The sequence below is a fragment of the Roseibium marinum genome (assembly GCF_002906165.1).
Taxonomy (GTDB): Bacteria; Pseudomonadota; Alphaproteobacteria; order Rhizobiales; family Stappiaceae; genus Roseibium; species Roseibium marinum.
This window is the reverse complement of record NZ_PPCN01000002.1, coordinates 225,822-282,626: the sequence shown is the minus strand read 5'-3', so window position 1 is coordinate 282,626 and position 56,805 is coordinate 225,822. Positions and strand designations below refer to the sequence as shown.

General features: G+C 60.8%; 55 protein-coding genes (1 of these 55 cut by a window edge). 38 read left to right on the top strand and 17 right to left on the bottom strand.

What is annotated here, in order from left to right; genetic code table 11:
• Positions 1–58: 58 nt before the first annotated feature.
• Entirely contained in the window at positions 59–925 is an 867-nt protein-coding gene (gene tesB / locus CLV41_RS08255; protein ID WP_103221837.1) for an acyl-CoA thioesterase II, read from the bottom strand.
• Positions 926–1,057: 132 nt separating this feature from the next.
• Between tesB and CLV41_RS08250 the strand changes: the two genes are divergently transcribed.
• The 12 genes from CLV41_RS08250 to CLV41_RS08195 all read left to right on the top strand — a co-directional run bounded on the left by CLV41_RS08250 (position 1,058) and on the right by CLV41_RS08195 (position 10,487).
• The gene (locus CLV41_RS08250) at positions 1,058–2,305 is read left to right on the top strand and encodes a ubiquinone biosynthesis hydroxylase (RefSeq protein ID WP_103221836.1); all 1,248 of its coding nucleotides are present in this window, start codon (positions 1,058–1,060) and stop codon (positions 2,303–2,305) included.
• 44 nt (positions 2,306–2,349) lie between these two features.
• Positions 2,350–3,222 carry an SDR family oxidoreductase gene (locus CLV41_RS08245; RefSeq protein WP_103221835.1) on the top strand — a complete coding sequence of 291 codons (873 nt, stop codon included), beginning with the start codon at positions 2,350–2,352 and terminating at the stop codon, positions 3,220–3,222.
• A gap of 65 nt (positions 3,223–3,287) precedes the next feature.
• Complete coding sequence (locus CLV41_RS08240) at positions 3,288–3,482, top strand: twin transmembrane helix small protein (RefSeq protein WP_103221834.1); 195 nt, start codon at positions 3,288–3,290, stop codon at positions 3,480–3,482.
• 37 nt (positions 3,483–3,519) lie between these two features.
• Positions 3,520–4,095 carry a cob(I)yrinic acid a,c-diamide adenosyltransferase gene (locus CLV41_RS08235; protein ID WP_103221833.1) on the top strand — a complete coding sequence of 192 codons (576 nt, stop codon included), beginning with the start codon at positions 3,520–3,522 and terminating at the stop codon, positions 4,093–4,095.
• 39 nt (positions 4,096–4,134) lie between these two features.
• Positions 4,135–4,827, top strand: coding sequence for a rhomboid family intramembrane serine protease (locus CLV41_RS08230; protein ID WP_103221832.1), 693 nt, complete (start codon positions 4,135–4,137; stop codon positions 4,825–4,827).
• Between the two features lie 287 nt (positions 4,828–5,114).
• On the top strand, positions 5,115–5,864 hold the full coding sequence (locus tag CLV41_RS08225; protein WP_103221831.1) for an electron transfer flavoprotein subunit beta/FixA family protein: 750 nt from the start codon (positions 5,115–5,117) through the stop codon (positions 5,862–5,864).
• A gap of 21 nt (positions 5,865–5,885) precedes the next feature.
• Positions 5,886–6,818 (top strand): electron transfer flavoprotein subunit alpha/FixB family protein, encoded by a 933-nt coding sequence (locus CLV41_RS08220; RefSeq protein WP_103221830.1) that lies wholly within the window; start codon positions 5,886–5,888, stop codon positions 6,816–6,818.
• Positions 6,819–6,968: 150 nt separating this feature from the next.
• Complete coding sequence (locus CLV41_RS08215; protein ID WP_103221829.1) at positions 6,969–7,850, top strand: 3-hydroxybutyryl-CoA dehydrogenase; 882 nt, start codon at positions 6,969–6,971, stop codon at positions 7,848–7,850.
• Positions 7,851–7,856: 6 nt separating this feature from the next.
• Positions 7,857–9,353, top strand: a complete 1,497-nt coding sequence (locus CLV41_RS08210) for a class I adenylate-forming enzyme family protein (protein ID WP_103221828.1) — start codon at positions 7,857–7,859, stop codon at positions 9,351–9,353.
• A 76-nt stretch (positions 9,354–9,429) separates the two neighbouring features.
• Positions 9,430–9,633: a hypothetical protein gene (locus CLV41_RS08205; RefSeq protein ID WP_103221827.1), complete on the top strand. Its 204-nt coding sequence runs from the start codon at positions 9,430–9,432 to the stop codon at positions 9,631–9,633.
• A gap of 300 nt (positions 9,634–9,933) precedes the next feature.
• Positions 9,934–10,194 carry a hypothetical protein gene (locus CLV41_RS08200; protein WP_146048537.1) on the top strand — a complete coding sequence of 87 codons (261 nt, stop codon included), beginning with the start codon at positions 9,934–9,936 and terminating at the stop codon, positions 10,192–10,194.
• A gap of 86 nt (positions 10,195–10,280) precedes the next feature.
• Positions 10,281–10,487: a hypothetical protein gene (locus tag CLV41_RS08195; RefSeq protein WP_103221825.1), complete on the top strand. Its 207-nt coding sequence runs from the start codon at positions 10,281–10,283 to the stop codon at positions 10,485–10,487.
• Positions 10,488–10,539: 52 nt separating this feature from the next.
• Here CLV41_RS08195 and tlpA read toward each other — a convergent pair whose 3' ends face one another.
• Positions 10,540–11,202 carry a thiol:disulfide interchange protein TlpA gene (gene tlpA, locus CLV41_RS08190; protein WP_103221824.1) on the bottom strand — a complete coding sequence of 221 codons (663 nt, stop codon included), beginning with the start codon at positions 11,200–11,202 and terminating at the stop codon, positions 10,540–10,542.
• Between the two features lie 41 nt (positions 11,203–11,243).
• Between tlpA and argH the strand changes: the two genes are divergently transcribed.
• The 4 genes from argH to CLV41_RS08170 all read left to right on the top strand — a co-directional run bounded on the left by argH (position 11,244) and on the right by CLV41_RS08170 (position 16,976).
• Entirely contained in the window at positions 11,244–12,629 is a 1,386-nt protein-coding gene (argH, locus tag CLV41_RS08185; protein ID WP_103221823.1) for an argininosuccinate lyase, read from the top strand.
• Between the two features lie 105 nt (positions 12,630–12,734).
• A complete protein-coding gene (lptM, locus tag CLV41_RS08180; protein WP_103222016.1) occupies positions 12,735–12,938 on the top strand; it encodes an LPS translocon maturation chaperone LptM in 204 nt (67 codons plus the stop codon).
• A 44-nt stretch (positions 12,939–12,982) separates the two neighbouring features.
• Positions 12,983–14,257 (top strand): diaminopimelate decarboxylase, encoded by a 1,275-nt coding sequence (gene lysA, locus CLV41_RS08175; protein WP_103221822.1) that lies wholly within the window; start codon positions 12,983–12,985, stop codon positions 14,255–14,257.
• A 136-nt stretch (positions 14,258–14,393) separates the two neighbouring features.
• Complete coding sequence (locus tag CLV41_RS08170) at positions 14,394–16,976, top strand: TIGR02302 family protein (RefSeq protein WP_208987374.1); 2,583 nt, start codon at positions 14,394–14,396, stop codon at positions 16,974–16,976.
• A 172-nt stretch (positions 16,977–17,148) separates the two neighbouring features.
• Here the strand turns inward: CLV41_RS08170 and CLV41_RS08165 are convergent, their stop codons facing one another.
• Genes CLV41_RS08165 through CLV41_RS08155 form a run of 3 tightly spaced genes read right to left on the bottom strand, consistent with a single transcriptional unit; the run spans position 17,149 to position 19,049 of the window.
• Positions 17,149–17,544, bottom strand: coding sequence for a response regulator (locus CLV41_RS08165; RefSeq protein WP_103221821.1), 396 nt, complete (start codon positions 17,542–17,544; stop codon positions 17,149–17,151).
• A gap of 18 nt (positions 17,545–17,562) precedes the next feature.
• Positions 17,563–18,102, bottom strand: a complete 540-nt coding sequence (gene hpt / locus CLV41_RS08160; protein ID WP_103221820.1) for a hypoxanthine phosphoribosyltransferase — start codon at positions 18,100–18,102, stop codon at positions 17,563–17,565.
• A gap of 2 nt (positions 18,103–18,104) precedes the next feature.
• Positions 18,105–19,049 (bottom strand): zinc-ribbon domain-containing protein, encoded by a 945-nt coding sequence (locus tag CLV41_RS08155; protein ID WP_103221819.1) that lies wholly within the window; start codon positions 19,047–19,049, stop codon positions 18,105–18,107.
• A gap of 589 nt (positions 19,050–19,638) precedes the next feature.
• On the opposite strand from CLV41_RS08155, the gene ftsE reads away from it, so the two are divergent.
• From ftsE to CLV41_RS08135, 4 genes are all read left to right on the top strand, one after another.
• On the top strand, positions 19,639–20,298 hold the full coding sequence (gene ftsE, locus CLV41_RS08150) for a cell division ATP-binding protein FtsE (RefSeq protein ID WP_103221818.1): 660 nt from the start codon (positions 19,639–19,641) through the stop codon (positions 20,296–20,298).
• A 7-nt stretch (positions 20,299–20,305) separates the two neighbouring features.
• A complete protein-coding gene (locus tag CLV41_RS08145) occupies positions 20,306–21,346 on the top strand; it encodes a cell division protein FtsX (protein ID WP_103221817.1) in 1,041 nt (346 codons plus the stop codon).
• Positions 21,347–21,565: 219 nt separating this feature from the next.
• Positions 21,566–22,294, top strand: coding sequence for a YdcF family protein (locus tag CLV41_RS08140; protein ID WP_103221816.1), 729 nt, complete (start codon positions 21,566–21,568; stop codon positions 22,292–22,294).
• Between the two features lie 77 nt (positions 22,295–22,371).
• A complete protein-coding gene (locus tag CLV41_RS08135; protein ID WP_103221815.1) occupies positions 22,372–23,148 on the top strand; it encodes a lysophospholipid acyltransferase family protein in 777 nt (258 codons plus the stop codon).
• A 24-nt stretch (positions 23,149–23,172) separates the two neighbouring features.
• Here the strand turns inward: CLV41_RS08135 and CLV41_RS08130 are convergent, their stop codons facing one another.
• A complete protein-coding gene (locus CLV41_RS08130; protein WP_103221814.1) occupies positions 23,173–23,703 on the bottom strand; it encodes a gamma-glutamylcyclotransferase in 531 nt (176 codons plus the stop codon).
• Positions 23,704–23,823: 120 nt separating this feature from the next.
• Here CLV41_RS08130 and CLV41_RS08125 point away from each other — a divergent pair, with 120 nt between their 5' ends.
• Positions 23,824–24,846, top strand: coding sequence for a DUF2125 domain-containing protein (locus CLV41_RS08125; RefSeq protein WP_170107145.1), 1,023 nt, complete (start codon positions 23,824–23,826; stop codon positions 24,844–24,846).
• 69 nt (positions 24,847–24,915) lie between these two features.
• On the opposite strand, the gene CLV41_RS08120 is transcribed toward CLV41_RS08125, so the two are convergent.
• Positions 24,916–25,377: a GNAT family N-acetyltransferase gene (locus tag CLV41_RS08120; RefSeq protein ID WP_103221812.1), complete on the bottom strand. Its 462-nt coding sequence runs from the start codon at positions 25,375–25,377 to the stop codon at positions 24,916–24,918.
• Between the two features lie 152 nt (positions 25,378–25,529).
• Here CLV41_RS08120 and yddG point away from each other — a divergent pair, with 152 nt between their 5' ends.
• The 3 genes from yddG to CLV41_RS08105 are packed head-to-tail and all read left to right on the top strand — an operon-like array spanning position 25,530 to position 27,638.
• Positions 25,530–26,492, top strand: a complete 963-nt coding sequence (gene yddG, locus CLV41_RS08115; protein WP_103221811.1) for an aromatic amino acid exporter YddG — start codon at positions 25,530–25,532, stop codon at positions 26,490–26,492.
• Positions 26,493–26,527: 35 nt separating this feature from the next.
• On the top strand, positions 26,528–27,412 hold the full coding sequence (locus tag CLV41_RS08110; protein ID WP_103222014.1) for an HpcH/HpaI aldolase/citrate lyase family protein: 885 nt from the start codon (positions 26,528–26,530) through the stop codon (positions 27,410–27,412).
• A gap of 22 nt (positions 27,413–27,434) precedes the next feature.
• Positions 27,435–27,638, top strand: coding sequence for a DUF1737 domain-containing protein (locus tag CLV41_RS08105; protein WP_103221810.1), 204 nt, complete (start codon positions 27,435–27,437; stop codon positions 27,636–27,638).
• Positions 27,639–27,716: 78 nt separating this feature from the next.
• On the opposite strand, the gene CLV41_RS08100 is transcribed toward CLV41_RS08105, so the two are convergent.
• Together CLV41_RS08100 and CLV41_RS08095 are read right to left on the bottom strand one after the other, a co-directional pair.
• Complete coding sequence (locus CLV41_RS08100) at positions 27,717–28,163, bottom strand: DoxX family protein (RefSeq protein ID WP_103221809.1); 447 nt, start codon at positions 28,161–28,163, stop codon at positions 27,717–27,719.
• Between the two features lie 260 nt (positions 28,164–28,423).
• Entirely contained in the window at positions 28,424–28,660 is a 237-nt protein-coding gene (locus CLV41_RS08095; protein WP_103221808.1) for a hypothetical protein, read from the bottom strand.
• A 153-nt stretch (positions 28,661–28,813) separates the two neighbouring features.
• Here CLV41_RS08095 and CLV41_RS08090 point away from each other — a divergent pair, with 153 nt between their 5' ends.
• The 7 genes from CLV41_RS08090 (at position 28,814) to hflC (ending at position 34,745) form a co-directional block, all read left to right on the top strand.
• The gene (locus CLV41_RS08090) at positions 28,814–29,548 is read left to right on the top strand and encodes a Crp/Fnr family transcriptional regulator (protein ID WP_103221807.1); all 735 of its coding nucleotides are present in this window, start codon (positions 28,814–28,816) and stop codon (positions 29,546–29,548) included.
• Positions 29,549–29,855: 307 nt separating this feature from the next.
• Positions 29,856–30,662, top strand: coding sequence for a transglutaminase-like domain-containing protein (locus CLV41_RS08080; protein WP_103221805.1), 807 nt, complete (start codon positions 29,856–29,858; stop codon positions 30,660–30,662).
• A gap of 424 nt (positions 30,663–31,086) precedes the next feature.
• Entirely contained in the window at positions 31,087–31,560 is a 474-nt protein-coding gene (locus tag CLV41_RS08075) for a DUF992 domain-containing protein (protein ID WP_103221804.1), read from the top strand.
• A 251-nt stretch (positions 31,561–31,811) separates the two neighbouring features.
• Complete coding sequence (locus tag CLV41_RS08070; RefSeq protein ID WP_208987373.1) at positions 31,812–32,084, top strand: hypothetical protein; 273 nt, start codon at positions 31,812–31,814, stop codon at positions 32,082–32,084.
• Positions 32,085–32,123: 39 nt separating this feature from the next.
• A complete protein-coding gene (locus tag CLV41_RS08065) occupies positions 32,124–32,477 on the top strand; it encodes a hypothetical protein (RefSeq protein ID WP_103221803.1) in 354 nt (117 codons plus the stop codon).
• A 172-nt stretch (positions 32,478–32,649) separates the two neighbouring features.
• Positions 32,650–33,747 (top strand): FtsH protease activity modulator HflK, encoded by a 1,098-nt coding sequence (gene hflK, locus CLV41_RS08060; RefSeq protein WP_103221802.1) that lies wholly within the window; start codon positions 32,650–32,652, stop codon positions 33,745–33,747.
• Complete coding sequence (hflC, locus tag CLV41_RS08055) at positions 33,744–34,745, top strand: protease modulator HflC (RefSeq protein ID WP_103221801.1); 1,002 nt, start codon at positions 33,744–33,746, stop codon at positions 34,743–34,745. Before hflK ends, hflC begins: the two co-directional genes overlap by 4 nt.
• Positions 34,746–34,887: 142 nt before the next feature.
• Here hflC and CLV41_RS08050 read toward each other — a convergent pair whose 3' ends face one another.
• The 5 genes from CLV41_RS08050 to CLV41_RS08030 form a co-directional block, all read right to left on the bottom strand.
• Entirely contained in the window at positions 34,888–35,862 is a 975-nt protein-coding gene (locus tag CLV41_RS08050) for an ATP-dependent carboxylate-amine ligase (RefSeq protein WP_103221800.1), read from the bottom strand.
• 337 nt (positions 35,863–36,199) lie between these two features.
• A complete protein-coding gene (locus tag CLV41_RS08045) occupies positions 36,200–36,847 on the bottom strand; it encodes an outer-membrane lipoprotein carrier protein LolA (protein WP_103221799.1) in 648 nt (215 codons plus the stop codon).
• Positions 36,848–36,942: 95 nt separating this feature from the next.
• Entirely contained in the window at positions 36,943–39,702 is a 2,760-nt protein-coding gene (locus tag CLV41_RS08040) for an FtsK/SpoIIIE family DNA translocase (RefSeq protein WP_103221798.1), read from the bottom strand.
• A complete protein-coding gene (locus CLV41_RS08035) occupies positions 39,699–40,922 on the bottom strand; it encodes an aminotransferase class I/II-fold pyridoxal phosphate-dependent enzyme (RefSeq protein ID WP_103221797.1) in 1,224 nt (407 codons plus the stop codon). Before CLV41_RS08035 ends, CLV41_RS08040 begins: the two co-directional genes overlap by 4 nt.
• A gap of 97 nt (positions 40,923–41,019) precedes the next feature.
• Positions 41,020–42,093, bottom strand: a complete 1,074-nt coding sequence (locus tag CLV41_RS08030) for a peptidoglycan-binding domain-containing protein (protein WP_146048536.1) — start codon at positions 42,091–42,093, stop codon at positions 41,020–41,022.
• Positions 42,094–42,184: 91 nt separating this feature from the next.
• On the opposite strand from CLV41_RS08030, the gene CLV41_RS08025 reads away from it, so the two are divergent.
• Entirely contained in the window at positions 42,185–42,850 is a 666-nt protein-coding gene (locus CLV41_RS08025; protein ID WP_328590034.1) for an SGNH/GDSL hydrolase family protein, read from the top strand.
• Between the two features lie 29 nt (positions 42,851–42,879).
• Here the strand turns inward: CLV41_RS08025 and CLV41_RS08020 are convergent, their stop codons facing one another.
• Positions 42,880–43,134, bottom strand: a complete 255-nt coding sequence (locus CLV41_RS08020) for a DUF1674 domain-containing protein (RefSeq protein WP_103221795.1) — start codon at positions 43,132–43,134, stop codon at positions 42,880–42,882.
• Positions 43,135–43,290: 156 nt separating this feature from the next.
• On the opposite strand from CLV41_RS08020, the gene htpX reads away from it, so the two are divergent.
• The 4 genes from htpX to purH all read left to right on the top strand — a co-directional run bounded on the left by htpX (position 43,291) and on the right by purH (position 49,396).
• Positions 43,291–44,253, top strand: a complete 963-nt coding sequence (gene htpX / locus CLV41_RS08015; RefSeq protein ID WP_103222011.1) for a zinc metalloprotease HtpX — start codon at positions 43,291–43,293, stop codon at positions 44,251–44,253.
• Between the two features lie 171 nt (positions 44,254–44,424).
• Entirely contained in the window at positions 44,425–45,801 is a 1,377-nt protein-coding gene (locus CLV41_RS08010) for an RsmB/NOP family class I SAM-dependent RNA methyltransferase (protein WP_103221794.1), read from the top strand.
• A gap of 128 nt (positions 45,802–45,929) precedes the next feature.
• Positions 45,930–47,699, top strand: coding sequence for a heparinase II/III family protein (locus CLV41_RS08005; protein ID WP_208987372.1), 1,770 nt, complete (start codon positions 45,930–45,932; stop codon positions 47,697–47,699).
• Positions 47,700–47,779: 80 nt separating this feature from the next.
• Positions 47,780–49,396, top strand: coding sequence for a bifunctional phosphoribosylaminoimidazolecarboxamide formyltransferase/IMP cyclohydrolase (gene purH, locus CLV41_RS08000; protein WP_103221792.1), 1,617 nt, complete (start codon positions 47,780–47,782; stop codon positions 49,394–49,396).
• Between the two features lie 153 nt (positions 49,397–49,549).
• Here the strand turns inward: purH and CLV41_RS07995 are convergent, their stop codons facing one another.
• Both CLV41_RS07995 and CLV41_RS07990 read right to left on the bottom strand, forming a co-directional pair.
• Entirely contained in the window at positions 49,550–50,929 is a 1,380-nt protein-coding gene (locus CLV41_RS07995; RefSeq protein WP_103221791.1) for an MFS transporter, read from the bottom strand.
• A gap of 143 nt (positions 50,930–51,072) precedes the next feature.
• Positions 51,073–55,884, bottom strand: coding sequence for an NAD-glutamate dehydrogenase (locus tag CLV41_RS07990; RefSeq protein ID WP_103222010.1), 4,812 nt, complete (start codon positions 55,882–55,884; stop codon positions 51,073–51,075).
• A gap of 95 nt (positions 55,885–55,979) precedes the next feature.
• On the opposite strand from CLV41_RS07990, the gene CLV41_RS07985 reads away from it, so the two are divergent.
• Together CLV41_RS07985 and argC are read left to right on the top strand one after the other, a co-directional pair.
• Positions 55,980–56,546, top strand: coding sequence for a peroxidase-related enzyme (locus CLV41_RS07985; RefSeq protein ID WP_103221790.1), 567 nt, complete (start codon positions 55,980–55,982; stop codon positions 56,544–56,546).
• Between the two features lie 84 nt (positions 56,547–56,630).
• Positions 56,631–56,805: the 5' end (the start) of an N-acetyl-gamma-glutamyl-phosphate reductase gene (gene argC / locus CLV41_RS07980; protein ID WP_103221789.1), read on the top strand. Its footprint extends 776 nt past the window's final position; only the first 175 of its 951 coding nucleotides appear in the window; it begins with the start codon at positions 56,631–56,633; its stop codon lies beyond the right edge, outside the window.

Below are 56,805 nucleotides of genomic sequence, written 5' to 3'. Positions count from 1 at the left end.
ACCAATAACCTTATCGGTCGCAAATCCCACCGGAGAACCGCTCTTCTCGTCCTGCCCCTCACTCTTTCCGGCGCAGCCGGATCAGGCCTTCCTGGGCGGTGGAGGCGATGAGGGTGCCGTCTCTGGTGTAGAGCGCGCCGCGGTTCATGCCGCGCGATCCGGAGGAAGACATGCTGTCCGTTGCGTAGAGCAGCCAGTCGTCCGCGCGGAACGGGCGGTGGAACCACATGGCATGGTCGAGGCTGGCGGCCTGGATCTTCGGGCTGAAAACCGATGTGCCGTGGGGAAACAGCGAGGTGTCCAGCAGCGTCATGTCGGAGGCATAGGCGAGGACGCATTGGTGGATGCGTTCGTCATCCGGCAGCGGCCCGCTGGCCCGGACCCAGACATATTGCTGCGGCGGCAGGGGCTTCTTGCTGAAATAATGGGTCATGTCGACCGGCCGCATCTCGATCAGCCGTTCCCGCTCCCAATAGCGGCGGATGTTTTCCGGCGCTATGGTCAGGAATTTGTCCTTCAGCTCCTGCTCGCTCGGCAGGTCTTCGGGCGCGGGAACCTGCGGCATATCGCTCTGGTGTTCGAGGCCTTCCTCGATCACCTGGAACGACGCCGACATGGAAAAGATCGCCTCGCCGTGCTGGATTGCGACCACCCGCCTTGTGGTGAAGCTGCCTCCGTCGCGAATCCGGTCGACCTCGTAGATGATCGGCACCTCCGGATCGCCGGGGCGCATGAAATAACCGTGGAGGGAATGAACATGCCTGTCCTCGACCACGGTCCGGGAAGCGGCGACAAGCGCCTGGCCGATGACCTGGCCGCCGAAGACACGCTGCCAGCCGACCTGGGGGCTGCGACCACGGAACAGGTTGCGCTCCAGCGGTTCCAGGTCGAGTATCTGCAGAAGGTTGTCGATGGCCCTGTTCATCGGCGCGATCCCTGTTAGATAGAGTGCCGGGTATTGAAGCCGGGTCGACCGGCCTTACCTGCACTCTTGAACGTCACATGACGTTAAAGTCAAGATGTCGTTCGCGAAGGCGGGGGCAAGGAGATAAAGACGATGGCCAAAAAGGCAAAGACAGACGGATCGGCGGACATGTTCGATGTCGTGATCGTTGGCGGCGGTTATGTGGGTCTTTCCCTGGCAGTCGCGCTGAAGCAGGGCGATGCCGGCCTGACATGCGCCGTCGTCGATCCCAAGCCGATGGATCAGCTCCACAAGGACCCGCGAGCATCGGCCATCGCCGCGGCGGCCTCAAGAATGCTGACGCAGCTTGGCATCTGGCAGCAGATCGAGGCCGAATCCCAGCCGATCAACGAGATGATCGTGACCGACAGCCGGCTGAGGGATGCAGTCCGTCCGGTTTTCCTGACCTTCGACGGCCAGGCCACCGAAGGGGAAGCCTTCGCCCATATGATGCCCAACGGTGTCATGCTGCCGGCGCTCTACAAGGCGGCCAAGAAGCTCGGTGTTTCCTTCTTCGCGCCCGCGACGGCCGACGGGTTCCGCACGCTTCCGGACCATGCGGAAATTACGCTTGAAGATGGCTCCCTGCTGAAGAGCCGATTGCTGGTAGCCGCCGACGGCGTGCGCTCCAGGCTCCGCGATCTGGCGGGTATCCGCACCGTTAACTGGGACTACGGCCAGTCAGGCATCGTGACGACGGTCGCGCATGAGCGCCCGCATGAAGGCCGGGCGGAAGAGCATTTCCTGCCCGCCGGCCCGTTCGCCATCCTGCCCCTGCCCGGCAACCGGTCTTCTCTGGTCTGGACGGAAAAGACGGCGGATGCGGACCGTCTGGTGCGCTCCGACGATTTTACCTTCGAGCTGGAACTGGAGCGCCGGTTCGGCCATCACCTCGGCGCGCTCAAGGTGGAGGGCCCGCGCCGGGCGTACCCGCTGGGTCTGAAATTGGCCCGGGATTTCGTGAAACCGCGTTTCGCCCTGATCGGCGATGCCGCGCATGGCATTCACCCGATTGCCGGACAGGGTCTCAATCTCGGCTTCAAGGATGTCGCCGCGCTTGCCGAGGTTCTGGTCGACGCCCGCCGACTCGGGCAGGACCTGGGCGGTCTCGATGTTCTGGAGCGGTATCAGCGCTGGCGGCGTTTCGACACGTTCCAGATGGGTGTCGTCACGGATGTGCTCAACCGGCTTTTTTCCAACGACAACGATTTCCTGCGGGCCATGCGGGACTTCGGTCTCGGTCTCGTGGACCGTATGCCGGGCCTCAAGACACAGTTTATCCGGGAAGCTGCGGGCTTTGCGGGGCCGGTTCCGAAATTGCTTTCAGGGGAACCAATCTGATAGGACTTCGGGACAGAGATACTTCACCGCCGGATTCTTTCTGAATGAGTGGTTACCCCGACAGTTTTCCCGAACCGAAATCCATACTGATTACGGGGTGTTCCTCCGGAATCGGAGCCGCCGCATGCCATATATTGCGCGGGCGCGACTGGCGGGTGTTCGCCTCGGCCCGGTCCCAGGAGGATGTGGACCGGCTGCTGGACGCGGGGTTCGAGGCCTACCGTCTGGATTATGAGGACACCGACAGTATCAGGGCGACAGCCGATGCCGTGCTCGAGAGGACGGACGGTAAGCTCAATGCGGTTTTCAACAATGGCGCCTATGCGGTGCCCGGGGCCCTGGAAGACCTTCCGACCGCAGCGCTGCGGGCCCTTTTCGAAGCGAATTTCTTTGGCTGGCACGACCTGACGAGGCAACTCGTTCCCGCCATGCGGACCAACGGCTCCGGCCGCATCGTGCAGTGTTCGTCGGTGCTCGGGCTGGTGGCGCTGAAATACCGCGGTGCCTATACCGCCTCCAAATTCGCCCTGGAAGCCTATTCGGACACATTGCGCCAGGAACTGGCCGGGACGGGGCTGCATGTGTCGCTGATCGAGCCGGGCCCGATCGCGACGAAGTTCACCGAAAATGCCCTGGTTAATTTCGACCGCTGGATCGGCGAGGACGGATTGAATTCCTCGGTCCATCGGAAAACCTACGAAAAACGCCGCCGACGCATGGAAGCGGGTGAACCGGGACCGTTCAAGTTGCACCCGAAGGCGGTCGTCAAGCGGCTCGTTCATGCGGTGGAGGCAAGGCGTCCCAGGGCGCGCTATCATGTCACTGTTCCGACAACCGTCATGGCTGTGGCAAAACGGCTGTTGCCGACGGGTCTTCTTGACCGTTTCTGTATATGGGCCGCCGACGGCGAAGAGTAGCTCCGCGGGATGCCGCGTTCATGGAACGCAGGTTGGGTCCGGCGCCGGGCTGAAAAGGATAACAAATGGCTGACATTGTAAATTTTCTCATACCGGCCGGGTTGGCGGCCGTGGTTGTTGTGCTGCTGCTCGGTATCTGGAACATGTTCCGCAACGGACCGGCGAACCGTTCTCAGATGCTCATGCGCTGGCGGGTCGGGTTGCAGTTTCTGGTTATCGTCCTGGTGATGGGCGGACTCTATTTCTTCGGAAGCCGCTGACGGTATTCGTTGACGGAAACTTGGGCGAAGGCGTGCAATGGTTATTCTGAACAAGATCTATACAAAGACCGGCGATGACGGCACCACCGCCCTCGGGTCCGGGGAACGCCGGCCGAAAAACGATCTGAGGATCGATGCCTATGGCACGGTGGACGAAACCAACGCGGTTGTCGGACTTGTCAGGCTGCACACCGGCGAAACCGCACCGGAAGTCAATGCCTTTCTTGGCTGTATCCAGAATGACCTGTTCGATCTCGGCGCCGATCTCGCGACGCCGGAGACGGACAAGGATCTCGGCTACGAGCCACTGCGCGTCACGGATGCCCAGGTGGAGGCCATCGAGCAGGCGATCGACGCGCTGAATGCGGATCTGTCGACGCTGCGGTCTTTTGTCCTGCCCGGCGGGAGCGCCGCATCGGCGCAACTGCATCTCGCCCGGACGGTCTCCCGGCGCGCGGAACGGCTGATCGTGGAGCTCGCCGCCAGAGAGAAGGTCAATCCGGCCGCGGTGCGCTACATGAACCGCCTGTCGGATTATTTTTTCGTCGCGTCCCGTTATCTGAACGACAAGGGCGGGCAGGACGTGCTGTGGGTGCCCGGCCAGAACCGGTAGGCGGCAACCGGGGCGGAACGCAGAAAGCCCGGGGGGCAGATGTTCATTCCACTTTACGATCACAACCGGCGGGTTCATATCCCGCATCCTTATGTAAACCTGACGATCATCGGTGCGAATGTCCTGATTTTCCTGTTCTATCAGGGAGCGGGCGACCAGCAGGCCGTGGGCGCCTCGTCTTATTCCTTCGGGCTGATCCCGGCGGTGTTCTTCGATATTCGCGATCTCGCGCCGCAGCTTCAGATGCTGCCGGAATGGATGTCGATCGTGACCTATGCCTTCCTGCATGGCGGGTACATGCACCTTATTGGCAACATGCTGTTTCTGTGGGTATTCGGCGACAATGTCGAAGACGCCATGGGACATGTCCGCTACCTGGCTTTCTACCTGATCTGCGCGGCCGCGGGCGGCTATGCCTATGCCATCCTCGACATGAACTCCGAAGTGCCGCTGGTCGGGGCGTCAGGCGCCGTATCGGGAGTGGTCGCCGCCTATCTGATGCTGCACCCGCGCGTGAAGATCTGGGTGCTGGCCCTCGGCCGGATACCGCTCAGGCTGACGGCCAACTGGCTGCTGGGCGCCTGGATTCTTTACCAGGTCGTCAACGCCTTCGTGGTGGAGGGAGGACAGGTGGCTTTCGTCGCGCATGTCGGCGGATTGATCGCCGGAGCGGTCCTGGTCGTTGTCTTCCGGCGCAAGGGCGTTCGGCTGTTCGACAGGAACATTGCCTGAAGATTTTCCGGATTACGGGAGACGCCGGGTCTTCCAGGGTTCCGGGGGCCGACAGTCCCGACGCGGGGGGCGAACTGTCATCTATGCGACGCGTGATTTTCCTGGCGCGGCAATTTGCAGCGTTAAACCGATTAGCGCGATTGACAGCCGCCGTGCTGGTCAGTACCGTCGCCCGCCATGCGCCACGATTGGCTCATTTCCGCCGTTTGTGCCTTTAAGTTACCCCGAGGCGGAGAGCCTGATAATGCGGTGCGGTGAAAGCCGGCCCAGCAAGAGGTTGAGACCAGATGAAAATCCTCGTACCCGTCAAACGGGTCATCGACTACAACGTGAAAGTCCGAGTCAAGGCGGACGGTTCGGGCGTCGATCTTGCGAACGTCAAGATGTCCATGAACCCGTTTGACGAAATCTCCGTCGAAGAAGCCCTGCGGCTGAAGGAAGCCGGTAAGGCGACCGAGGTCATCGTCGTATCCGTTGGACCGCAGCAGGCCACCGAAACGCTCAGGACCGGCCTCGCAATGGGCGCCGACCGGGGCATTCTGGTCAAGACCGATGCCACCACCGAGCCGCTGGCCGTGGCCAAAATCCTCAAGGCGATCGTGGAAGCCGAGGAACCGGGTCTCGTGATCCTCGGCAAGCAGGCGATTGACGACGACTGCAACCAGACCGGCCAGATGCTTGCGGCCCTGCTCGGCTGGAGCCAGGGTACCTTCGCGTCGAAGGTCGATCTCGGCGAAGGCACCGTCGACGTGACCCGCGAAGTGGACGGCGGCCTGCAGACCATCAAGCTGAAACTGCCGGCAATCGTCACGACGGATCTGCGTCTCAATGAACCGCGTTACGCTTCGCTGCCGAACATCATGAAGGCGAAGAAGAAGCCCATAGACGAGAAATCCCCTGACGATTTCGGTGTCGACGTCTCGCCGCGGCTGACCGTTGTCTCCACAACCGAACCGCCTGCGCGCCAGGCGGGAATCAAGGTTGCTTCCGTCAGCGAACTTGTCGACAAACTCAAGAACGAGGCCGGTGTCCTTTAAGGGCGTTGCAGGAGAACCAAAATGACAACACTTCTTGTGGCTGAACACGCCGGCGGCGTTCTCAACGATATGACGGCCAAAGCCCTGACGGCAGCCGTTGCGCTGGGCTCCGATGTCCATATTCTTGTGGCTGGTAAAGGCGTTCAGGGCGTCGCGGAAGCCGCGGCGAAACTTGCCGGCGCGTCCAAGGTGCTGGTCGCCGAAAGCGACGATCTGGAGCACCAGCTTGCCGAACCGACGGCTGACCTGATCGTCGGACTGGCGGGTGATTACGATGCCATCGTCGCTGCGGCGACCGCCAACGGCAAGAACACCCTGCCACGCGTCGCCGCTCTTCTGGACGTGATGCAGATCTCAGACATCACCGCCGTTGTCGATGCGGACACTTTCGAGCGTCCGATCTATGCCGGCAATGCTCTTCAGACCGTCAAGTCCGGCGATCCGAAAAAAGTCATAACGGTGCGGACCTCCACTTTCGCGGCTGCGGAAGAAGGCGGTTCGGCGACCATTGAAACCGTTGCCGCTTCCGCCGGGTCCGGATTGTCGGAATTCGTCGGCGAGGAACTTTCCAAATCCGACCGTCCTGAGCTGACCTCCGCGAAGATCATCATTTCCGGCGGCCGCGCGCTTGGATCGGAAGAAAAGTTCCAGGAAGTCATCATGCCTGTGGCGGACGCGCTCGGCGCTGCCGTCGGCGCCTCCCGCGCGGCGGTCGACGCCGGATATGCTCCGAACGACTGGCAGGTGGGGCAGACCGGCAAGGTCGTCGCGCCGGATCTCTACATTGCCTGTGGCATTTCCGGAGCGATCCAGCACCTCGCCGGCATGAAGGATTCCAAGGTGATCGTGGCGATCAACAAGGATGAGGAAGCGCCGATCTTCCAGGTGGCCGACTACGGTCTCGTCGCCGATCTGTTCGACGTGTTGCCGGAATTGAAAGCTGCCGTGGAGTAAAGCCTGCGGCAAATTCATCACGGACCCCGTAGCGAATCACAGTTTTCGCTTCGGGGTCCTTGCTGTTCGGCGCAAGACTTGCCAAAAATAGCCTCAACCTGGCGGTCGGGCCGGCGATCGGGGTATTTTTCAAAAGATCGGATTCTCAGGATGGCTGTCGAAATCAAAAAAGTCGGCATTATTGGCTCGGGTCAAATGGGCAGCGGCATCGCGCATGTGTGCGCGCTTGCCGGGTATGAGGTCGCCTTGAGCGATATTTCCATGGAGCGGATAGAGTCGGGACTGGCTTCGATCAACGGCAACCTGGCGCGCCAGGTTTCCAAATCGTTGATCACCGAGGAAGTAAGGAAGGCGGCACTCGACCGGATCAAGCCCGCCGAAGATCTCGATCTCGTCAGCGATGCCGATCTGGTGATCGAATCCGCGGTTGAGAACGAGCAGGTCAAGCGGAAGATCTTTTCGCAGCTCTGCCCGATCCTGAAACCGGAAGCCATTCTGGCAACCAACACCTCGTCGATTTCCATCACCCGCCTCGCGGCGACAACCGATCGTCCGGAACGCTTCATCGGCATCCATTTCATGAACCCGGTTCCGCTGATGGAACTTGTGGAACTGGTGCGCGGCATCGCCACCGAGGACGAGACGTTCGAAGCCTCCAGGGGTTTCTGCGATCGGCTCGGCAAGCAGGTCGCGGTTGCCGAGGACTTCCCGGGCTTCATGGTCAACCGGATCCTTCTGCCGATGATCAATGAAGCGATCTACACGCTCTATGAAGGCGTCGGTTCGGTCGAGTCGATCGACAAGGCGATGCGTCTGGGTGCGAACCACCCGATGGGCCCCCTGCAGCTGGCGGATTTTATCGGCCTGGACACCTGCCTGTCGATCATGCAGGTGCTTTATGAAGGCCTGGCGGATACCAAATACCGCCCGTGTCCGCTGCTGGTGAAATATGTCGAGGCCGGTTGGCTCGGCCGCAAGACGCAGCGTGGATTTTACGACTATCGCGGCGAGACACCGGTGCCGACGCGATAAGACCTGATGAACCTTGCGAAGTACTGTCTGACCAGCGCCGCCGCCGATCCTGGCAAGACGGCGCTGGAAGTGGTTGGTCCGGGCGGTAAAATTCTTGAAGTCCATACCTTCGGCGCGCTTACGCGGTCGGTTCTGTCGGTCGCGGGAGGGCTTGCGGCCGCCGGGCTTCAGGCCGGGGACCGGGTTCTGCTGCGCATCGGGCATTCGAGCGACTTTCCGCTGCTGTTTTTCGGCGCGATCGCCGGTGGCTTCGTTCCGGTGCCGACGTCCGCTCTGCTGACATCCCCCGAGACAGAGGCGATCCTGAAGGATTGCGGCGCGTCGATGGTGCTGCATGACGGCAAGACCGCGTTGCCGCTGAGCACGGATGTTCCTTTTCTGGGTCCCGAGGGCATCGATGCCCTGAAACGGTCCGCTCCGGCGGGTTTCGCGGATACCGGCCGGAACGATCCGGCCTTTCTGATCTACACATCCGGAACAAGCGGTGCGCCGAAGGGTGTCCTGCACGCGCATCGGACAGCGGCGGCCCGTGCGCCGATGTACCGGGGCTGGTACGGCATCTCATCCGCCGACCGGCTGCTGCATGCGGGGGCGTTCAACTGGACTTACACGCTCGGCGTTGGACTGATGGACCCCTGGGCAAATGGCGCGACCAGCATCGTCTATGACGGTCCCCGCGACCCGGAGATCTGGCCGCGGATCCTGGAGGCCAGCCGGGCAAGTCTTTTTGCCGCCGTTCCGAGCCTTTACCGCCGGATCCTGAAATACGGGGAAGTCTCGACAGGCGCCTTTCCCGCGCTGCGCCACGGGCTGACCGCCGGGGAAGCACTCGCTGCCGCGCTCTATCGCGACTGGAAAGAGCGGTCCGGCCGGGAGCTTTATGAAGCGCTCGGCATGAGCGAGATTTCGACCTATCTCTCCAGCGGTCCGGATGTTCCGGTGAAACCGGGATCGCCGGGAAAGCCCCAGGCCGGGCGCAAGGTGGCTATCTTGAAAGAAGGCGTTGATACAGGCACGAACCTCGCGGCGCCGGAGGAAACCGGTCTTCTGGCCATTCACCGCGACGAGCCCGGCCTGATGCTGGAATACTGGAACCGGCCGCAGGAAACGGCGGCGGCCTTCAGAGGGGACTGGTTCCTGACCGGGGACCGGGCCCGCCGGGATGAGGATGGCTACTACTGGTATGAAGGGCGTTCCGACGATCTGATGAACGCCTTCGGCTACCGGGTCGCACCGGAAGAAGTGGAACGGGTTCTGGCGGCGGATCCGCAAGTCCTGGAGGTAGCCGTCACCGCGGTAGCGGCGCGCGCGGGCGTAAGCCTGATCACGGCTTTTGTCGTGCCGCGCGATCGCGACAGCTTCGATGCGGATCGTCTTGCTGCCCATGCGGGGAACGCCCTGGCCGACTACAAGCGTCCGAAGGCCTACCGGGTCGTCGATCAACTGCCGCGCACGCCTTCCGGCAAGGTGCGCCGGAAAGCGCTTGGCAAAGATCGGAATTGAAAAGCTAAGCCTTTGTTAACGCTTGTTTAAGAGCTGAAAGCTAGGGTCAGGCTCCAATCAGGGGAACCCGTTCGGTATGGACAGCGCCGGAATTGCCAACACCTATGTCGCCATGACTCAGGCCCAGACGGGTCAGCAGTTGCAGTCCGCGATGATGAAAATGGCGGCCGAGCAGGACGCCAGCCTGGTTGCCCTTCTGCAGGAAGGCGCTGAGAATCTTCAGGCGGTCCAGGCAACTCCGTCCGCGGGCGTCGGGACCCGGGTCGACGTAACCGCCTGACATCTTTCTTTCTTCGAATTCTTAACGGCCAGCCCTGTTCCGGGTCCTTTGGCCGGCATCCGCTTGCGTTCAGGCACCTCAATCCGGATATGAACGAATGATTAAAACACGCTGGATGTGTTCTGGGATATTGAATAGCTTCAATATATTGTTTGAAAATACTTAAAAGTTTACACAAATTTTCTGTCTTCCATCAACATACCTGCAATCAAGTGAAGAGTTTCATTTCCAAATTTACCTTTGAATTCAGTTGTCTGAGGCAAAATAGCCTTTGAACGAATTTCAGGGATTGGAATGACCATGCCCGCTTCAATAGGGAATGGAACATCTCAGGCTTATCAGCCCGCGCTGAGTTCGGCGCGGACGGAAAAGGCCGCCGCGCAGGCGGAAGCGATCAAGGTCCGGCAGTCTGAAGCCGTGGCGGAAACGGTCAAACGTCAGGCCGATTTCAGTTCCAGCCGCGCGGAGGTCCTGTCACGGCAGGCCGAGCAGATGGAAAATCGCGTGCAATCGCAGGATCCCGGAAAGGGAATCGGCGGTCAGGTCGATATCACGGTCTAGAGCATTCAGGTTTCAGTTGAGAGCAGGATGCTCTCGGCAAGCAAAATCCGGTGAGACCTCTTCACCGCGCCAAAGGAGTACGGTTTATGTCGAGTATTTCCGAAACGTCTTCTTCCGCCGCCTACAGCGCTGCCGACACGCGCAGCCAGCTTGCGGCCAATGCCGTTCGCGATCAGAACGAACAGGAACGCCAGGTGGCCAGTCGCCTTGACGAGGCGCAGGAAAGCGAACAGACGCGCCGCGAAACCCGCAAGATCCCGGGCCTCGGCGAAGCGGTCGATATTTCCGTCTGAATTTTACGCATCAGGGTACGGACCCTGGACCTGCAGATATGCCGGCGCGCGTTCAGCCCGCCGGTTTTTTCACGATGTTCTGGATAAGCGACTTCGCCTCGCCCGAGGCCCACTCGGCGGGGCCGTACATCGTTCCGATCTCGCAGCCTTCCGGACTGACCAGGATGGTCGTCGGCAGGCCCGTCGCGCGGGCGACCTTTTTCAGGTCTTTCAAGAGCCCGTTCGAGCTGTCCTGGTAATAGGTCAGGTGGCTGACGCCGATTTCCTGAAGGAAGGCCTTGGGTTTGTCCGGTCCGCCGCGATCCAGATTGACCGCAACCACTTCGAAGCTTTCACCGCCCATATCCGCCTGAAGCTGGTCCAGGGCAGGCATCTCCTTGCGGCAGGGCGCGCACCATGTCGCCCACAGATTGAGAAGAACGGTCCTGCCGGTGAAGTCGGCGAGGCTGACCTGGCCGCCATCGGGTCCCATGAAGGTCAGGTTCTTGAGATCGAGCGGCTGACTCGCGGGCAGGAAAGCGGCCACCTCACCGGTAGCGTAGGGTTTCGCCGACCCGGCGGTCTCCAGAGTGGCCGAGCAGGTTTCGACGCCTGCAATATTGCCATCGGGACCGGCGATCACGTATAGAGCCGCTACAGCAGCCACGGCGCCTGCAAGCCCGGCGGCCAGAAGGCCGCGTCCGGAGCGTTTCGCGGGTTCGGTTGGCTTCGTCATTGGTTCACACCTCGCAAGAGGCGCCTCTTAAGGGACAGGACATGAGCAATCGCATGTGGGGAGGCCGGTTCGCAGAAGGACCGGACGCCATCATGGAGGAGATCAACGCCTCCATCGACTACGACCGGAAACTATATAAGCAAGACATTGACGGCTCGAAAGCCCATGTGCGCATGCTCGCCGAAAAAGATATCGTCACGCGGGACGATGCAGACAAGATCGTTCAAGGTCTAGACACAATCCTGTCAGAGATCGAGAGCGGCGAATTTGTCTTTTCCCGGGCGCTGGAAGACATCCACATGAATGTGGAGGCTCGGCTTGCCGAACTGGTCGGTCCGGCAGCCGGACGCCTGCACACCGGGCGCTCCAGAAACGATCAGGTCGCAACGGACTTCCGCCTCTGGGTGCGCGACACGCTGGACACACTGGACGACCAGTTCGGCGAGCTGATGCGGGTGCTTGCCGAAAAGGCGGAAACCCACGCTGGCGACGTCATGCCAGGATTCACGCATCTGCAGTCCGCCCAGCCGGTCACCTTCGGACACCATTTGCTGGCCTATGTGGAGATGTTCTCCCGTGACCGGGGCCGCGTGCGCGATGCGCGCAAGCGTATGAACGAGTGCCCGCTCGGTGCGGCGGCGCTGGCCGGGACGTCCTTCCCGATCGACCGGAAGATGACGGCCGAGGCCCTGGGTTTCGACCGGCCGGCGGCAAATTCGCTCGATGCTGTTTCCGACCGGGATTTTGTGATCGAGGCGCTCGCGGCGGCATCTCTGGCCGCGATGCATCTTTCCCGCCTTGCCGAAGAGATCGTCATCTGGTGCTCGGCGCAGTTCGGGTTCGTCAAGCTGTCGGACAAGTTCTCGACCGGCTCTTCCATCATGCCGCAGAAGAAGAACCCGGATGCGGCGGAGCTCGTGCGCGCCAAGACCGGCCGGATCTACGGATCGCTGCAGGCGCTGCTGGTGATGATGAAGGGCTTGCCGCTCGCCTATTCCAAGGACATGCAGGAAGACAAGGAACAGGCCTTCGACGGTCTTGCCAGCATTTCCCTGGCGCTTGCGGCCATGACCGGCATGATGCGAGACTTGGAACCGGTGACGAAGGTCATGAAAAAGGCGGCCGGGTCCGGCTATTCCACAGCGACGGATCTGGCGGACTGGCTTGTCCGGGTGCTCGGCCTGCCCTTCAGGGATGCGCATCATGTCACCGGCCGGATCGTCGCCATGGCGGTGGAACGGAATGTCGAGCTGCACAGGATCCCGCTGGAAGACATGCAATCGGTGGAGCCGAAGATCAGCGCCGAAATCTTCTCGGTGCTCTCCGTCGACAAGTCGGTCCGCAGCCGCACCAGCTACGGCGGTACGTCGCCCGTGAACGTACGTAAACAGGCGCGCCGCTGGCTGAAAGAGTTGTCAAGGAACTGAGCAACGTCCAATCTTTGCATGTGACGGCTGAGCGAGCTTGCCGAATTCGGCCTGTCATGCGAGGAGAGGACCGGTAAAGGTTTTGCGAAAAGGGCACGGATGGTCATGAAATCCCGGTTAAAAATTCTGGCGCTGCTCGGCCTTTGCCTGGGCCTGACCCTGGCCGGGTGTGGACGAAAGGGTTCCCTGGACGACCCGGGCGCTCCCGCCCCGTCCCAAGGTGCTGCCGTCGATCCGGCGGCCGCCGCCGTCCAGCCGCAGAAACCAGAAAGCAACGAGCCGTTCTTTCTGGACTTTCTGATCAACTAAGGCCGCCTGCACTGGCAGCGCCTCCACCCGCATGAGGGCACCCCTTGCATCACTTCGCCTATAAAAACGGAGAGCTGTTTGCCGAAGACGTGGCGATCGAAGAGATCGCCCGCGAGGTCGGCACGCCGTTCTATTGTTATTCCACGGCGACATTGACCCGGCATTATCAGGTCTTCGCATCCGCCTTTGACGATATCCCCTCGCTGGTCTGCTATGCCATGAAGGCCAATTCGAACCAGGCCGTGCTGAAAACGCTGGCGGGTCTCGGCGCCGGCATGGACGTCGTGTCGGAAGGAGAGTTGCGCCGGGCGCGGGCGGCGGGCGTGCCGGCCGGCAAGATCGTTTTTTCCGGTGTCGGCAAGACCGAGGCGGAGCAGGCCCTTGCGCTTGATGAGGACATCCTGTGCTTCAATGTCGAATCCGAACCCGAATTGCGGCAATTGTCGCGGGTCGCCAGCGAAATGGGCAAAACCGCACGCGTATCCATGCGCATCAATCCGGATGTGGATGCCAGGACCCATGCCAAGATCGCGACCGGCAAGGCGGAGAACAAGTTCGGCATTCCCTGGCAGCGGGCGCGGGAGGTTTATGCGGAAGCAGCCGGTCTGCCGGGTCTGAAGGTCACCGGCATCGATATGCATATCGGCTCGCAGATCACGGAACTGGAACCGTTCGACCAGGCCTTCGCCCGGCTGGGTGAGCTGATTTCCGGCCTGCGGGCGCAAGGCCACGAGATCGATCACGTCGATCTCGGCGGCGGGCTCGGCATTCCCTATGTCACGGACAACGATCCACCGCCGGATCCGAACGCCTACGCGCAGGTGGTCAAGAAGCACGTGCGGGAACTGGACTGCATGGTGATGTTCGAACCGGGCCGCATGATCGCCGGCAACGCGGGCATCCTGGTCACCAGCGTCATCTACGTCAAGGAAGGCGCGGACAAGACGTTCGTGATCGTTGACGGCGCGATGAACGATCTCATCCGTCCGACCCTCTATGAAGCCTATCACGAGGTCCGCCCGGTCCGTGAAAATGCCGGTGAAAGCGGCCGAATCAAGGCCGATATCGTCGGTCCCGTGTGCGAAACGGGCGATTTTCTTGCCCAGAACCGGGACATGGCGGAAGTGAATGCTGGGGATATGTTGGCGATCTATTCCGCCGGCGCCTACGGTGCGGTTCAGTCCAGCACCTATAATTCCCGCTTGCTGGTGCCGGAAGTCCTCGTAAACGCTGACCAATTCGCCGTTGTCAGACCAAGGACCAGTTATGAGGACCTGCTCGGCCTCGATCGTATTCCGGACTGGCTCAAGGGTTCGTGACCGAAAGTTCTGACAATTAGTTGATTGAACAGGTTGCCGCACAGGCTCCTTTGCCTCACCTTAATATCAGGTGGGCAGGTCCTGCGCTGCGCCTTTCGAGGGAGCGGCATTTGCGGGATATGAACCGGAGGTGCTCTTGAGCGCGAACGACAGCCAGCAGGATATCAACCGACCGGTAACGCCCGGTTCGAGCGAGCGCCGGAGTTTCATCGAAACCCGTCTGGAAAAACTTGTCCGTTACAGTCGGCGGGCGCTGTTCCTGGAACGCTTCTGGCGGGCGCTGCTGCCTGTCCTGGTGGTCGCCGGTATCTTTGTCGGCCTCTCCTGGCTGGGCCTCTGGCTGATGCTGCCCACCTGGGCGGGACCGGTGGGTGTGATCCTTTTCGCGATTGCGGCCGTCCTGGCGGCAAGGAGCTTGTTCAGACTTGCCTGGCCGACACGCGATGACGCGCTGACCCGTGTCGAGAAATCCTCAGGCTATGCGCACCGGCCTCTGACCACTCTTGAAGACGATCTTTCGGTCGGCGCGGGGAACCCGGAAAGCCGGGCCATCTGGGCGCTGCATCTGCGCCGGACGGCCGAAGCCGTTGCCGCGATCCGCTCAAGGGCACCGGATCCGCAGGCCTATCGCCGCGATCCCTGGGCGTTCCGAGTGCTGGCGGCCTGCCTGCTCGTCATCGGGTTTTCCACCGCGAGCGGTGACCGTCTGGGCCGTCTCGGTTCCGCCTTCCAGAACCCCTTCAAGACCGTCGAAGCACCGAGCCGTCTCGATGCCTGGGTGACCCCTCCGCTCTATACCAACGAAGCGCCGATCTATCTGACCGGAGAGAGCGCGCAACTCCGCGAGCCGGGGGCGCCGGTATCCGTTCCGGAAGGGTCGGTTCTCGTCGTCAGGACACAGGGTGCGCGCCAGCTGTCGATGACCTTCGCCGGGGCCGATGACGTGGACCCGCGGGTCATCGAACCGGAAGAGACCGGTGAGAGCGAGGATCCGGCCCTGCGCAAGCTTCTGCCGGTCGAGCGGCGTCTCAAACTGGAAACCACAGGGATTGTCGAGCTTCTTAACGGCGACGAGCCGATGATGGGTTTTGTCTTCGCGGTCCGTCCGGACCATGCGCCGGAAATCCGGCTGACGGACGATCCCGAGGAACAGCTCAGCGGTGCGTTGAAGTTTTCCTATCTGGTGAATGACGATTACGGCGTCGTGGCCGCGGAGGGCCGCATCTCGCCGTTGCCGGACCTTGAGCACGGGGACCGCGTTGCACGGCCATTGGTCGAGGCTCCGGTCTTTCCCCTGTCGCTACCGGCCCGTGCTGGCACCGCCAAGACGTCGGAGACCATCCGCGATCTGACATCGCATCCGTGGGCCGGCGCGGACGTCGATCTGACCCTGATGGCACGGGATCAGGCAGAGCAGGAAGGATTGTCTCCCGCCTACAGGATAACCCTGCCCCAGCGCCGCTTCGGCAAGCCTCTGGCCCGGGCTGTCGTCGAACAGCGCCGCAGCCTGGCGCTCGACGCGCAAAATCATGCGCGCATCATCACAGCCTTCGACGCGCTGCTGCTCGCGCCTGAAACCTTCGGCTACAAGGCCCGCGATTACCTTGGCATGCGGTTCGCCTATGGCGAGCTGACAAGCGCGCGGACGGATGAAGAGCTGAAGGGGCTGCTGCCGCTTCTGTGGGACCTTGCGCTTTCGATCGAGGACGGAGACCTGTCGGCGGCCGAACGCAAGCTGAGGGATGCGCAGGAGGCTTTGCGCAAGGCTCTCGAGGACGGGGCGAGCGACGAGGAGATCGCCAAGCTGACCCAGGAGCTCCGCGAGGCCCTTCAGGAATACATGCAGGCGCTTGCCGAACAGATGCGGCAAAATCCTCAGGCCATGCAGAACTTCGAAAGCAATCAGCAGACTCTCAGTGAGCAGGATCTGACCGAAATGCTGGACAAGATCGAGGAACTGGCACGCACGGGTTCGCGGGATGCTGCCCGTGAACTCCTTGCGCAAATGCAGCGGATGCTGGAAAACCTTCAGGCCGGCCGGCCGCAGATGACGCCGAACGCCATGTCGAGCGAAATGATGGAAATGCTCAATCAGCTTGGCGAGATGATCCAGCGGCAACAGCAGCTGATGGATGAAACGCACAAGTTCAATCAGGATCAACAGCAGCAAGGTCAGCAGCAGCCGGGTCAGCAGGGAGAGCGTCAACAGGGCCAGGGACAGCAACTGACCCAGGAACAGCTGGAGCAGATGCTGCAGCAGCTGCAGCAGGGCCAGGGCGATCTTGCGCAGCAGCTTCAGCAGCTCATGGAGCAGCTCGCTCAGAACGGCATGGGTCAGAGCGAAGCACTTGACCAGGCGGGTGAATCCATGGGTCAGGCGCAAGACTCCCTCGGACAGGGTCAGGGCCAGCAGGCGCTCGGCGAGCAGGGCAATGCCCTGGATGCGCTGCGGCGCGGGGCGCAGAGCCTCGGCGAACAGATGATGGGGCAAGGCGAAGGGATGGGCTCTCCGAACGGTCCCTCCCCGCTCGACGAAGACCCGCTCGGCCGTCCGCGCCGCACCGAAGGTCCGGATTTCAACAACCGGGTACGCATTCCCGACGAGATCGACGTTCAGAGGGCAAGACGGATTCTCGAGGAACTCCGCCGCCGCTTCTCCGACCCCTCCCGACCGAAGCTGGAACTGGATTATCTGGAACGGCTGCTGAAGCGGTACTGACCAGGGGTTCTTTAATGCTGCCAGATCGGCAGGCGTCAATTGGAATTGAATGAACGCACGATGCCCTTAGCCGAGAATGGGCGGCACATTCCAGTGGTGCTTATCGACATAAAATGCGTCGAATTAGACGCATAACGCTTTGGCAATATAAAAACCCGCCAGAACAGATTGCTCAGGCGTAGCGGCGGGTCTCCCGCGCCGTGTCTCCAGCGATGGCGTTGCGCACGGCCTTGCGGATATCGACGAGCGAAAATGGCTTGGTGACCACGTCATGAACCAGTGCGTCCAGGCCGTTCGCCCGTTCTCTCTGGTCCGCGAAACCGGTCATCAGCAGGATAGGCATCCGCGGATAGTCGCGCGCCGCCTGAAGCGCGAGCGCGATGCCGTCCATGACCGGCATCTTGATATCGGATAACAGGAGATCATAGCCGCCCTTGTTGCGGGTCAGGATTTCCACGGCTTCACCGCCGTCTTCGGCGGCTTCGACGCTATGCCCGTCAAGTTCCAGGGCACGCTTCACGAAGCTGCGGACTGCTTCATCGTCTTCCGTAAGAAGAATGCGAGCCATGATCACTCTCCCGTCTGCTCAAGCCTCGTCCGAGGCAACGACGTATCCAATATAGGGCAACTGCCGCCAAGCGTGACCCATATCCATACCATACCCGACGACAAACTTGTCTGGACAGGCAAAACCGACATAGTCGGCAGATATGGCAGCTTTACGGCGCTCCGGTTTGTCGAGCAACGCTGCTATTTTTACCGAGCGAGCGCCGCGATTGATGAGCCGCTCCCGGGCGAATGCGAGCGTGCGGCCTGATTCGAGGATATCATCCACCAAAATTATATCGCGGCCGTTAACGTCACTTTCGACATCGCGCAAAATCCGGATGGAGTCCGAACTTTCGGTGCCGGCACCGTAGGACGACAGATGGATGAATTCCATTTCCGGTTCCAGGCCAGCCCGGTGCATCGCCCGGACAAGATCGGCGGCGAAGATGAAACTGCCCTTGAGTACGGCGACGACCAGCAGGTCGTTCGTCTGTCCCTCGGCGATTTCCTCCGCAAGCGAGGCAACCCGCAGGGCGATGGCGTCTTCATCGAACAATGTGTGAATATCAGTGGTCATGGTCACTCGAGAACTACTTGCTTATTGCCGCGGTTGACAAACCGGACCTGGATGTCCGTCGCCCCTGTGGGCGGGTCGGACAGGATGGTTCTGAATCTGGTTTCGTCAAGGGCGTTCAGGGATCTGGTGCGGGGTTCCACGGTCCAGACGTAAACTTCCTGCAAATCACCGCTGCGAATGGCCAGCCGGACAGCGGGAACCACGTTCGTCTCGTCAAGAACGTTGCGGATCGATCCCTCGACGACCAGCACGCGATTGCCGTCCTCGACTTCCGTGAAGGTTCTGAGGTTCCTGAATTCCAGGCCGCGCAGGTTGACGTCGAAGCCTATCATCTGAAACAGGCTGGCGAGATCGGGAGACTGTTTGACAATACTGTCGCGCATCAGCACGAAAAGGATGCAGGCGACCAGGGCTACCGCGAACAGAGCCAAACCGCCCAGTCGCCGGAAATTGCGCCGGAACAGCCAGTTGACAACAGCGCTGATATGGTCGCGGCGAAACTTGTTCGGATTGACGATAATCTTGGGCCGGTTGGCAAGCGACTCAATGTCGTCAGTTTCAGCCTCCTCCTCCCGCAGGTCGGCGGCGAACTTGCCCTCGTCGGTTGCGGCAGGCGGCGTCGGTACCGGTGCGGGTGGTTTAACGCCGACCGGATCTTCTTCTTCGGCGGCCGGACTGTCCGGTTCTTCCTCAAGACGCGTGCCGCCTGCATCCTCTTCGGCGTCGGCGGTCCAATCGGCCTCTTCGGCGACCTCGTCAGCGACCTCCGGCGCGGCGGCGTCACTGCGCTCTTCCGCGGCTTCGAAGTCAATCGTGCCTTCTTCTACGTCGGACGAGACAAACCAGCGGTTGCCGCATTTGGCGCATTTCACGCTGCGCCCTTCCGGGCCGAGCGCGTCTGCCTTGATCTCGTAGGACGTACTGCAGTCCGGACATTTGATCTTCATCGGCGAAGACCTTTCGTCATGGCTTGCTCAAACGGTTCGTTCATCAACATCACGTGCTTCATGCAATTCACAGGAAGGCAGCTTGATCTCTCTCAAGCACTGGAACATCCTGTCACTATCCGCCAGATCGCAGCCAGGCCAGATTAACGGTTATCATGATTGGAGCGCGGATCGGTCCTCAATTAAAGAAAAGCACAGGAAAATGCGGCCACTTCCCGGCATTTTCGACAGTGACATCGTGTCGAAAGGGCGTAAACCCTGAGGACAAGGAGCAAGTTCCCTCCTCGATCCGAAATCGCGGCGACGGACTTGGCCCTTCACGGGCTGTGCTTCCTGGTCTATGGCTTGCATGGTCTTTCCGCGCGCTCCTCAAACAGGTTCTGTTTCATGCGGCGGCGCTCTCCCTCGTCTTGTCAGGGCGGTCTTGTCAGGGCAGCCCGGCTGGCGGAGTTCGCCTTCCGGCAGGAAATACTGGACAAAGAGCGGCAAATCCCGTGACGGGGTTTCAGCTGTCCAATGGACCTTTATATGATTAATGCAGCGTTAACGGCCAAGTCGTAGCGTCGGCCCATCAACAGGAGTCGCACTTGTGATCCGCTTCGAAAATGTCGGATTGAGATATGGGATGGGTCCCGAGATCCTGCAGGATCTGACATTTCAGATCGAAAAACAGTCATTTCAGTTTCTGACCGGTCCTTCCGGTGCCGGAAAAACCAGCCTGATCAGACTTCTGTTCATGTCGCTGCGGCCGACGCGCGGCCTGATCAAGGTTTTCAACCGCGATCTGAGCATCATCGAGAAGCAGGAGCTGCCGAGCCTGCGGCGCAAGATCGGCGTGGTGTTTCAGGATTTCCGTCTGCTCAATCATCTGACGACCTACGAAAATGTCGCTCTGCCGCTCCGGGTGGGCGGCAAGGAGGAGAGCGAATACCGGTCTGACGTGATCGATCTCCTCAAATGGGTGGGGTTGGGCGAGCGGATGCACGTCCTGCCGCCGGTTCTGTCCGGAGGCGAAAAGCAGCGTGCGGCCATTGCCCGTGCGCTGATTACCAGGCCCGAAGTGCTGCTGGCGGACGAGCCCACGGGCAACGTCGACCCACCGCTGGCCCGACGGTTGTTGCGTCTTTTCATTGAATTGAACAAACTCGGCACTTCCGTTGTTATTGCAACGCACGATATCACCCTCCTGGAACAGGTGGATGCCAGGCGTATGGTTCTGACGGACGGGCGTCTCGCTATCTTTGACTAGGCAGAAAATGGCACAGTCGGACGACACAAAAGAACGCCGGGCAGGCGCCGCGGACGTTAAACCGCCGCGCCGCAAGGAACGGCCGAAACGTCCGAAACGCAAGGCGGTTCCGAAGCCGAAAGATCCGGAAGCGAGCGATGACGCCAGGCTTCGGCCGGCCGCTGCGATCGTTCCGCCGCAATCGGTCGCCGGCCGCGCGTTGACGCTCGTGGTCGCGATCATGAGCTTCCTTGCGTGCCTGACCGTCGGTGGGGTGTCCATCGTCTGGGACGCCGCGGATGCCTGGCAGAACGATCTGGTGCGCGAAATCACCATCCAGATCCGGCCGACGGAAGGTGTCGACATGCTGCGCGAGATCGACAAGGCGGTGGCTCTGGCACAGGAGTTTCCCGGCATCGATTCGGTCAGTGCCCTGTCGGATGCGGAAACCAAGGCCCTGCTCGAGCCCTGGCTCGGCGAAGGCCTGCAGCTCGACGGCCTGCCCGTCCCCAGGCTAATCCAGATTACCGTCGGCGATCCGGCGGCGTTGAACCTGGAACAGCTCAAGGACGCGGTGGGGCGGACCGTGACGGGGGCGAGTGTCGACGATCATTCGGTCTGGACCTCGCGGCTTTCTGCGATGGCGGGCGCCGTGGTGGCCGCCGGTATCGCCATCATGATCCTCGTCCTCAGCTCGATGGTCCTCAGCGTCGTCTTCGCCACGCAATCGGCCATGGCGGGCAACAAGGACGTGGTCTCGGTGCTCCACTTCGTCGGCGCGGAAGACGGTTTCATCGCGCGGGAGTTTCAGCGGCACTTCCTGATGCTCGGGCTAAAGGGCGGTGTGTCGGGAGGGGTCGCCTCGATTATCTGTTTCGTCGCCCTGGATATGCTCACCCGGGAAGGGTCGGGTCAGGCGGGTTCGGATCAGTTGTCGGCGCTCTTTGGTAGTGTGTCCGTCAGCCTGCCGGGGTATTTCGGCGTCTTCGGCGTCGTTTTTCTCGTCGCCATCTTGACCGCGCTCACATCCGGCCTCGCCGTGAAAGCGCATCTTGCCAAGGTGGATTGACCCTGCGAAGCGGGAAAAAGCCGACTATAGTCGGGAAATCCCGAAGGGAATACGGTTTCGAGCGGCTTCTAACGCTTCCATTGCGCGTGAAAACGAGCCAAAATTGCTTGCACTTTCGTCCTGTTCAGGAACGGTACCGGCTCCAACAATGCCAATCGCAAATTTGTCAATACAGACCGATGCCGCGAAATTGGCCGAATCACTTATCATAGTTGCCTGATGACGCATGCCGACACAGCCATAGACCCCGCTTTGGAAGACGGTGTTTCCATCGTTGCGGATCGCAGTGCGTCCGCATCGCAGGCAAAGGCGTCGGTCGGGAAGGCCGATGCGCGGCCGGCGGCCAGGCGTGAGAGACGGTTCGGGTTACGTGTGCTGGTTGTCGCCTTGGTGACGGCGCTGCTGGCCGGAGCGGCCGGCCACTTCGCGCTGTTCGCGCACAGGATCGCCGGCGTTCAGGTTCCACATACGGCGAATGCGGACGCAATCGTCGTTCTGACAGGCGGACACGCCCGGGTGAACGAAGCGGTCCGTCTTCTGGAGGAAGGCAGGGCCAACCGTTTGCTGATTTCCGGAGTTCATCCGGGGACCACCCGGGAGCAGCTTGCGGCTGTCACCTCCTCGCGCATGCCGCTGAAAAAAAGCACGGTCGAACTCGACAGGGTTGCGCTCAATACCGCCGGCAATGCCGCGGAAACGGCAAGCTGGGTCCGGAAAAACGGCTTCTCCTCGCTTCTGGTTGTTACCAGTGCCTATCATCTGCCACGGACCGAAGTGGAACTGTCCGGCGCCCTGCCGGATGTCAAACTTATCGCCTATCCGGTCTTTTCCAAGGATCTGAAACTGGGCGAATGGTACAGGGAACCGGCAACTATTCGGCTTCTCATGCGCGAATATGTGAAGTATATGGTCGCCCGACTCCGGTTATCCGTTCAGGGCATGGGCTGACAGCCATTTGACCACAGCCCTGAACCTTTCCCTGGGGCATCTTGCCGTGACCTTGCTGTTCCAGAAATTCAGGTGCCATGTTTCTTTTGCGCTCTACCGTTTTCCAGATCCTTTTTTACATCCTCAATCTAGTGGTGATGATCGTGTTTTCTCCACTCCTGCTGCTGCCGCGCAAATGGGGCGGGTGGGTCATGCCGGTGTGGTCGAAAATCCTGCAGATCCTGATGCGCTTCGTCGCTGGCATCAAGGTGGAAGTCCGCGGCCGGGAAAACCTCCCGCAAGGCGGGTTCATCGCCGCGATGAAACATCAGTCGGCGTGGGAAACATTCGCGCTCATTCCGCTGTTTTCCGGCCCGACCTTCATTCTCAAGCGCGAGCTGCGCTGGATACCGATCTTCGGCTGGTATACCGCGAAATACAGACAGATCCCGATCAACCGGGGCAAGCGTTCGGAAGCCCTGACGGCCATGATGCTGGCGGCCAAGCAAACCATCGCGGAAGGACGGCAGATCCTGATCTTTCCGGAAGGCACCCGCCGTCCGGCAGGAGCGGAACCCAAATACAAGTCCGGCGTCGCGCATCTCTACCGGGATTTGAATTGTCCCGCCGTGCCAATTGCCCACAATTCCGGACTGTACTGGCCGCGGTCCTCCTGGAGGGTCTATCCGGGGACCGTGATTGTCGAGATTCTGCCGCCGATCGAGCCGGGACTTCCGGCCAATGTCTTCCAGGAGCGGATGGTCGCGGAGATTGAAACGGCAAGCGACCGGCTGATCGAGGAAGCGCGGCAGGCAAAGAGGCCTTCGCCGGTGCTGGAGCAGGTGGACAGGCTCAGGCAGACCCGCTCCGCATAGGGGTTTTATTGATCGCGGCTGGTATCAAGCCCGCGAAGCGCCAATCAGCTGCGCTGCGAGCAAGGCGAGAGCAGTGTCGGTGATGCCCATTTCCTCAAGGTGGGCGGCGGTATTGAGGACATATTCCGGATTCGCGCCGGATTGTCCGACCGCGCCGGTCACGATATCCAGCTGCTTTTCCAGCGGCAGGGCGCCGGCATATTGCGGATGGCCGTGATCGACCATATAGACGAGCGCTTCCACCTTTTCGCCGCTATCGAGCTCGATAGGATGCCAATGCTCCCTGTAGACCATGGTGGCCTGCTCGCGGGCGCGCAGATAATCCAGCGTTTGCGGCCAGATGTCGCCGGCGACCTGATAGGCCTTGCCGCGGCAGGCGCCGCCATTGTCGAGACCGAAGACAAGGCCCGGCCGTTCCTCGGTGCCACGGTGAACCCAGGAATAAACGCAAAGCGCCCGATGGGCTCCCCTCAGCAGCGCCCGTTCGGTGCGCTGATGGTCAAATCCCGGGTTCCACATCAATGATCCGTAGCCAAATACCCAAAAATCGCTCATATCGTCCTGTCTTCTTTCCCGCAGGCGCATAAATTCATATCAGCGCCAACCTTTAATCGGTCGAGACCGCCCAATTCAACAGTGAGTGTTCGAAACGTGACGCCTGCCGCGAGAAAGCCCGTGAAATCCCCGAAGCGCCGCTACATCCTTTTGCTGGCCGCCGTTTTGCTGGTGGCGTCCGGCTGGTCCGTTGCCTGGGTCTACGGCCGTTCGGTGCTGGCCGGTCAGCTCGACCGGCAGTTGATCCGGATGGCGGAGGTCGGACTGGAGGTCTCCTGCGCGGATCTGGCAATCCGCGGCTATCCCTTCCGTTATGAAATCAGTTGCCCGGACATGCGCTCGCGCGACGGCTCCGGAACCGCCGCGTCGCTTGGCGGGCTGAATGCGGTCGCGCTGGTTTATAATCCCTGGCACGTGATCTTCGAGGTCAAGGCTCCGGCGGTCGTGACCGTTCCGATGACAGGCGTTTCCGGCGAGATTACCTGGGAAACCGCCCGGGCCAGCCTGAAATTCCGGCAAAGCGCGCTCGGCGCGCTCGACGGGGTCGTGCAAAAGCCGGAAGCCGCCTTTGAAAATGCCGTTTCCGCGGGACTGTTTTCAGCGGAGAAGGCTGAAGTTCATCTGCGCGAAGCACCGGATCTGCCCGGAGCATTGGACGGCTATGTTTCCATCGATGCGCTGAAGCTGAAATCCCTGCCTGATCTTGAGGACACGCTCGACCTGCGCGGTAGCATCCGCGTCGCCGGAGGAACCGCTCTGCTGGCCGGTGCAGATCTCGCAGCCCTGGTCCGCATGAACGGTGAAGACCTGCCCGTTGGACTGGACCTCTTCGAAGCGTCTCTGGGACGCAGTTCCGTGGCTGCCAGCGGAGAGATGCTGGTTCACGGCGACGGAACGCTGTCGGGAACCGTGGAGCTGACACTCGGCAACGCAACGGCTCTGCTGCAGGCACTCAAGCCGCTGTTCCCGCCGAAGGATCAGACCTTCGCGCTTCTGGAAGGGATCATCGGCAGCCTTGAGCCGGCGCAAGGAGTGGACGGCGTTGCCTCGATCACGCTTCCAGTGAAGATAGATCGCGGCGTCGCAAGCGTAGGTTTCCTGCCGCTCGGCCGGATCCCGGCGCTGTTTCAGGCCGGGATGTAGTCACAACAACGGACAAGCGAGACGAATCCGAACGCGGATCGGCAATGACAGAGCTGCAAAAAAACCGGCTCAATCTCCGGCGAGGCGGTCGATCGGGATGAGGTAGCTCTTGCGATGATCGGGCTCGGCGATTTTTTCATAAAGCGCGACGGCAGGGGTGTTCTTGCCCGGCACGATCCAGCGCAGATGCAGCCAGCCGCGGCTCTGGCCTTCGGCAACCAGGGTTTCGATGATCCGGCGGCCGATGCCCCGGTTGCGGTGATCGGGATGAACATAGATATCGTCCAGCTGGCCGATTCGCAGGCCGGTGATCAGTTCGGGCAGATCGAAGAAAACCGCGAAGCCGACCAGCTTTCCGCCTTCGAAAGCGCCGACGACCTCGGCCGTCTTGTCGCCCAGGATCCGCTCCGCGTAATATTCGTCCGGACGGCGCGGCGCTCCGCGTTTCAGCGCCTGGGCGTTTTCGGCAATAAGCGGGGCAAGCTGGTGGGCATCATCCAGACCAAGGGCCCTGATTTCCGTCTTAGACATGAATTCCCCAGAAGTGACAAATCGTTGAAGCAAATCGCACCATGTCCCGAAACCGGAGCAGGGATCAAGGACTTCGAGAAAATTCGGACCAACTCTTTTGTCGTTTTCCGTTTCATGCGATGAGCTGACGCTGGACTTGAGACAGGGTTGCCATGACGGACGCAGCAAGGGTGAAAGCAACGGTCATCGGATTGAGCGCCGTTCTGATGTGGGCGACGCTCGGTCTTTTCGGTGCGGGCTCCGGCCGGGTGCCGCCCTTTCTGCTCAACGCGCTGTGCTTTGGAATTTCCGGCAGCCTGGCGCTTGTCTGGCTTCTGGCAACCGGCAAGTTGAAGCTTTTGCGCCAGCCTCTCCGGGTCTGGGCCTTCGGAACCTTCGGTCTGTTTGGATTTCATTTCTTCTATTTCACAGCCATCCGCAATGCCCCGCCGGTGGAAGCCAACCTGATCAACTACACCTGGCCGCTGCTGATCGTCCTGTTTTCCGCGTTCCTGCCAGGCGAGAAGCTGCGGCTTCACCATGTCATCGGCACGATCCTGGGGCTCGCGGGGGCAGTGCTGCTGATCTCCGGCGGGGAAGGCCTCTCATTTTCGGGCGGATCGGCTCTCGGCTATGCGGCCGCGGTCACCTCTTCCCTCTTCTGGTCGAGTTACTCTGTCCTGTCCCGGCGTCTGGGGGCCGTGCCGACCGAAGCCGTCGCCGGCTTCTGTCTGCTGACGGCTCTTCTGTCCGCGCTGTGCCATGTGATGCTGGAAGAAACGGTCTGGCCCTCGGGGTCGCTGGAATGGGCGTCCCTGCTCGCGCTTGCCCTCTTTCCGGTGGGGCTCGCCTTCTTCACCTGGGACATCGGCGTGAAGCGCGGCGATATTCAGGTTCTGGGCGCGGCGGCCTATTCGGCTCCGCTCCTGTCAACGCTTCTTCTGATTGCTTTTGGTTTCGGCGCCCTGACGTTTTCGGTCGCTATTGCCTGTGTGGCGATAACAATCGGCGCGGTGATCGCGGCGAAGGACATGATCTTCAGAAAGCGGCAGCGCAAGCGCACCGGGGAGCAGGCGGATGATGCCGGCCTTCCCCCTTCGGAGCATTCCACTTCGCGTCGCGATCCACTAGGTTGACCGAATTCTGTTTCGACAGCCAGCAGGACCAGCCGATGACCGCAGTTTTCAAACCCCGCCGTTCCGCTCTCTATATGCCGGGCTCGAACGCCCGCGCGCTGGAAAAGGCAAGGACGCTGGATGTCGATTGTCTTATTCTGGACCTGGAAGACGCCGTTGTTCCCGATGCGAAGGAACTGGCCCGCAGGCAGATCGTCGATGCCGTGACAGAAGGCGGCTATGGCGAGCGCGAGGTGGTTATCCGGATCAACGGCCTGGGTTCGCCCTGGGGCGAGGACGACCTTGCGGCCGCCGTCAGGGCCGGGCCGGACGCAATCCTTGTGCCGAAGATCAACAACCCGCCCGACCTGCAGCGCATTGCCCACAAGCTGTCCGTCCATGGAGCGTCGCGCGATCTGGAACTCTGGGCGATGATGGAAACACCGGAAGCCATGTTGAATGCCGGAGCGATCGGAGCCTGCGGCAAGGATCCGGAAGTGCGGCTTTCCTGCTTTGTCATGGGCACAAACGATCTGGCCAAGGAAACCCGCGCCCGCCTGACCCCGGGCCGGGCGGCGATGACGCCTTGGCTGATGACCTGCGTCGCGGCGGCGCGGGCCGGCGGCATCGATATCCTCGACGGGGTCTTCAACGCCTTTCAGGACGAGGAGGGTTTCGCGGCCGAATGCGCTCAGGGCGTGGAGATGGGCATGGACGGCAAGACACTGATCCACCCGAAGCAGATCGGTCCCTGCCACGCGGCTTTCAGTCCCTCGGATGAGGAAGTCGCCTGGGCCCGCCGGATCAACGCGGAATTCGACAAGCCGGAAAATGCCGACAAGGGTGCGATCCAGGTAGACGGCAAGATGGTGGAACGGCTACATGCGGAAATGGGCCGCCGGGCGATCGCCATCGCCGACGCCATCGCGGCCCGAGGCTGATTGCAGGAAGCGAGAGACATCCATGAAGCTTTATCGATTCATCACCGGCGTCGACGATAGCGAATTCTGCCACCGGGTTACCCAGGCGCTCAACAAGGGCTGGGACCTCTCGGGTTCCCCCTCCCTGACCTATGATGCCACACGAGGCGCGACCATCTGCGGCCAGGCGGTGACGAAGGAGGTTGCGGGAGACTATTCGCGGGACATGAAGCTGGGCGACTATTGAGACCTTGGGCCTGAAACGCGCACGGCTTCCGGGGTAACCGGAAGCCGTGAGGCGTTTTATCGAATTCAAGAGGTCCGGTCAGGTCCTTTTGGTCAGCGCGTCGACGCTGTAACGGCCGGCGCCATAGGCGGCTATCTGCAGGAGGCCGCCTGCGATGCTGATATTCTTGAAGAAGTGAATGAACTGGTTCTGGTCACCCAGCGCGTTGTGGAAAGCCAGCGCGGCGGCAATTGTGAACAAAGCCATGATAGCGGCGACGTAGCGGGTCTTGTAGCCGGCGATCAGCGCGATGCTGCCCAGGATTTCCACGGCGACGGCCCCGACATAGGCGAGGGTCGCGAAAGGAAGACCCGACGCACTGATCCAGGCGATTGTCGATTCCGCCGCTCCGAGCTTGGTAAGTCCGGAGAGAAGGAACAGGGGGGCGATCAGAAGACGGCCCGCAAGCGGCAAGGCGCCGTTAAGGTTGCGGTCGATCAGGGTTGAAGTCCGCTCAGGGACTGAAGTCACATCCAGGTTTGCCATGTTTACTACTCCTTTCGGTCGGGCCATCACCATGATGCCCTTTGCCTGAATGCAAAATAATGTTTATTTCTGATGGAACAAATATCAAATTTATAATCATGTTGTTCAATTATAGTGAACAATAGATCCGTAAAAATGCAGTGCATCTGATAGCTTCGTACAAGGCCGAGAGATTGCCAAGCAGGCAAACGGCGTGATTGCGAGGAGCCACGTATGGCCTCCAACCCGATCAGACAGGTTCCTGTTAACGACGGCTGGTATTACGGCCGCCGCACCGAGTTTCCGCCGTCGATGATCTGATTGATCAGTTCGGCAACGGCAAGGTGAGTTTGCTTGACTTCATCGGGACCGACGGCGTTCTCGTGGGTTGCGGCCGCATCGCGCAGAACCCCGACGATCTCGCGCTCGGGAAGAAGTTTATGATCGCCTATGGCAAGCAGCAGCGCCTCGCAGATCGAGAGGGCTGCCATGCCTGAAAGGTCTTTCTGGTCGGGCATTGTGGACCGCCCCTCGTAGGAATTAAGTTTCAGGACCGGTTCGGAGCCTGACGAACTTCACCACAGTCGCAGAAAGTGCGGTATGATGGACTGATCGAAAGCAGTCCCTGTGCAGACGTGTTCAAAAGTTTTTCAACGGGTTGGGAGTTGCCTTTGCACGCATATGAAGAGAGCCCCTTCACCCGAAAGCTCGCTGCATTTGTGGCTCTTTCAAAGGATGAACTCTCTGTGCTCGAGCGTTTGCACCAGCGCCGCAGATCCTTCAGGGTCGGGATCGACCTCGTGCACCAGGGACAGTCCGAGCAGACCGCGTATATCCTGTCGCAAGGCTGGGTGTGCTCCTACAAGATCCAGCGCGACGGGACACGGCAGATCGTCGATTTCCAGATACCCGGGGACTTTCTCGGGTTGCGAAGCGTTTTGCTTCGCACTTCGGACCACAGCTTTGAGCCGATCACGGATATTCAGGCGGCCGAAGTTTCGGCCGCCGACCTTCTGGAGGCGTTCGCACAGACCCCCCGGCTGGCGACGGCCATTCTATGGGCGGCTTCACGAGACGAGGCGATGGTGGTTGAGCATCTCGTAGGTCTCGGACGCCGACCCGCCGACGCGCGCATGGCGCATTTCCTGCTCGAGCTCGGCGCGCGGCTGCTGCTGGTCGGTATAGCGGACAAGTCGGGATATGCCTGCCCGCTCACGCAGTATCATCTTGCGGATGCCCTGGGGCTCAGCGCGGTTCATGTGAACAGGGTCCTGCGGCATTTGCGGGAAGACGGACTGGTCACATTTCGCAACGGCCATGTGACATTCGATGATTATGACCGGCTGATCGACTTTGCGGAGTTCGATCCCGCATATCTGGATCAGGCCGGCCCGGTGTTGTTGTGATTGTGATTTGCCAAAAGGAAATTCCGGGCCTGAGCTAACACCGATCAGCATGCGGCGGACCGTTGCCGCGGTATGATAATGTTTGGCAGTTCACGCTTGGAAACGGCGTTTCATGCGCGTGTATGAAAAGACTTGCGTCCGGCCGAAGGAAAAAGAATGACCGCCCGGTCGACCGGGAGCCAGATCAACAGGCCTCCGATTGGAACCGATTGGGGGTTTGGGCGTTGATCTATTTTAACACGTCAGTGGATCTTAACCGCGTTCAGTTGAAGGCGAGGATGCTCCCGCCTGAAAGAGGAACGCAAATATGAGAATTAGTCTAGGCTGCCGTCTTAGTTATCAGTTGCCGCAGGCGACACCGATGATCGCGATGCTTAACGTGCATTATTCGCGTTTCGGTGATCTGGAGCGCCCGGACTATCTGACAACCTCTCCCAGCGTGCCGCTGGAAAGCTATCGCGACGGCTTCGGGAACTGGTGCACGCGACTTGTCGCACCACCCGGCGCCTTCACGCTGACCACCGATGGCATCATCCGTGACCTTGGACAGCAGGATCCGGCATCTCCCGGCGCCAAACAGCACACCGTCCAGGATTTGCCGTCCGAGACGCTCGTCTATCTCCTGGGAAGCCGCTATTGCGATACGGATCTCTTGTCCGATGAAGCCTGGCGATTGTTCGAACGAACGGAACTCGGCTGGGCGCGGGTCCAGGCCATCTGCGACTATGTCCACCAGCATGTCACTTTCGGGTATGAGCATGCGCGGTCCACCCGCACGGCCTCGCAGACGCTGGCTGAAGGGCGCGGGGTTTGCCGCGACTTCACGCATCTGGCGATCAGCTTCTGCCGCTGCATGAACATTCCGGCGCGCTACTGCACCGGTTACCTCAGCGATATCGGCGAGCCGTTACCGCATCCCCCCGGAGATTTTGCCGCCTGGATGGAGGTCTATCTCGATGGCCAATGGTGGATGTTCGATCCGCGCAACAATGTGCCCAGGTTCGCCCGTGTTCTTATCGCTCATGGGCGCGATGCCTCCGATGTACCTCTGACCCAGACCTTCGGGCAAAATACTCTGACAGAATTCAAGGTGTGGACGGAAGAAGTTCGATAGCGCGTATTTGATCTTTATTTCAAGGTGCGATTAGTCATAGCGCCGAATGATCATCCGCGGAAGCTTCCGCCGAAAACAAGATCTGAATTTATTCAAGATCAGAAATATACCAATCGCGCTAATCTAAATCAGTGCGACGCTCTCCAGACCGGGGTAAGCTTCCAACAGATCCAAAGCCCTCACCTTGAAGCTGTTGTCGAGCGCTCGGTCGCGAAGGGCCCAGTGACCGAATCTGACATTTGATACCCGTTTTCTTCTGGGCTCGCGCTCAAATGTCAGATTCAAAAGATCCACTGGAATCAAACCACTAGGGAAATTCGCAGAATATCGACGCAGTCGTGCGCCAGGCTGGCAAAATCGCCGGGCCGGGTGTCTTGCGGGCAATGTTGTGTTCATTCGAAGAGCCCCCACAAAGGAAATCACCATGAAAAACGTCTTGATCCTCGCCGCGGCAGCTGTGGCAATGACCGTCTCCGCGGTATCCGCCGAAGTGGATGGAACCAAGCTCGGCGTGCTCGAATGCGAAGTCGAAGGCGGGATCGGGTTTCTTGTGGGTTCAAGCAAAAAGCTTCAGTGCACCTTTACCGGTCAGGACGATAGCACCGAAAGCTATTCGGGTGCGATAAACAAGATCGGTCTGGATTTCGGCATCACCGGCAAATCCTACATAAAGTGGGTCGTTTTCACGCCTGCGGGCAGCGAGATCGGCAAGTTCGCGCTTTCCGGGTCCTATGGAGGCGTGTCCACCGGCTTGTCTCTGGGGATCGGTCTTGGCGCAAATGCTCTCGTCGGGGGGCAGGAAAAGAACATCGGCTTGCAACCCTTCAGCGTCGAGGGCCAGACCGGCTTGAATGTTGCGCTCGCGATTACGACAATCAATCTTGAGCCCGCGCAATGAGGGCCAAGGACTTCTGTCTTCTATCTCGTCCGAAGTGTTACCTGCTGAGCGAGGGGTGCGGTATCGGTGAGCATCCCAACGGCCTGTGTATCGACAGGAAAGTTTCCGGCGGACGCTAACGTCGATCAGGGCGAAACGCCCGCGCACTTAATACGTTGATTGAAATCTTCATACGTCGCGACGATCTCGCGGGCAGGCGTTCGGTGACGCGATTCAGAAGCAAATCTACAGCAAATTGGCGGAGTCCGGCGATGAAAACACGGTCATCCAGATCGATAGTGACTTTTTTCCGCCCGTTCACGCTGGCGGGCAATCCAGACGTTATTCCAGCCGGCGACTATGAGGTTCTTATTGAAGAAGAACGTCTGGAAGGCCGGGGTTTCCTCGCCTACCGGAAGACGGCGACTTACGTGTTCGTCGCTGGCAAGGGCGGCAAAGCCGGCAAGATGGAAAAACTCGAGGTTTCCGGGACCGACCTGGAAACGATGCTCAGCCAGGACCGGGAAACTCCCGGGAAATTTTAAAAAAAGCGATGCGGCGCTTTCTCCGCAGGAGGACTTGAAATGAAAACTCCCGAATGGTTGAAACCTGCGATTGTTGGCGCCGGCGTTGGCGCGGTGGCCCTCGCAATCCTGGGCTTTACCTGGGGTGGATGGGTCACTGGCGCAAGCGCGAGCAAGATGGCGAACTCGATGTCGGAAGACAACGTGATCGCGGCATTGGTGCCGGTTTGTGTCGACATTTCCCGTTCCGACGTGGAGCGTGTCGACAAGCTCGCAGCGATCCGCGACGCCTCCACCTACAAGCGCCGTGATGTTCTCATGGAAGCGGGCTGGGCGACTGTCCCGGGTTCGGATGCGCCCAGCCGGGATCTGGCGAAAGCCTGTCTGACAGCACTCGACATCGACAAGTCCTGAACAGGAACCTGCTGAACGGCCGCGGTTTCGCGGCCGTTCAGCAGGTGGGTGAAAGCCGGTCTGGCGGCAAGCGAGCGCGCCGCGACTCAGATCGTAGAGAACGTAGACAAGAAGGTGCCGAAGAGTGCCATTCGCCGCTCCGCATTCCCTCAAAATAGCAGGAAGAAACGTCTTGGCTTCACAGCACTCCGGATCGGAAAACCAGGGACCCTGGAACAACACTCCCCCTCGCGCACCACCCGAGATCGAAGCCCTGTTCCGGCAGGGCCGGCAGCTGTTTGGCGGTATGGGGTCCGGAGGTTCGCCATCCTTTAAAGGACTTTTGGCAATCGGTGTGATCGCCATTGCGGCGATTGCCGCATGGTCCTCCTATTACACCGTTCCGAGCGACTCGGTCGCGGTTGTCCAGCGTTTCGGCAAATACGTCGCGGAAGTTCCGCCGGGCCTGCATTTCAAATTCCCGCTGGGTATCGATGTCGCCACAATCGTTCCGGTGAAGCGCCAGCTCAAGCAGGAGTTCGGTTTTTCGACACCCGGTGCGGTAGACCCCTATCAAAGCCCGTCAGACGGCCGCCGCGAGACGGAAATGGTCACCGGCGACCTGAATGCCGCGCTTGTGGAATGGGTGGTGCAGTACCGCATTTCCGAGCCGTTGAAATTCTTGTTCGAAGTGCGCGAACCGGGTGCGACGCTCCGATACGTCTCGGAATCCGTGATGCGCGAAGTGGTCGGCGACCGGACAGTCGATGAAGTCATCACGATCGGCCGGCAGGAAATCGAGACTGAAGCGCTTTTGAAGATGCAAACCCTGACGACAAAATATGCCATGGGCATCAGCATCGATCAGGTACAGCTGAAAAACATCAACCCTCCCGAACCTGTCCAGGCTTCCTTCAACGAAGTCAATCAGGCCCAGCAGGAGAAGGAGCGCCTGATCAACGAGGCGCGGCGGGAATACAACAAGGTCATTCCGCTGGCCGAGGGCGAAAAGGACCAGCGTATCCGCGAGGCCGACGGTTACCGGCTGAAGCGCATCAATGAGGCTGAAGGCGATGCCGCACGGTTTAGCGCGCTTCTGGCGGAATATGTGAAGGCACCCACGGTCACAAAGAGGCGGATCTACATCGAGACGCTTCAGGATGTGCTGCCCTCGATCCAGTCGAAGATCATTGTCGACGGATCGACCGGAAGCATCCTGCCTCTTCTCAACCTCGATCGGCAACAGGGGGCCCAGCCACAGGGGCCCCAGCAACAGGGGGATCGGCCATGAAGCTCCTATGGGGAATTCTTGCCGCAATCGCCGCCGCCGTCGTTGTGACAGCCTTTGCCGCCGCTTACACGGTAAGCGAGGTCGAGCAGGCCATCATCACCCAGTTCGGCAAGCCCGTCGGGGAACCTGTCACGGCGGCCGGCCTCAAGCTCAAGCTGCCGTTTGTCCAGGTCGTCAACCGGATCGATCGCCGGGTTCTGGAGTGGGACGGCAATCCGTCCGACATGCCCACCAAGGACAAGCTGTATATTTCCGTCGATCTGTTCGCGCGCTGGAAGATAACCGAACCTCTGCAGTACTTCCTGCGTCTGCGCGACGAGCGCAGCGCTCAGTCGCGCCTCGATGACATTCTGGGTAGCGAAACACGAAATGCCGTTGCCAAACACGAGCTGATCGAGATCATCCGCACGACAAAGGGGCGTACCCCGCTGAGGGATTCGCTTCTGACCGATGACGAGCTCGCGCAGGATATCGGCTCGCTGCTTCCGATCCAGAAGGGACGGGCTCTTGTCGAGCGGGAAATTTTTGAAGCCGCCGCCGAAAAGGTCCGCGTCTTCGGGATTTCTCTACTCGATATCCGGTTCAAGCGGATCAACTACAACGAAAGTGTGCGGCCGAAGATCTACGACCGAATGGTTTCCGAGCGGCGCCAGATCGCCGAACGCTTCCTGTCCGAGGGCAATGGCGAAGCGGCGCGTATTCGCGGCAACAGGGTGCGGGATCTGAACAAGGTTCAGTCCGAAGCCTACCGGGCCGTCGAGGAAATTCGAGGCGTGGCCGATGCCTCGGCTGCCGACATCTATGCACGGGCATACAATACCGATCCCCAGGCACCGGAGTTCTACGAGTTCACGCGAACCATGCAGGCCTACAAGGACATGATCTCCGGGGGCACGACGCTTGTTCTGTCAACGGAAAGCGATCTCTTCAAATTCCTGAAGGGAGTGGGACCAGGTCCATCCGAAGTCCCCGATCAGCAACCTGCTTCCGGCGAATAAGCCGGGAGATTTTCCGCTCCAAATCGTTCATCGGACCTCCACTCAAATCCGATTGGAGGTCCGATGAAATGAAGGGGCGGGTTGTATTCGACTGCAGCGTCACGTCTTCGGGCCGGGTTCACCCGCTTTCCGCCAATATCCTTCACATGACAAAAAGCGCCGCGAAAAGCGCCGCATAGATGCTTTCAACCAGCGCGGCTTCCCGCTCACCCTGCCGGGAAAGATTGCTCAGGCCCGGCGCGGCGTTGACTTCAAGAATGATGGCGGGGGTGCCCGGGTGCCTTTCGTCCGGCAGGATCAGGTCCACCGCGGCATAGCGCAGGTTCAGCGTTTCAGCCGCGCGCCGGGCGATGGCGGCGAGGCCGGGAGAGAGTTGCGAAGTGACGATCCGGGCAGTGCCACCGGATGAAAGATTGGCGACGGGCAGGAGAGTGACGGTTTGACCCGGCGCCGGGACGGTTTCCAGATGTCTGCCGTGTTGCGAGAGCTCCAAGTCGAGCCGACTGTCTGTGGCATTGATGCGTGGCTCCGCATCGATCAGTTCGGCGAGGGTTCTGTGGCCGTCTCCTTCCACCTTCGGCGGATGCCTCTCGATAGCGGCAAGGATCTCGCCGTCCAGAACGATCACCCGCAACTCTGTGCCTTTGACTTCCTCCTGCAGCAACAGCTGGTCGTGACGCTTTGCCAGAATATGCAGGGCGTTCTGAAGCGTGTGATAGGTGTCGATCCGCATCACGTCCCTGCCTTCGCGGCCGGTATTCGGCTTTACGAACAATGGGAAGCCGGTTTGTTCAGCGAAATCCAGAACAGTGTCCGGTAAGCGTTTGCAGTCGCGAATCTCGGCGCCGGAAATGAACCTCCCGGTCGGAACCGCCAGTCCGGCCTGCTTCAGGAACAAGGCCGCATAGGCCTTGTCATTTGCGATTTCCGCCGCGCCGTAGCTGTTGAGATCGAAGCGCGTGCCTTTAAAGAAACTGCGTTTACCTGCGGGGCTTTCGACAAGACCCGCGTGCCCGTGCGGGTCGGCGGCCGTCAGGCGCAGTCCGTTCCGTTCGCAATAGGTTTCCAGCAACCGGAAGACTAGTGAGCGGGTTTGGGCTGGGAAGGTCTCAGTCATGCTTTGCGGGGTCCTGCAGGGCTGGCGAGTTTGCGGTCCGAGGGACCGAGATCCTGCAAGATAAAGCCGAATGGATATAAGATTTCCACGAAATTCGGGAATTTAAGACGTTCAAGCTCAACGGCTGCCTGATGTCACGGAGCCATTAACACCAGAATGGTGAGTGGCCGTTTTTCCCGCGCCGTCCCGGATCAAGTCCGGGACCATCCGGCAACCCTTGGATATGGCCACAGTTCGAGGCCGGGGTGGCGAATTATCGGAACTCTCTTCGCGAGGCATCGACTGCTTTGACGATCTGTCTCTGACCGTCCGCAGAGCCCAGGGCGGTGTCGGCCTGTCAGTTCTGGTTCTGGCGGGCGTTGGCCAGGTAGTCGATCTTGAACAGGTCCGGATTGGTCGGGCCGTTGGAGACGACGTTATAGACCGCGACGGAGGTGTCGTAGCCTTGCTGGTCCGTGACGGTCCATTGCTTCAGGGCATAGTCCTTGGCATCGAAAATCAGCGTCAGCGTACCGGAATTGAACTTGGTCTTGTCGAGGATCGTGACGGTGACGAGATCTTCTTCGACCAGAACGTTGGTGACGTTCGTGTCCTTTTGAAGATTGATGTCGTCGGACAGCAGGAAGCGCAGCGGGGTCTGGCCCAGCGGCCAGATGTCCTGGGTGTTCAGTTTGCGGTCCTTCACGGAAACGGACGTCCCGTCCGCCACGATGTCCAGGACGGACGGCTTGTTGTAGTAGAAACGCACCTTGCCTGGACGGGCCATGTAGAACTTGCCGTCCGACTGGCTGCCGTCCGGGCCGAACTGGATGAAGTCGCCATGCATGGTCTTCACGGAATTGAAGTAGGCATTCAGGTCCTGAAGAGTTTCCTGTTCCTCGGCGGTCAGGGCTTGCGCGGCCGTCACGGCCGTCACCGACAGGAGCGCGGCCAGCGCCGTCCGCAGGAGAGGCTTGACCAGGCATTGAGCGAAGCGTTTCAGCATGAGACAGTTTCCTAAGTCGTTAGCGTCGCCAACCGATATCTTATCACTACCGCCTAGCTAGTCACCGTGTGTGGCAAAGCTTTGGCAAATGCGGCTTAAAAATCTTCCTCGAGACCGTTTTGCACGAGAATTTCACGTTTTCCGGCGTGGTTCGCGGAACTGATCAAGCCTTCCTGCTCCATGCGCTCGATCAGCGAGGCAGCGCGGTTGTAGCCGATCGACAGGCGCCGCTGGACATAGGAGGTCGACGCCTTCTTGTCCTTGAGCACGATGGCAACCGCCTTGTCGTAAAGATCGTTACCCTCGTCGCCGCCCGTAGAACTCCCTCCATCATAAGGGCTGTCGCCGCCCTCGTCTTCTTCCGTGACCGCTTCCAGATATTGCGGCGTGCCCTGAACCTTGAGGTGGTTGACGATGTCTTCGACCTCGTCATCGGCGACGAAGGGGCCGTGCACGCGCTGGATGCGCCCGCCGCCGGCCATGAACAGCATATCACCCATGCCCAGAAGCTGTTCGGCGCCCATTTCACCCAGGATGGTGCGGCTGTCGATCTTCGACGTCACCTGGAAGGAGATACGGGTCGGGAAGTTCGCCTTGATGGTCCCGGTGATGACATCCACCGACGGGCGCTGTGTCGCCATGATCAGGTGAATGCCGGCCGCGCGGGCCATCTGGGCGAGCCGCTGGATCGCGCCTTCGATGTCCTTGCCGGCGACCATCATCAGGTCGGCCATTTCGTCGACGACGACGACGATATAGGGCATCTGCTCGAGCGGCAGGTCCTCGTCCTCGTAGATCGGCTGTCCGGTGTCGCGGTCGAACCCGGTCTGGACGGTTCTTGTAAAGCTCTCGCCCTTTTCCAGCGCCTGCTTGATGCGGGTGTTGAAGCCGTCGATGTTGCGGACGCCCATCTTGGACATCTTGCGATAGCGGTCCTCCATCTCGCGGACGGTCCACTTCAGGGCGACGACGGCCTTTTTCGGGTCTGTCACCACCGGCGTCAGAAGATGCGGAATGCCGTCATAAATCGACAGTTCCAGCATCTTCGGGTCGATCATGATCATCTTGCACTGCTCGGGCGTCAGCCGGTAGAGCAGCGACAGGATCATGGTGTTGATCGACACGGACTTGCCCGAGCCGGTGGTGCCCGCCACCAGCAGGTGCGGCATGCGGGCCAGATCGGCGACGACGCTCTCGCCGTTGATCGTCTTGCCCAGCGCCAGCGCCAGCTTGGCCTTGGATTTCTCGAAGTCCTGCGCAGCCAGCAATTCGCGCAAGTAAACCGTCTCGCGGCGGGCGTTCGGCAGTTCGATGCCGATGGCGTTCTTGCCGGGGATGACCGCCACGCGGGCGGAAATCGCGCTCATGGAACGGGCGATATCGTCCGCCAGACCGATGACGCGGGAAGACTTGATGCCCGGCGCCGGCTCCAGCTCGTACAGGGTGACGACCGGACCGGGACGCACCTCGAGGATTTCGCCGCGAACGCCGAAATCTTCCAGAACGCCTTCCAGAATACGGGCATTCTGCTCCAGTGCGTCCGGGGAAAGCCCGGGGATCTTGCCACCCACCTTGGGTTCGGAGAGCAGACGCAGCGGCGGAAGCTCGTATTCTTCGGGCGCTCCGAGGAAGGACGGCTGCGCCTCGTCGATGGCGCGCTTGCTCTGTTTCGGACGCGGGGCAGGGGGGATCACCCGGCCGGCCTGAGGTGCCGGTCCGGCGGACTGCGGTGCGGAGGCCTGCGGGGCAGGTTCGGGTGAGGCAATGCCCACCGGGACCGCCGGGCGGCCGGCAACCGGTCCCTTGTCGATCAGGAGCTCATCCGGCGCAAATGTGTCGCCTTCATCCTCGAAAGGCTCGTCCGCATAGATCTCCTCGCCATCGGCATAACGGCCGCGCTGGTAGAATTCGTCCAGGCCGTCGTCGTCCCCACCTGGCAGGAGACGGCCGGTCAGGGCCCGCCGGAAAGCTTTCAGGCGGCTGCCATGACGGGTGTCGTCCGCGTCAAAGTCGCCCTCGACGTCTTCCTCCTCGTCCCAGATTTCCTCTTCAGGCGCAGAAGAGCGTTTAAGACCCGTCAGACGGCGGAGCTGGGCGGTGGACTGCAGTCCCCAGTGCGCAAACTGGCCGACAAAGGCACTCGCCATGAGGCTGAGGCGGGATTCGCCTTCGTCGTCGTCGAGACCGAGATCCTCTTCAAGCGACTTGCCGTGACCCTTGGGCGTTGCGGAAGGTTCGATGCGTTCCGCGGGACGGCCGGCGGAGCCAAGCCAGCCGGCGGCGGCCAGCAGGAAAAGCACGGACGGAACACCGAGACCGAGGCCGCCAACGATCGTCGCGGCGCCGCCGGTCATGTTGGACGTGATCAGCGCCGGAACCTTGTGGACCATATCTCCGAAAAAGCCGCCAAGCCCGGTGGGCAGCGGCCAGCTTTCGGGAACCGGCAGCGCGGCCAGGGCGCCCGCCGCGAGGCCGGAGCCCACAACCCAGTAGAAAAGGCGTTTGCGGCCGATGCCAAGGTCATGGCCGGTCAGGAGCCTCCAGCCCCACAGGACCAGGGGGATCAGAAAGACGGCGGTTGCCAGACCGATGGTCTGCATGACGATATCGGCGAGGACCGCGCCGGGAGTGCCGAGCGCGTTGCGAACCTGTCCGCCTGTAGCGTGATTGAGGCTCGGATCGCTGACCGACCAGGTCGCCAGCGCGGCTGCCAGCATCGCTGCGATGGCGATGATGCCAAGCCCGGCCGCCCCGACAAGATTGCGCCGGAGGAAGCGTTTGATCGGGCTTTCGGTGTCCAGAAGATTAACCGAAGACCGGCGGCCGTTTCCGCGGATTGCGCTCGCCCGTCTCATGCTTTTTCTCCCAACCAGTTTGCCATGCGTTCAAGTGCGATTTCAGTCTTCTCAAGCGGCGCCACCAGACCGACGCGGATGTAATTTCGCCCCGGATTGCCACCATCTGTGTGATCGGAGGCCAGATAGCTGCCGGGAAGGACCTTGACGCCGGTCGTCCGCCACAGATCACGGGTCACGGTCACCGCATCGCCCCACCTGCCGGTGTCGAGCCACAGGAAAAACCCGGCTTCGGGGGTGACGGGACCCAGGATCGGGTTCAGATGGCGTTCCGCCGCCGCGAATTTCTCGTTGTAGAGACGACGGTTTTCGATGACGTGGTCCTCGTCCTGATAGGCCCGGACCGCAACAGCCTGCGCCGGCAGCGGAACCTGCGGCGCGGCAAGACCGCGGAAACGGGCCCATTTCGTCAGGAAATCCGGGTCGCCCGCCGCGAAACCACAGCGCAGTCCGGCGAGGTTGGATCGTTTCGACAGCGAATTGAGCACGACGATGTTGGAAAAATCGCCACCCATCGCTTTTGCGGCTTCCAGAATGCTGGGGGGCGGGGTCTCGCGGTAGATTTCCGAATAACATTCGTCGGCGAAAATGAAGAAACGGTGCTTGCGCGCCAGTGCGATCAGGCGCTGCCAATAGGGGATATCGGCGACATGGCCTTCCGGATTGGTCGGCGAGGCAATGTAGAACGCGACGGTTCTTTCCAGAAGATCCGCGTCGAGACCGTCGAGGTCGGGCAGGAAGCCGTTGCCGGCCACCGCATCCAGCAAGACAGCTTGGGCATCGGCCACATGGGCCGCGGCGGCGTAGGTCTGGTAGAAAGGGTTGGGCAGAATCACCACAGGATGATCCAGCCCCTTGTCGAGCTGGTCCCTGGCGGCGATGGCGCCGAAAGACAGGCCCTCGCGGGAGCCGTTCAGCGGCAGGACGCCGTGTTCCGCATCGATCATGCCGCCGAGATCGTAGCGCCTGTCCAGCCAGGCCGCGACCGCGGCGCGGAACTCCGGCGATCCGGTGATCGGCGGATAACGGCGGAAACCGTCGATATTTTCCAGTAGAACTTCCGCCGTGAAGGCGGGAATCGCATGTTGCGGTTCGCCGATGGTCATGACGATCGGGTCGAGGCCGGGCGTCTCGCCGTCCAGAAGCCCGGCAAGGCGTTGAAAAGGATTGGAGTGCGGCAGGGAAGCACCGCGCTGATAGGGTTTTTGGCTGGCAATCATCAGGGATCCGGCAGTCGTTACGCAAAACTTTGGTTCGACTCTATCGCCTTCCTGGTAAATCCCTTATTAACCAACCGCCGCCGGATGGCGGGTTTTGTCAGTAGACACCCGATGTTCCGGCGACCGATCGCAACGTCATGAACCGGACGACGATGTAGTCATACTGTTTTTCGCGCCGCGACGGGCTTGCGGACCCGCCATTCGTGGGCAGCCCGAACAGAATCCCCTTTTTCTCAGTGTCGCTCTGAGCGGCGTAACGGGTGTTGAACACATCCATTCGAGTGAATTTCATCCTGCCGCCAGATGCCGGGTCGATTGCCTCCACATCGCCTTCGAAATCGTTGATTTTACGGGTTCCCAGTACCCAGTGATCGCCGCTGCCGCCTTTCTTGTAGTCGACATGAAGGGCGACCGGGTTGCCTCCGGCCAGGTGGCCAAGGAGGATGTCGACCGCGTTCCCCGGCATGGCCGAAGTAAATCCGTAATGGGTTCCCGCCATTCCGAGGGCATTCGCCGCCGTCTGCATGTTGAGGCTGTAGCCGGAAAACGCACCGGCATTCTTGCAGATCGTGTTCGCGACGAGCGGCGTCAGAGATTTCGGTGTCACTCCCTCCGGCCAGTAGGACGGTACGCGGCTGCCAATGGCGGTTGCCGCCATCGTGAGCGTGCATAGACAGCAGCCGTGACTGGCGATTGTCGAGAATTTGTCCCCGGCATCGATGCCGCCGCTCTTGTTGGAATCATACTGACTGCTGGTGCCCAGATGTGATGAATAGTTGCCCTGCCGAAAGGCGGAATAGTCCCCCGAATTGCCGAGCGAGGAGCCCACGGCACCCGAGGTGCTGGTGTCCAGGGGAGCCGGGCTTATATTCGCAACCGATGGCAGGTTGCCGTTCAGGGCCCGCCAGGTCTGGCCGCCGGGGTCGATGCGGCCGTCGGCCCAATGGGGGCTTTTGCCCATGACGACAGTCTGAAAGGACCGGATTGCGCTTTTCGTCAGCGCGCCGCAATCTCCATCGACAGTCAGGAGCTGACCGGCGGCACTGGCGAAGGCGGCGTTCGCATAATAATGATCGTTCAAAAGACCCTGGGCGACGACGACATCATTGTAGAAATTGTATGCGTCGGAATCGCCGACCGAGAATTTAATCGACATAATAGTATAGGGCATGTTTTTCTCCCGATTGAGAGATTGTAATTGGTAAAAAAACGTATCTTGGCTGTTACTTAACTGAAAACTCAATCTCGTTTTAGCAGGTTTAATGAAGATGTCGAGAACCGCAAAAAACCCGGTTTGCGTTGTTTGCTTTGGAGATTCGCTCACCTGGGGATTCAACCCGGCCGATAAATCCCGCTACGGTCACGAAATTCGTTGGACGCGGCGGATGCAAAGGGAACTCGGGCCGGGGTTTTATGTGCTCGAAGAAGGCGTCAACGGGCGCACTACCGTTTACGACGATCCGGTGATGGGCGACAGGAACGGGCTGGCGCATCTGGGAACCGTACGCCGGACCCACATGCCCATCGATATCCTGATCATCATGCTGGGGACGAACGATCTGAAGATGCGGTTTTCAGCAAACGCGGAAACCATCGCGGCTTCCATGGGCCGTCTCCTGGATTTCGCCCGCAGGCCGACCGACGACACGGAAGGCCGGGCGCCGAAAGTGCTGCTCATGTCACCGCCGCCTCTCGGTCCGCTGGCGGGGACACCCCTTGAGGCGCAATTCGATGACAGGAGTTACAAGGAATCCCACCGGCTTGCCGGTTGCTATCGGGAAAAGGCAGCGGAATACGGCGCGGCGTTTTTCGACACGGGCACCGTCATTTCGGCCAGTCCGATCGACGCCGTTCACTTCGATGCCGAACCGCAGGCGGATCTGGCCAGGGCGGTTGCCGGCGAAGTCCTCAAGCTGGCGGAAGCCTGAGCCGTCTTTACTCTTGTGAAGACCGGTTCTCAGAAATCCACCGTCAGGCCCTTGATTTCCCAGTCGTCATAGCGCGTCGGTTCGAGTCCGCCGCGGCCGTTCACTTCCTCGGGCATAGCCTGCTGTTTTGCATCGATCTGCTTGCGCCGTTCCTCGGCTTCCCGCAGCGCGCGCTGGGCCGCGGGGGGCAGATCCTCGAATTTTCTTCTCGGCGCGCTTTCGTTTTCCGCTTTTAGCGAGGGAACTTCGGTCGATGTATAGGCAGCGGTGGGTTTATCTGTCATCGGCTCATTGTCTTCAACATTACGCTTTTGTCAGACTCATATAGTGCAATCTTGCCAAGAATGGCAGCAATCCCCATCTTCAAACCGGAGGCGGGCGTTCCGGACGCTCTTTCCCGGCCATATCTGAAACTGAACAGGAAACGGATTACAGCGGCGATGAACTACGTTCGCACAGCGATGCTTCTGGCGGGAATGACCGCCCTTTTCATGGGGATAGGCTTCATGATCGGCGGCCAGTCGGGCATGATGATTGCCCTGGCGGTGGCTGCCGCCATGAACCTGTTCAGCTACTGGAACGCGGACAAGATGGTCCTGCGCATGCATCATGCGCGCGAAGTGGATGAACGCAGCGCGCCGGACTATTACCATCTGGTGCAAGGACTGGCGCGCAATGCCGGCCTGCCGATGCCCAAGGTCTATATCATCGACAATCCGCAGCCGAACGCCTTTGCCACCGGCCGAAACCCGCAGAACGCGGCGGTCGCGGCCACGACAGGGCTTTTGAACATGCTCTCCCCGGAGGAAGTCGCCGGGGTGATGGCTCATGAGCTCGCGCATGTGAAGAACCACGACACGTTGATCATGACGATCACCGCGACGATTGCCGGTGCGATTTCCATGCTGGCCAATTTCGCCTTTTTCTTCGGCGGCAACCGGAACAATCCGCTCGGCATTGTCGGTGTCATCGTGATGATGATCGTAGCCCCCATGGCGGCGATGGTCGTTCAGATGGCTATTTCACGGACGCGGGAATATGCGGCGGACCGTATGGGCGCGCAGATCTGCGGCGAGCCGCTGTGGCTTGCCTCGGCGCTCGGCAAGATCGCGAACGGCGTTGAGCGCATCCATAATCCCGACGCGGAAGCCAATCCGGCGACAGCGCATATGTTCATCATGAACCCGTTGTCCGGCGAGCGGATGGACAATCTGTTTTCCACGCACCCCAACACCCGGAACCGCATCGACGAGCTGCGCAAGCTTGCCGATGGCGGGCTGGGCACCGGCGGCCGGGCCACCTTCAGCGGCAGGTCACCCTCCGGTTCCTCCGGACCGTGGGAAAGCGCCGTACGGCCGACCCGCTCCTCCGCCGTGAACCGGCCGAAAGGGCCGTGGGGATAAGGCTCCGCTTGCGAGAAGCGCTCAAACAGGCCGACTTTTCTGGTTTGAAGCGCTTTCACATGAAAGCCCGTTGATCTAGAATGCACTTATTGCGCCGCAGCCGGACGACCGGTCTGCGGCGCTTGGTTTTCATGCAGGTCCGGCTGTCCGGACCGCGAATAGGACAGGTAGTTGAAAAGTCCGCCGAAAAGATCCCCGGGACCCGCCGGGCAACAGGATCAGGAAAGATCCGAAAATCCCGGATTCGCAGCCCGCAAGGTGGCCGCGGATATCCTCGGGAACGTCGTTCATAAAAAACGGACCCTGGACGGAGAGTTCGATGCCGCCTCCGGTCATTCGGGATTGCGCGCGCTTGCCGGCAATGACCGCTCCCTGGTGCGGGCGATCCTTGGCGCTGCCCTGAGGCACCGCGGCGAAATTTCAATCATCCTGGACCGGCTGCTTGACCGGGGCATTCCGGAAAAGACCGGCCGGGTGCTCGATATCCTGCATGTTGCCATCGCGCAGATGCTTTATCTCGACATTCCGGACAGGGCGGCCGTCTCGCTGGCGGTCGAACATGCCGGGGCGGATCGCCGGGCGCGGCCCTACAAAGGGCTTGTCAACGGCGTGCTGCGGCGCCTGGGACGGGAGCGCGACGAGGTCACGGCGGATATCGACGCGGACATCGTGAATACGCCGGACTGGCTGATGGAAAGCTGGCGGGCGGCTTATGGCGCGGAAACCGCCCGCGAGATCGCAAGGGCGCATCAGAATGAGGCGGCGCTGGATCTGACGGTGAAGTCGGACCCGCAAGGCTGGGCCGAAAGGCTCGGCGGCCACGTGGTCGGCGCCGGCAGCGTGCGGCTTTCAAGGAAAGGGTCCGTGGAAGCCGTTGAAGGCTTTGAAGACGGTGAATGGTGGGTGCAGGACGCGGCCGCCGCGCTGCCCGTCCATCTCCTCGGCGATATCCGGGGTCTCAAGGCCGCCGATCTTTGTGCCGCGCCTGGAGGCAAGACAGCGCAACTCGCCCTGGCAGGGGCCGAGGTGACGGCGGTCGATATTTCCAAGGGACGGCTCAAACGGCTGGAAGAGAACATGGCCCGATTGGGCCTGACGGTTCGCACGATCGCCTCCGATCTCAGAGACTTTGTACCGGATGAGCCGTTCGATGCCATCCTGCTCGATGCGCCCTGCGGTGCGACGGGCACGATCCGCCGTCATCCGGACCTCCCCTGGACCAAACAGGCGTACGACATCGAAAAACTGAGCGAGATCCAGGGCGATCTTCTGGACAGGACCGTCGCCTGGGTAAAGCCGGGTGGAGTAATCGTCTACTGCACCTGTTCGCTGGAGCCGGAGGAAGGCGAAGCGCAGGTGGAGGCGTTTGTCGAGCGTCAGGCGGGCAAGGTCCGGCTTGAACCGATTGACGCGGAGGAAGTCGGCGGTCTCGGCCATCTGATTACCGAGGCCGGATACCTCCGTTGTCTTCCGTGCCATGCGGCGGGCTCCGGTGAGGACATGAAGGGAATGGACGGGTTTTTCGCTGCCAGATTCAGGCGGCTTTAACGCGGCGTAAACTGTTCACTTGCAATGTTTATTTAAATGAAATGCTAACCTTAATGCCTTGTTTTCAAATTACTGAGCCGGAGACATCCAATAATCGCGGATAAACCATCAGTTGCGGGGATGGTTTGGTGAATATCGCTAGCCTCAACGAAAGAAGCCTTGTCTGGCGTCTCGTGGCACTGCATGTTTGGCAACGTTCCCTTAAATGGATGCATGGCGGACCGATCTTTCGCATGCAGCCGTTTTCGGCCGTGCCGGCGCGGTTGCTCCTCGCCCCGCAGGATCTGCGCACCGCCGATGCGACCAATGCCGCCGACATTTATGGCGGGCGGTTCCTGTTTTCGGGCCATCTGGTCGAAACCCAGGGCCGGTCTCCCTTCGAACTGGAGGCGGCGCACGAGGACTGGCAGCGGGAACTGCATGCCTTCGGCTGGCTGCGAGACCTGCGTGCCGCCGACAGCCACATCTCCCGGCAGAACGCCCGTGCGCTGGTTGAGGACTGGATCCGATATTGCGGACGCTGGCATCCCATCGGCTGGGAAGCCTCCGTCGTTACGCGGCGTATCCTGTCGTGGCTGGCGCATTCGCCCTTCATTCTTCTGGATGGCGATCACGAATTCTACCGCGGTTTCGTCAAGTCTCTCGCCCGGCAGATCCGCTATCTGCGCCAGACGATCAACGAAACGGAAGACGGCGTCGAACGGCTGCACGCCGCGCTGGCCATCTCCTCGGCCTGTATCTCCATGGCTGGCCAGGGCCGGTTCGCCCGGCAGAGCATCCGCCGCCTGGAACATGAGCTCAACCGTCAGATTCTCCCCGACGGAGGCCATATCTCGCGCAATCCGCGCGCGCTTATCGATATTCTCGCCGATCTTCTGCCTGTCCGGCAGGCTTTCGTCGCTCAGGGACTGGAGATGCCGCCCGCCATGCTGCAATCCGTGGACAGGATGATGCCGCTCCTGCGGTTCTTCCGTCACGGCGACGGCGCCCTGGCCCATTTCAACGGCATGGGCTCGACGCCCAACGACCTGGTGGCGACAATCCTTGCCTATGACGACGCCAGAGGCGCGCCGCCCCTCAACGCGCCGCATTCCGGATATCAGCGGCTGAGCGGCGGGGACTCCGTCGTTCTGATAGATACCGGCCCCGCCCCCGACCCCGGTGTGTCCGGCGATGCCCATGCCGGGTGCCTGTCCTTCGAATTTTCCTCCGGGCAGAACCGGATGGTCGTCAATTGCGGCGTATCGCCGAAATCCAATCCGCTCTGGCGCAAGGTGAGCCGGTCCACCGCCGCGCATTCCACCGCGACCATCGAAGACACGTCCTCGTGCCATTTTCTGTCTGAAAGGCCCTTCGGCCACCTGCTCGGCGCGCCGATACTCTCCGGTCCGGTCATGGTTCCCGTCGAGCGCGAGGACGACAGGGCCGGCAGCCGCATCATCGCGTCCCATGACGGCTACGCGGCGCATTTCCGTGTCGTGCATCAGCGGGACCTGCGCCTGTCGGGCGACGGAACCGTGCTCGACGGTATCGACACGTTTTCCGCGGTCGGATCCATCGACCCCGAGCATCGCTACGCGATCCGCTTTCATCTTCACCCGGGATTGAAAGCATCGCTCATTCGCGGCGGAACGGCGATCCTGCTGGTGTGCCGCGACGGCGAAGCCTGGGAGTTCGATGCCCATGGAAGCGAGCCGCTTCTGGAAGAAAGCATCTATCTGTCGGATGTGTACGGCCACCGGAAAACCGATCAGATCGTCATTGCGGGCTCCTTGCTTGAGGAACTGTCCGTGGGCTGGCAGTTCCGCAAAACGGCAGCCGCCAAGCTGAGCAGGCGCGGTACCAGCGATTTCGACGAAGCGGACGAATTGCCGCTTCAGGAACCGGCCCCGATCTGACATCTATGATCTTCCGATTTTCCTGAAGACATGTTAGGGCGACCATTCTTCCCGGAGATTCCCTATCGCGAGGCAAATTCATGGCCATTGTGTCCAAAGCCGTTCCCGTTCCCGACCTGGTTCCCGTCAAGCGCGCGCTTCTTTCCGTTTACGACAAGACCGGTCTTGTCGACTTCGCCCGGGCCCTTGCGGACCGGGGCGTTGAGTTGGTGTCGACCGGTGGGTCGCACAAGGCGCTGAAAGACGCCGGGTTGGCGGTCCTGGATATTTCCGAGGTCACGGGGTTTCCGGAAATCATGGACGGCCGCGTGAAGACGCTGCATCCGATGGTCCATGGCGGGCTTCTCGCTATCCGGGGCGATGCCGACCATCAGGCGGCCATGGCGGCGCATGACATTACCGGCATCGACCTTTTCTGCGGCAATCTTTATCCCTTTGAAGAAGTCGTCGCCTCCGGTGCCGACTACGCCGCCGGCATCGAGAATATCGATATCGGCGGACCGGCGATGACGCGGGCCGCGGCGAAGAACCACGCCTATGTGACGGTCGTGACTGATCCGGCTGACTACGGCGCCGTGATCGCCGAACTGGACGCAAATGACGGACAGGCGCCGGTTGCCCTGCGCAGGAAACTGGCGCTGAAGGCCTTCGCGCGCACGGCGGCTTACGACGCGGCGGTCTCCAACTGGATGGCCGACCAGCTTGACGAGGCCACCCCCGCCCATCGGGCGATTGGCGGTGCGCTGGCCGAAGTCATGCGCTACGGCGAGAACCCGCACCAGACAGCGGGTTTCTACAAGACCGGCGAAAAGCGCCCGGGTGTGGCGACCGCGCGTCAGCTCCAGGGCAAGACGCTTTCCTACAACAACATCAACGACACGGATGCGGCTTTTGAGCTGGTCAGCGAGTTCGACCCGGCCCGCACCGGCGCGGTCGCCATCATCAAGCACGCCAATCCCTGCGGTGTCGCCGAAGGGACAAACCTGAAGGACGCCTATGAGAAGGCACTCCGCTGCGACCCGGTCTCCGCCTTTGGCGGGATCGTTGCGCTGAACAGGACACTGGATGCGGCGGCGGCGGAAGAAATCGTCAAGATCTTCACCGAGGTCATCATCGCGCCCGGCGTGGACGACGCGGCCCTCGAAATCATCGCGGCAAAGAAAAATCTCAGGCTGCTCGTCACCGGCGGTCTTGCCGATGCCCGCGCCAAGGGGCTGTTCGTCAAATCCGTCGCCGGCGGGCTTCTGGTCCAGTCGCGCGACAATGGCGTGGTCGACGATCTCGATCTGAAGGTGGTCACGAAGCGCGCGCCCAGCGAGCGGGAACTGGCGGATCTGAAATTCGCCTTCCGGATCGCCAAGCACGTCAAGTCCAATGCCATCGTCTACGCGAAGGACGGGGCGACGGTCGGGGTCGGCGCCGGTCAGATGAGCCGGGTGGATTCCGCCCGGATCGCAGCCCGCAAGGCTCTGGACGCAACCGAGGCCGCGGGTCTGGCGGAACCGCTTACCAAAGGCTGCGTGGTTGCCTCAGATGCATTCTTTCCTTTTGCGGACGGACTTTTGTCCGCGGCCGAAGCCGGCGCGACCGCCGTTATCCAGCCGGGCGGCTCCATGCGCGACGACGATGTCATCGCCGCGGCCGACGAAGCAGGGCTCGCCATGGTTCTGACGGGCATGCGGCATTTCCGCCACTGATGGCGGCTGGCCGGAAAGAGGAAAACACCGCGTCAGTTCGCTGAACTATCGGCGTGATGACGGTGCCTTGACGTTCCAGACAGTAGCGAAACGCGCCGGTGTCACCGTCGGCGCGTTTTTCGTTTCGTGTCCGTCATTCCGCTCTTTGCCGCCTCACCCGCCGGGTCTTTCCTTCACCAGAAGCAGCAGCGTCAGTCCCACCGCGAAGAACACGAGAATGACCGACATTCCGGCCGGCTGACTGGCGGTGAGAGCGGTGACCACGCCAACGGTGAGTGGCGCGAGAAAGCTGGTGACCTTGCCGGAAAGGGCCAGCAGGCCGAAATACTGGGTCACGTGCTCACGTGGGGTGAGACGGATCAACAGGCTGCGGCAGGAGGCCTGCAGGGGACCGGAAACGGCACCGATCGCCGCGCCGAGGCCGATGAACACCTGCTCCGGCAGGGACGCGAACAGCGCGCCCTCGGGTGCTGCCTTGGTCGTGATCACGAAAAACACCGTGGTCCTGTCGATGGAGATCATGCCAAGGCCGCAGATCATCAGCACGATCAGCGAAAACACGATGACCGGCCGGGCTCCGAATCTGTCGTCCATCGGACCGCCCAGGATCAGCCCGAGCACGCCGGTGATGGTGAGAATGATACCGAATGTGCCGATTTCGATGGACCCCCAGCCGAGCTGGCCCGCGGCGTAAATGCCACCGAAGGCAAACAGCGCGACCAGGCCGTCCTTGAAGATCATGTTGGCAAGCAGAAACAGGAAAATATTGCGGTTGGACCGGGCACGGGAAAGGTTTCCCGCAAGATCGCGCAGGCCCTTGCGGATGGCCGGCCCCAGTCTGGCCTGATGGGGCATATCGGGCACGAACAGGAACATCGGCAATACGAAGACGAGATACCAGAGCGCGGAGAATGGCCCGACGGCGCGGTCGCCTTCCTGGGTCGCGGCATCGAGACCCAGAACCGGCTTGAATCCCAGAAGCGTCTTGCCGGTTTCCGGGCTGGCGGCGAAAAAGCCCAGAGCGATCACCAGGGTGATGAGGCCGCTCGCATAGCCGATGGCCCAGCCGAAGCTCGACAGGCGTCCGATGCGGGCCGCCGGCACGAGAGACGGCATCATGGCGTTGTTGAAGACGGTCGCGATCTCGATGGAGAGAGTGCCGATGGCAAAGGCCGTCAGCGCGATGGCAATAGCGTGCGGGTTGCCGGGAGCGGCATACCAGATGGCCCAGCAGCAGACGAGAAAGGGAATGGAAAAAACGAAAATCCAGCGTTTTCGGCCACCGGTGGCGTCCGCGACGGAGCCGAGAACGGGCGCCAGAAGCGCAATGCATAGCCCGGCGGCGGCGGTGGCATAGCCCCACAGGGATTGTCCTTCCGCCGGAGTCGCGGCCAGTGTGGAGGCGAAATAGGGTGCAAAGACAAACGTCGTGATCAGCGTGAAAAAGGGCTGTGCGGCCCAGTCGAAAAGCGCCCAGGACAGGATTGCGCGCCGGTCGGGTTTTTCAGGCAAAATATCTGAAACGACTGTCATCTGATGCTCAATCCCACGGGTTTCCGTCACGAATTCTGCCGGAAGCCGTCAGACTTCCGGTCGTCATGCCCGAAGCGCCGGGTCGATGAAAAGGCCGGCAGCGGGACTGCCGGCCTTTTCGAGCCTTATCATGTTTTGCGCACTCAGGCGTGAGTGTAGATTTCCGACAGCAGGCTGGCCGCGACGGAGAACTTGGAGACGCTCAAGCCGCCATCGAGCATTTCGGTGACCGCGCGCTGGCGGCGGCTGACTTCGACCTCGTGGTTTTCAAGCCAGGTAGTGAAGCCGCCGCATTTGATCGCCTCGATCGCAAGTGCGCGGTGCGCGGAGACCAGGGTGGCGCGTGCCCTGTCGAGGGCGAGGCCGTCATAATAATCCTGGACATTGAGGTCGTTGGCGAGCTCATGCATTGCGCCGATGCGGAAGTGGTGGCCGATCTCGAAATATGCCGTGGCGGCGGTGTTGAGATCGGCATCGGTTTCCTCCGACACGATGACGATATCCGGAATGGTCCGCTCCGCGGGCAGCCAGGCAATACGTTTTGCAAGGGTGTCCGGAACGCCCTGGGCGACATATTCCGCGGCCCTGTCATTCAGGAAGGTGGCCTGTTCCTCGGGAAGCAGGCTTTCCAGGCGGTCCCTCAGGGCGGTGATTCCGGAACCGAAGCGGTCGACAACGGCGGACAGGCCCTTTTCGAAGGAGACATTGCGCTTGAACCAGACAACCCGTTCCAGAAGGAGCGTCTGCACTTCCAGATAAAGCTCAAGCTGAAGCGCGCCGTCGATCCGCGTATCGAGCGCGTCGATCTCGGTATTGAGATCGGTGAGGTCGTAACTGTTGCGCACGGCGACGAAGCTCTGGGCGATGTCCGTCGGTGTCGCCCCGGTCTGATCCATCAGGCGGGTCAGGAATGTCGCCCCGCCCCTGTTGATCATCGAATTCGCCAGCATGGTCGCGATGATTTCGCGGCGCAGCCGATGGCCGTTGATCTCTTCGTGATATTTGGTGGCCATCTGATCGGGGAAATAACGGAACAGTTCCCGGGCCAGATAATCGTCATCGGGCACCGAGCTTTCCAGCAAGGCGTCGTAAAATGTAAGTTTCGCGTATGCCAGCAGGACGCCGAGTTCGGCCCGGGTCATCAACTGGCCGGCCTTGCGCATTTCGGCGAGCGTTGCCTCATCCGGCAACTGTTCCACCGCCCGGTCGAGAAGTCCTGCCTGTTCCAGCTGGCGCATCATGCGGACCTGGTAGCCGAAATCCTCCGAGCCGCGAAGCTGGGTCATGGAGATTGCCAGGGTCTGGAGATAGTTGTTTCGCAGAACCAGTTCAGCGACCTCGTCGGTCATTTTGGCGAGCAGCTGGTTGCGCTGCTTGAGGGTCAGCTTGCCGGATTTGACCGCGGCGCCGAGGGCGATCTTGATATTGACCTCCATATCCGAGGAATTCACCCCGGCGGAATTGTCGATCGCATCGGAGTTGCAGCGCCCGCCCTTCTTGTTGAACTCGATGCGGGCAAGCTGGGTGAGGCCGAGATTCGCGCCCTCGCCGATGACTTTCGCGCCGACTTCGGTGGCCGTGATGCGGATCGGATCGTTGGCCCGGTCGCCGGCTTCGGCATCGGTCTGGTCGGTTGAGCGGATATAGGTCCCGATACCGCCGAACCAGAGCAGATCCACTTCCATCTTCAGGATAGCGGTCATGACTTCCTGTGGGGTGGCACTGGACTTCGTCAGGTTCAACAGTGCCTTGATTTCCGGCGTCAGGGGAATGGACTTGAGCTGCCTGGAAAAGACACCGCCGCCTTTGGACAAAAGCCCCGTGTCATAGTCCTTCCAGGAGGACCGGCCCATGTCGAAGATACGCTTGCGCTCTTCCCAGGTCGTGGCCGGGTCAGGATCCGGATCGATGAAGATGTCCCGGTGATCGAAAGCGGCGAGGAGCCTGGTGGTTTTCGACAGCAGCATGCCGTTGCCGAAGACGTCCCCGGACATGTCGCCGACACCCGCGGCCGTGAACGGTTCGCTCTGGATGTCCCGGTTCATTTCACGGAAGTGGCGCTTGACCGCTTCCCAGGCGCCGCGCGCCGTGATGCCCATCTTCTTGTGGTCGTAGCCGGCGGAGCCGCCGGAGGCGAACGCGTCGCCCAGCCAGAAGTTGCGGCTTTCGGAAATGCCGTTGGCGGTGTCGGAGAAGGTGGCCGTGCCCTTGTCCGCGGCAACGACGAGATAGGGATCGTCACCATCGAACCGCTGCACCCGCTCCGGAGGCAGGACCTTGTCCTCGTCCAGATTGTCGGTCACGTCCAGAAGCGCGTTGATGAAGATCTTGTAGCTCTCGGTGCCTTCCTTGAACCAGGCATCCCGGTCGCTCATGGGCGGCAGCTGTTTGGGAACGAAGCCGCCTTTTGCGCCCACCGGGACGATGACGGCGTTCTTCACCTGCTGAGCCTTGACGAGGCCCAGAACCTCGGTGCGGAAATCCTGCGGACGGTCGGACCAGCGCAGGCCGCCGCGCGCAACCTTGCCGAAACGCAGGTGAACGCCTTCGATACGCGGGCTGTAGACGGAAATCTCGCGGAAGGGGCGGGGCTGCGGCAGGTCGTCGATCTGACGGCTGTCGATCTTGAAGGCAAAGGTCTGCTTGGGCAGGCCATCGCGATCGAGCTGATAGAAATTCGTGCGCAGGATCGATTCGATGGTGTTCTGGAAGCGCCGCAGAATGCGGTCGTCATCGAGGCTCGAGACGTCTTCCAGATCGGCGTTGAGTTCGCTCTGCAGGCGCTCCGTGCCGAGGTCGCGGTCCTTTTCGGTCACATCCGGATTGAAGCGCAAATGGAACATTTCCACCAGCTTGGCGGCAATGGACGGATAATTGTTGAGGGTTGACCACATGTAGTCTTCGGAGAAGGGAATGCCGGCCTGACGCAGATATTTCGACAGGGCCCGGACCACGGCAACATCCCGCCAGGCAAGGTCCGCGGTCAGGACCAGGCGGTTATAGCCATCATCCTCGGCGTTGCCGGTCCACACAGCCAGGAACATCGCTTCCAGTCGCGACTGAAGCTGGTCGGCGAAGTCGAAGTCTTCTCCGGCCCGGGTTTCAAGCGTCATTTCGTGAAGATAGGAAAGCGGCGCATCCGCCGGCGTGACCCGGTAGGTGCGTTCGTTGATCACCCTGAAACCCATGTTCTCCAGAAGCGGGACGCGGGCGGAAAGCGGAATGGGCGAGCCGCGGTGATAGACCTTCAGAGCCAGCCGGTTTTCCTTGGTGCCGGCGGGCCGGTGGAAGGTGATGGTGGTCTCGATCCGCTCGGACAGGGTTTCAAGCTTGACGATGTCGAACAGCGCGTTCTGTGCGTTGTAGACTTCCTTGTAGCCGCCGTGAAAGGAGAGGGCATAGCGGTCGGCGAGCTTGCGCGCCTGTGCCGGCGCGAATTGGGTTTTGAGAGCGTCGCGCACGCTGTCCGACCAGGTGCGCACCATTTCGGCGACGGCGGCTTCCAGGTCTTCCTGGTCCGGCCTGGGCGTTTCGCCCTTGTCGCGGCCGACGATGTAGTGAACCCGCGCCAGCGGACCTTCCAGGTAGGTGACATACCAGGCGGAAACCCGGCCCTCGTAGACGGATGCGAGATAGGTGCCGACATTCAGGCGCACTTCCGTCGTATAGCGGTCGCGCGGGATGAAGACGAGGATGGAGACGTATCGGTCGAATTTGTCCGGGCGCGAAAGCACACGGATGCGCGGGCGCTCGTCCAGCTGCAGGATGGCGATGGAGAACTCGAACAGGCGGTCGCGGTCGATCTGGAAAAGTTCGTCGCGCGGATAGGCTTCCAGAACATTCCTGAGCGCCCGCCCGGAATGACTTTCCGAATCGTAGCCGGCGCGCGCCAGCACACTGGCCACCTTGCGGCGCAGGAACGGAATGGTGCTGGTCGGTTCGGTATAGGCGGTGGAGGCGAACAGGCCGACGATGCGCAGCTCGCCCATCATGTTGCCGTCATCGTCGTAGAGCTTGGCACCGACATAATCCATGTGAACCCGGCGGTGCACATTGCTCTTCACATTGGCCTTGGCGATGATGAGGGGTTCGGGTTTTTTCAGGAATTCGCGGATTTCCGGCGTGATCTGGACGAACTCGCTGCCTCGGCGCAGCACCCTGACATCCGGATCGGCCAGTAGTCCGAGCCCCGTTCCGTCATGCGGGGACAACTCCCCCTCTTCCACGCCGCCCTCGAACTTGTATTCGCGCATGCCGAGGAAGATGAAGTTGTCGTTTTCCATCCATTCCAGGAAATGAATGGCTTCCCACAACTCGTCGCTGCTGCCGGGGATCTGCGTGGTTTTGTAGGTATCGATCGCCTCCGCAAGGCGTTCCTGCATCGGCTTGAAGTCGCTGACCACGGCGCGGACACTGCTGAGAACCCTGTCCATCCGGTCCCGCAGCTCGTTGCGCGTCGCATCGGAATCGATCCGCGTCACATGTATATGGATCAGGCTTTCCTGGCGGTCCTTGCGCTTCGGTGGTTTTTTGCGGCCGACCGCCGAAGAGAGCCTGCCATTGTCCTCGCGCTCGACAATGAAGATCGGATGCAGAACCAGATGGACCTCCAGCTTGCTTTCCTGCAGCTCGTCCATCACCGATTCGACCAGGAAGGGCATGTTGTCGTTGACGATCTCGATGATCGTCAGATTACTCGCCTTGCCGCCTTTCGCCTTGAAGGAGGGATCGGAAACGGAGACCCGGTGCGTGCCCAGTTCGTGATTCTGGAAGTCCTGCCAGGCATCGCGCGCAAAGCCGGTCAGTTCCTCGGAACTGTAAGTGACAAGATCTTCCGCGGCGCCCCGGTCGTAAAAGGCGCGGGCGAACTCGGCGAGGTCGGTGTTTTCCTTGCTCAGGCCTGCTTGGACCGCGTCGATAAGTTTGAGTTTCTCGACGTCGTGTTTGTCCGGCATAATCATCCCCCTAGGCGATCTTATGGTTTGGCTCTGTCGCATGGTAGACTTGTTTATTGCAGCGACATAGAAGCTTTCATGACGGGAGTAGCAAATTGTCAAGTAAAGTCACGGCCTTGCAAATCGACCCCGGCGAGGCGCTCAGCGAAAAGACACAGGCGTATTTCGATCTTTGCCAGGAGAAGCTGGGAATGGTGCCCAATGTGCTCAAGGCTTATTCCTTTGATGAAACGAAACTGCGCGCCTTCACCGACATGTACAACGAGCTCATGCTGGCGGAGTCCGGGCTGACAAAGCTTGAACGTGAAATGATTGCCGTTGCGGTATCTTCCGTCAATCACTGTTTTTATTGCCTAGCCGCGCATGGCGCGGCGGTCCGGGAACTGTCGGGCGATCCGATCCTGGGCGAAATGATGGTGATGAACTACCGCGCGGCGGAGCTGAGCGTCCGTCAGCGGGCGATGCTCGACTTCGCCGTCAAGCTGACGCAAACGCCCGCGGAGATCGTCGAAAGCGACCGACAGGCGCTCAGGGATGCGGGGTTCGGCGACCGGGACATCTGGGATATCTCCTCGGTTGCGGCGTTTTTCAACATGACCAACCGGGTGGCGGCGGCTTCGGACATGCGGCCGAATGATGAGTATCATTCAAGGGCCCGTTGAGCTCTCGGCATGTCCGCAAGCGGTGACAAGCCCGGGAATTGGGTGTATGACGCTTCGACTTTAAAAAGAGGAGAGGAACGGGCGATGGTTGCGCGCGTATTCATAGATGGCGAAGCTGGAACGACGGGTTTGCAGATCCGCGAACGCCTTGCCATGCGCCGCGACCTGGAACTGATCTCCATTCCGGAGGAAAGCCGCAAGGATCCGGCTGCCCGGGCCGAGTATCTCAACACCGCCGATGTCGCCATTCTCTGCCTGC

Excerpts from the sequence above, each read along its gene's own strand:
- tesB (WP_103221837.1), bottom strand. The coding sequence starts at position 925 with ATGAACAGGGCCATCGACAACCTTCTGCAGATACTCGACCTGGAACCG.
- CLV41_RS08250 (WP_103221836.1), top strand. The coding sequence starts at position 1,058 with ATGGCCAAAAAGGCAAAGACAGACGGATCGGCGGACATGTTCGATGTC.
- CLV41_RS08245 (WP_103221835.1), top strand. The coding sequence starts at position 2,350 with ATGAGTGGTTACCCCGACAGTTTTCCCGAACCGAAATCCATACTGATT.
- CLV41_RS08240 (WP_103221834.1), top strand. The coding sequence starts at position 3,288 with ATGGCTGACATTGTAAATTTTCTCATACCGGCCGGGTTGGCGGCCGTG.
- CLV41_RS08235 (WP_103221833.1), top strand. The coding sequence starts at position 3,520 with ATGGTTATTCTGAACAAGATCTATACAAAGACCGGCGATGACGGCACC.
- CLV41_RS08230 (WP_103221832.1), top strand. The coding sequence starts at position 4,135 with ATGTTCATTCCACTTTACGATCACAACCGGCGGGTTCATATCCCGCAT.
- CLV41_RS08225 (WP_103221831.1), top strand. The coding sequence starts at position 5,115 with ATGAAAATCCTCGTACCCGTCAAACGGGTCATCGACTACAACGTGAAA.
- CLV41_RS08220 (WP_103221830.1), top strand. The coding sequence starts at position 5,886 with ATGACAACACTTCTTGTGGCTGAACACGCCGGCGGCGTTCTCAACGAT.
- CLV41_RS08215 (WP_103221829.1), top strand. The coding sequence starts at position 6,969 with ATGGCTGTCGAAATCAAAAAAGTCGGCATTATTGGCTCGGGTCAAATG.
- CLV41_RS08210 (WP_103221828.1), top strand. The coding sequence starts at position 7,857 with ATGAACCTTGCGAAGTACTGTCTGACCAGCGCCGCCGCCGATCCTGGC.
- CLV41_RS08205 (WP_103221827.1), top strand. The coding sequence starts at position 9,430 with ATGGACAGCGCCGGAATTGCCAACACCTATGTCGCCATGACTCAGGCC.
- CLV41_RS08200 (WP_146048537.1), top strand. The coding sequence starts at position 9,934 with ATGCCCGCTTCAATAGGGAATGGAACATCTCAGGCTTATCAGCCCGCG.
- CLV41_RS08195 (WP_103221825.1), top strand. The coding sequence starts at position 10,281 with ATGTCGAGTATTTCCGAAACGTCTTCTTCCGCCGCCTACAGCGCTGCC.
- tlpA (WP_103221824.1), bottom strand. The coding sequence starts at position 11,202 with ATGACGAAGCCAACCGAACCCGCGAAACGCTCCGGACGCGGCCTTCTG.
- argH (WP_103221823.1), top strand. The coding sequence starts at position 11,244 with ATGAGCAATCGCATGTGGGGAGGCCGGTTCGCAGAAGGACCGGACGCC.
- lptM (WP_103222016.1), top strand. The coding sequence starts at position 12,735 with ATGAAATCCCGGTTAAAAATTCTGGCGCTGCTCGGCCTTTGCCTGGGC.
- CLV41_RS08165 (WP_103221821.1), bottom strand. The coding sequence starts at position 17,544 with ATGGCTCGCATTCTTCTTACGGAAGACGATGAAGCAGTCCGCAGCTTC.
- hpt (WP_103221820.1), bottom strand. The coding sequence starts at position 18,102 with ATGACCACTGATATTCACACATTGTTCGATGAAGACGCCATCGCCCTG.
- CLV41_RS08155 (WP_103221819.1), bottom strand. The coding sequence starts at position 19,049 with ATGAAGATCAAATGTCCGGACTGCAGTACGTCCTACGAGATCAAGGCA.
- CLV41_RS08145 (WP_103221817.1), top strand. The coding sequence starts at position 20,306 with ATGGCACAGTCGGACGACACAAAAGAACGCCGGGCAGGCGCCGCGGAC.
- CLV41_RS08140 (WP_103221816.1), top strand. The coding sequence starts at position 21,566 with ATGACGCATGCCGACACAGCCATAGACCCCGCTTTGGAAGACGGTGTT.
- CLV41_RS08135 (WP_103221815.1), top strand. The coding sequence starts at position 22,372 with ATGTTTCTTTTGCGCTCTACCGTTTTCCAGATCCTTTTTTACATCCTC.
- CLV41_RS08130 (WP_103221814.1), bottom strand. The coding sequence starts at position 23,703 with ATGAGCGATTTTTGGGTATTTGGCTACGGATCATTGATGTGGAACCCG.
- CLV41_RS08120 (WP_103221812.1), bottom strand. The coding sequence starts at position 25,377 with ATGTCTAAGACGGAAATCAGGGCCCTTGGTCTGGATGATGCCCACCAG.
- yddG (WP_103221811.1), top strand. The coding sequence starts at position 25,530 with ATGACGGACGCAGCAAGGGTGAAAGCAACGGTCATCGGATTGAGCGCC.
- CLV41_RS08110 (WP_103222014.1), top strand. The coding sequence starts at position 26,528 with ATGACCGCAGTTTTCAAACCCCGCCGTTCCGCTCTCTATATGCCGGGC.
- CLV41_RS08105 (WP_103221810.1), top strand. The coding sequence starts at position 27,435 with ATGAAGCTTTATCGATTCATCACCGGCGTCGACGATAGCGAATTCTGC.
- CLV41_RS08100 (WP_103221809.1), bottom strand. The coding sequence starts at position 28,163 with ATGGCAAACCTGGATGTGACTTCAGTCCCTGAGCGGACTTCAACCCTG.
- CLV41_RS08095 (WP_103221808.1), bottom strand. The coding sequence starts at position 28,660 with ATGCCCGACCAGAAAGACCTTTCAGGCATGGCAGCCCTCTCGATCTGC.
- CLV41_RS08080 (WP_103221805.1), top strand. The coding sequence starts at position 29,856 with ATGAGAATTAGTCTAGGCTGCCGTCTTAGTTATCAGTTGCCGCAGGCG.
- CLV41_RS08075 (WP_103221804.1), top strand. The coding sequence starts at position 31,087 with ATGAAAAACGTCTTGATCCTCGCCGCGGCAGCTGTGGCAATGACCGTC.
- CLV41_RS08070 (WP_208987373.1), top strand. The coding sequence starts at position 31,812 with ATGAAAACACGGTCATCCAGATCGATAGTGACTTTTTTCCGCCCGTTC.
- CLV41_RS08065 (WP_103221803.1), top strand. The coding sequence starts at position 32,124 with ATGAAAACTCCCGAATGGTTGAAACCTGCGATTGTTGGCGCCGGCGTT.
- hflC (WP_103221801.1), top strand. The coding sequence starts at position 33,744 with ATGAAGCTCCTATGGGGAATTCTTGCCGCAATCGCCGCCGCCGTCGTT.
- CLV41_RS08050 (WP_103221800.1), bottom strand. The coding sequence starts at position 35,862 with ATGACTGAGACCTTCCCAGCCCAAACCCGCTCACTAGTCTTCCGGTTG.
- CLV41_RS08045 (WP_103221799.1), bottom strand. The coding sequence starts at position 36,847 with ATGCTGAAACGCTTCGCTCAATGCCTGGTCAAGCCTCTCCTGCGGACG.
- CLV41_RS08040 (WP_103221798.1), bottom strand. The coding sequence starts at position 39,702 with ATGAGACGGGCGAGCGCAATCCGCGGAAACGGCCGCCGGTCTTCGGTT.
- CLV41_RS08035 (WP_103221797.1), bottom strand. The coding sequence starts at position 40,922 with ATGATTGCCAGCCAAAAACCCTATCAGCGCGGTGCTTCCCTGCCGCAC.
- CLV41_RS08030 (WP_146048536.1), bottom strand. The coding sequence starts at position 42,093 with ATGCCCTATACTATTATGTCGATTAAATTCTCGGTCGGCGATTCCGAC.
- CLV41_RS08025 (WP_328590034.1), top strand. The coding sequence starts at position 42,185 with ATGAAGATGTCGAGAACCGCAAAAAACCCGGTTTGCGTTGTTTGCTTT.
- CLV41_RS08020 (WP_103221795.1), bottom strand. The coding sequence starts at position 43,134 with ATGACAGATAAACCCACCGCTGCCTATACATCGACCGAAGTTCCCTCG.
- htpX (WP_103222011.1), top strand. The coding sequence starts at position 43,291 with ATGAACTACGTTCGCACAGCGATGCTTCTGGCGGGAATGACCGCCCTT.
- purH (WP_103221792.1), top strand. The coding sequence starts at position 47,780 with ATGGCCATTGTGTCCAAAGCCGTTCCCGTTCCCGACCTGGTTCCCGTC.
- CLV41_RS07995 (WP_103221791.1), bottom strand. The coding sequence starts at position 50,929 with ATGACAGTCGTTTCAGATATTTTGCCTGAAAAACCCGACCGGCGCGCA.
- CLV41_RS07990 (WP_103222010.1), bottom strand. The coding sequence starts at position 55,884 with ATGCCGGACAAACACGACGTCGAGAAACTCAAACTTATCGACGCGGTC.